At 67.8% G+C, this 57,267-nt stretch carries 43 protein-coding genes, 1 other RNA gene and 11 pseudogenes (2 of these 55 cut by a window edge); 40 read left to right on the top strand and 15 right to left on the bottom strand.

All coding sequences use genetic code 11. From position 1 onward, the window contains the following. The 6 genes and pseudogenes from ACFJI0_RS18865 to ACFJI0_RS18840 all read right to left on the bottom strand — a co-directional run. Nucleotides 1-851, bottom strand: the 5' portion of a protein-coding gene (locus ACFJI0_RS18865) for an ABC transporter substrate-binding protein (RefSeq protein WP_382321835.1). The gene continues 316 nt to the left of window position 1, outside the view; 851 of the gene's 1,167 nt are visible here — the first part of the coding sequence; its start codon is at nt 849-851; its stop codon lies beyond the left edge, outside the window. 38 nt (nt 852-889) lie between these two features. Next, a complete protein-coding gene (locus ACFJI0_RS18860; RefSeq protein WP_382321832.1) occupies nt 890-2,746 on the bottom strand; it encodes an AMP-dependent synthetase/ligase in 1,857 nt (618 codons plus the stop codon). A gap of 3 nt (nt 2,747-2,749) precedes the next feature. Next, nucleotides 2,750-3,539: pseudogene (locus ACFJI0_RS18855) on the bottom strand (ABC transporter ATP-binding protein). Beyond that, nucleotides 3,536-4,363 carry an ABC transporter ATP-binding protein gene (locus ACFJI0_RS18850; RefSeq protein ID WP_382321829.1) on the bottom strand — a complete coding sequence of 276 codons (828 nt, stop codon included), beginning with the start codon at nt 4,361-4,363 and terminating at the stop codon, nt 3,536-3,538. Before ACFJI0_RS18850 ends, ACFJI0_RS18855 begins: the two are co-directional and overlap by 4 nt. Then, nucleotides 4,360-5,438: pseudogene (locus ACFJI0_RS18845) on the bottom strand (branched-chain amino acid ABC transporter permease). The gene ACFJI0_RS18850 and the pseudogene ACFJI0_RS18845 overlap by 4 nt, the downstream one beginning before the upstream one ends. Nucleotides 5,439-5,450: 12 nt before the next feature. Beyond that, on the bottom strand, nt 5,451-6,326 hold the full coding sequence (locus ACFJI0_RS18840) for a branched-chain amino acid ABC transporter permease (protein WP_291117951.1): 876 nt from the start codon (nt 6,324-6,326) through the stop codon (nt 5,451-5,453). 299 nt (nt 6,327-6,625) lie between these two features. Between ACFJI0_RS18840 and ACFJI0_RS18835 the strand changes: the two genes are divergently transcribed. The 3 genes and pseudogenes from ACFJI0_RS18835 (at nt 6,626) to ACFJI0_RS18825 (ending at nt 10,305) form a co-directional block, all read left to right on the top strand. Beyond that, nucleotides 6,626-8,110, top strand: coding sequence for an acyclic terpene utilization AtuA family protein (locus ACFJI0_RS18835; RefSeq protein ID WP_382321826.1), 1,485 nt, complete (start codon nt 6,626-6,628; stop codon nt 8,108-8,110). 299 nt (nt 8,111-8,409) lie between these two features. Beyond that, a pseudogene (locus tag ACFJI0_RS18830) lies at nt 8,410-9,271 on the top strand (crotonase/enoyl-CoA hydratase family protein). Next, on the top strand, nt 9,184-10,305 hold the full coding sequence (locus ACFJI0_RS18825) for an alpha/beta hydrolase fold domain-containing protein (protein ID WP_382321823.1): 1,122 nt from the start codon (nt 9,184-9,186) through the stop codon (nt 10,303-10,305). The pseudogene ACFJI0_RS18830 and the gene ACFJI0_RS18825 overlap by 88 nt, the downstream one beginning before the upstream one ends. Nucleotides 10,306-10,334: 29 nt before the next feature. On the opposite strand, the gene ACFJI0_RS18820 is transcribed toward ACFJI0_RS18825, so the two are convergent. Continuing rightward, nucleotides 10,335-11,186, bottom strand: a complete 852-nt coding sequence (locus ACFJI0_RS18820) for a helix-turn-helix domain-containing protein (protein ID WP_382321820.1) — start codon at nt 11,184-11,186, stop codon at nt 10,335-10,337. Between the two features lie 355 nt (nt 11,187-11,541). Between ACFJI0_RS18820 and ACFJI0_RS18815 the strand changes: the two genes are divergently transcribed. Next, on the top strand, nt 11,542-13,200 hold the full coding sequence (locus ACFJI0_RS18815) for a tannase/feruloyl esterase family alpha/beta hydrolase (protein ID WP_382321817.1): 1,659 nt from the start codon (nt 11,542-11,544) through the stop codon (nt 13,198-13,200). A gap of 29 nt (nt 13,201-13,229) precedes the next feature. Then, nucleotides 13,230-14,232: pseudogene (locus ACFJI0_RS18810) on the top strand (Bug family tripartite tricarboxylate transporter substrate binding protein). 10 nt (nt 14,233-14,242) lie between these two features. Here ACFJI0_RS18810 and ACFJI0_RS18805 read toward each other — a convergent pair. After that, on the bottom strand, nt 14,243-14,752 hold the full coding sequence (locus ACFJI0_RS18805) for a pyridoxamine 5'-phosphate oxidase family protein (RefSeq protein ID WP_382321814.1): 510 nt from the start codon (nt 14,750-14,752) through the stop codon (nt 14,243-14,245). A gap of 129 nt (nt 14,753-14,881) precedes the next feature. Between ACFJI0_RS18805 and ACFJI0_RS18800 the strand changes: the two genes are divergently transcribed. After that, complete coding sequence (locus ACFJI0_RS18800; protein WP_382321811.1) at nt 14,882-15,286, top strand: hypothetical protein; 405 nt, start codon at nt 14,882-14,884, stop codon at nt 15,284-15,286. Continuing rightward, a complete protein-coding gene (locus tag ACFJI0_RS18795) occupies nt 15,180-15,623 on the top strand; it encodes a type 1 glutamine amidotransferase (RefSeq protein ID WP_382321808.1) in 444 nt (147 codons plus the stop codon). The genes ACFJI0_RS18800 and ACFJI0_RS18795 overlap by 107 nt, the downstream gene beginning before the upstream one ends. A 7-nt stretch (nt 15,624-15,630) precedes the next feature. On the opposite strand, the gene ACFJI0_RS18790 is transcribed toward ACFJI0_RS18795, so the two are convergent. Then, complete coding sequence (locus ACFJI0_RS18790) at nt 15,631-16,071, bottom strand: acyl-CoA thioesterase (protein WP_382154480.1); 441 nt, start codon at nt 16,069-16,071, stop codon at nt 15,631-15,633. A gap of 37 nt (nt 16,072-16,108) precedes the next feature. Here ACFJI0_RS18790 and ACFJI0_RS18785 point away from each other — a divergent pair, with 37 nt between their 5' ends. The 12 genes and pseudogenes from ACFJI0_RS18785 to htpX all read left to right on the top strand — a co-directional run bounded on the left by ACFJI0_RS18785 (nt 16,109) and on the right by htpX (nt 27,635). After that, a complete protein-coding gene (locus ACFJI0_RS18785) occupies nt 16,109-17,956 on the top strand; it encodes an ABCB family ABC transporter ATP-binding protein/permease (RefSeq protein WP_382321805.1) in 1,848 nt (615 codons plus the stop codon). Nucleotides 17,957-18,024: 68 nt separating this feature from the next. Next, nucleotides 18,025-18,942: a LysR substrate-binding domain-containing protein gene (locus tag ACFJI0_RS18780; RefSeq protein ID WP_291117924.1), complete on the top strand. Its 918-nt coding sequence runs from the start codon at nt 18,025-18,027 to the stop codon at nt 18,940-18,942. Nucleotides 18,943-19,221: 279 nt separating this feature from the next. Next, a pseudogene (locus ACFJI0_RS18775) lies at nt 19,222-20,122 on the top strand (transporter substrate-binding domain-containing protein). Between the two features lie 114 nt (nt 20,123-20,236). Next, nucleotides 20,237-20,993: pseudogene (locus ACFJI0_RS18770) on the top strand (amino acid ABC transporter permease). 1 nt (nt 20,994) lies between these two features. After that, nucleotides 20,995-21,666, top strand: a complete 672-nt coding sequence (locus tag ACFJI0_RS18765) for an amino acid ABC transporter permease (protein WP_382321802.1) — start codon at nt 20,995-20,997, stop codon at nt 21,664-21,666. Between the two features lie 24 nt (nt 21,667-21,690). Next, nucleotides 21,691-22,428, top strand: a complete 738-nt coding sequence (locus ACFJI0_RS18760; protein WP_291117914.1) for an amino acid ABC transporter ATP-binding protein — start codon at nt 21,691-21,693, stop codon at nt 22,426-22,428. Between the two features lie 120 nt (nt 22,429-22,548). Beyond that, on the top strand, nt 22,549-23,436 hold the full coding sequence (locus ACFJI0_RS18755; protein ID WP_382325726.1) for an amino acid ABC transporter substrate-binding protein: 888 nt from the start codon (nt 22,549-22,551) through the stop codon (nt 23,434-23,436). A gap of 30 nt (nt 23,437-23,466) precedes the next feature. Beyond that, nucleotides 23,467-24,516: a dihydroorotase gene (pyrC, locus tag ACFJI0_RS18750; RefSeq protein WP_382321799.1), complete on the top strand. Its 1,050-nt coding sequence runs from the start codon at nt 23,467-23,469 to the stop codon at nt 24,514-24,516. 5 nt (nt 24,517-24,521) lie between these two features. Then, nucleotides 24,522-25,277, top strand: coding sequence for a DUF3025 domain-containing protein (locus ACFJI0_RS18745; RefSeq protein ID WP_382321796.1), 756 nt, complete (start codon nt 24,522-24,524; stop codon nt 25,275-25,277). Further along, nucleotides 25,274-25,831 carry a hypothetical protein gene (locus ACFJI0_RS18740; RefSeq protein WP_382321794.1) on the top strand — a complete coding sequence of 186 codons (558 nt, stop codon included), beginning with the start codon at nt 25,274-25,276 and terminating at the stop codon, nt 25,829-25,831. The genes ACFJI0_RS18745 and ACFJI0_RS18740 overlap by 4 nt, the downstream gene beginning before the upstream one ends. Beyond that, nucleotides 25,828-26,658: a glutamine synthetase family protein gene (locus ACFJI0_RS18735; RefSeq protein WP_382325724.1), complete on the top strand. Its 831-nt coding sequence runs from the start codon at nt 25,828-25,830 to the stop codon at nt 26,656-26,658. Before ACFJI0_RS18740 ends, ACFJI0_RS18735 begins: the two co-directional genes overlap by 4 nt. 98 nt (nt 26,659-26,756) lie before the next feature. After that, entirely contained in the window at nt 26,757-27,635 is an 879-nt protein-coding gene (gene htpX, locus ACFJI0_RS18730) for a protease HtpX (RefSeq protein WP_382321791.1), read from the top strand. 59 nt (nt 27,636-27,694) lie between these two features. Here the strand turns inward: htpX and ACFJI0_RS18725 are convergent, their stop codons facing one another. Next, complete coding sequence (locus ACFJI0_RS18725; protein ID WP_291117898.1) at nt 27,695-28,378, bottom strand: glycine zipper 2TM domain-containing protein; 684 nt, start codon at nt 28,376-28,378, stop codon at nt 27,695-27,697. A gap of 83 nt (nt 28,379-28,461) precedes the next feature. Continuing rightward, complete coding sequence (locus ACFJI0_RS18720; protein ID WP_382321788.1) at nt 28,462-29,556, bottom strand: GlxA family transcriptional regulator; 1,095 nt, start codon at nt 29,554-29,556, stop codon at nt 28,462-28,464. A gap of 98 nt (nt 29,557-29,654) precedes the next feature. On the opposite strand from ACFJI0_RS18720, the pseudogene ACFJI0_RS18715 reads away from it, so the two are divergent. Beyond that, nucleotides 29,655-31,002: pseudogene (locus ACFJI0_RS18715) on the top strand (amidohydrolase). On the opposite strand, the gene ACFJI0_RS18710 reads toward ACFJI0_RS18715, so the two are convergent. Further along, the gene (locus ACFJI0_RS18710; RefSeq protein ID WP_382321785.1) at nt 30,989-32,839 is read right to left on the bottom strand and encodes an NAD(P)/FAD-dependent oxidoreductase; all 1,851 of its coding nucleotides are present in this window, start codon (nt 32,837-32,839) and stop codon (nt 30,989-30,991) included. The pseudogene ACFJI0_RS18715 and the gene ACFJI0_RS18710 overlap by 14 nt on opposite strands. 113 nt (nt 32,840-32,952) lie before the next feature. On the opposite strand from ACFJI0_RS18710, the gene ACFJI0_RS18705 reads away from it, so the two are divergent. The 3 genes from ACFJI0_RS18705 to rnpB all read left to right on the top strand — a co-directional run bounded on the left by ACFJI0_RS18705 (nt 32,953) and on the right by rnpB (nt 35,301). After that, a complete protein-coding gene (locus ACFJI0_RS18705) occupies nt 32,953-33,543 on the top strand; it encodes a DUF2239 family protein (RefSeq protein ID WP_382321782.1) in 591 nt (196 codons plus the stop codon). Nucleotides 33,544-33,575: 32 nt separating this feature from the next. Continuing rightward, nucleotides 33,576-34,931, top strand: coding sequence for an MATE family efflux transporter (locus ACFJI0_RS18700; RefSeq protein ID WP_382321780.1), 1,356 nt, complete (start codon nt 33,576-33,578; stop codon nt 34,929-34,931). A gap of 20 nt (nt 34,932-34,951) precedes the next feature. Beyond that, an RNA gene (gene rnpB / locus ACFJI0_RS18695) (RNase P RNA component class A) lies at nt 34,952-35,301 on the top strand. Here the strand turns inward: rnpB and ACFJI0_RS18690 are convergent. Continuing rightward, the gene (locus ACFJI0_RS18690) at nt 35,296-36,333 is read right to left on the bottom strand and encodes a LysR family transcriptional regulator (protein WP_382321777.1); all 1,038 of its coding nucleotides are present in this window, start codon (nt 36,331-36,333) and stop codon (nt 35,296-35,298) included. The genes rnpB and ACFJI0_RS18690 overlap by 6 nt on opposite strands. Before the next feature lie 117 nt (nt 36,334-36,450). Between ACFJI0_RS18690 and ACFJI0_RS18685 the strand changes: the two genes are divergently transcribed. Together ACFJI0_RS18685 and ACFJI0_RS18680 are read left to right on the top strand one after the other, a co-directional pair. After that, entirely contained in the window at nt 36,451-37,503 is a 1,053-nt protein-coding gene (locus ACFJI0_RS18685) for a Rieske 2Fe-2S domain-containing protein (RefSeq protein ID WP_382321774.1), read from the top strand. A 39-nt stretch (nt 37,504-37,542) separates the two neighbouring features. Further along, entirely contained in the window at nt 37,543-38,679 is a 1,137-nt protein-coding gene (locus ACFJI0_RS18680; protein WP_382321771.1) for an ABC transporter substrate-binding protein, read from the top strand. Between the two features lie 12 nt (nt 38,680-38,691). Here the strand turns inward: ACFJI0_RS18680 and ACFJI0_RS18675 are convergent, their stop codons facing one another. Continuing rightward, nucleotides 38,692-39,105 (bottom strand): low affinity iron permease family protein, encoded by a 414-nt coding sequence (locus ACFJI0_RS18675; RefSeq protein WP_382321768.1) that lies wholly within the window; start codon nt 39,103-39,105, stop codon nt 38,692-38,694. A 17-nt stretch (nt 39,106-39,122) separates the two neighbouring features. Further along, nucleotides 39,123-40,845: pseudogene (locus ACFJI0_RS18670) on the bottom strand (MBL fold metallo-hydrolase). Between the two features lie 70 nt (nt 40,846-40,915). Here ACFJI0_RS18670 and dapF point away from each other — a divergent pair. The 15 genes and pseudogenes from dapF to murF form a co-directional block, all read left to right on the top strand. Beyond that, on the top strand, nt 40,916-41,791 hold the full coding sequence (gene dapF, locus ACFJI0_RS18665) for a diaminopimelate epimerase (protein ID WP_382321765.1): 876 nt from the start codon (nt 40,916-40,918) through the stop codon (nt 41,789-41,791). A gap of 24 nt (nt 41,792-41,815) precedes the next feature. Further along, nucleotides 41,816-42,503 (top strand): annotated as a pseudogene (locus ACFJI0_RS18660) (DUF484 family protein). Between the two features lie 11 nt (nt 42,504-42,514). After that, nucleotides 42,515-43,543, top strand: coding sequence for a tyrosine recombinase XerC (locus tag ACFJI0_RS18655; RefSeq protein ID WP_382321762.1), 1,029 nt, complete (start codon nt 42,515-42,517; stop codon nt 43,541-43,543). Nucleotides 43,544-43,637: 94 nt separating this feature from the next. Beyond that, entirely contained in the window at nt 43,638-44,084 is a 447-nt protein-coding gene (locus ACFJI0_RS18650) for a DsrE family protein (protein ID WP_291117861.1), read from the top strand. A gap of 362 nt (nt 44,085-44,446) precedes the next feature. After that, entirely contained in the window at nt 44,447-45,538 is a 1,092-nt protein-coding gene (locus tag ACFJI0_RS18645; RefSeq protein WP_382321758.1) for a CobW family GTP-binding protein, read from the top strand. Between the two features lie 567 nt (nt 45,539-46,105). Further along, nucleotides 46,106-47,014, top strand: coding sequence for an RNA polymerase-binding protein DksA (gene dksA / locus ACFJI0_RS18640; protein WP_382321755.1), 909 nt, complete (start codon nt 46,106-46,108; stop codon nt 47,012-47,014). A 56-nt stretch (nt 47,015-47,070) separates the two neighbouring features. After that, a complete protein-coding gene (locus ACFJI0_RS18635) occupies nt 47,071-48,957 on the top strand; it encodes an STAS domain-containing protein (protein ID WP_382321752.1) in 1,887 nt (628 codons plus the stop codon). 91 nt (nt 48,958-49,048) lie between these two features. Then, the gene (gene hslV / locus ACFJI0_RS18630; RefSeq protein WP_291118076.1) at nt 49,049-49,594 is read left to right on the top strand and encodes an ATP-dependent protease subunit HslV; all 546 of its coding nucleotides are present in this window, start codon (nt 49,049-49,051) and stop codon (nt 49,592-49,594) included. After that, entirely contained in the window at nt 49,594-50,928 is a 1,335-nt protein-coding gene (hslU, locus tag ACFJI0_RS18625; protein WP_382321749.1) for an ATP-dependent protease ATPase subunit HslU, read from the top strand. Before hslV ends, hslU begins: the two co-directional genes overlap by 1 nt. Nucleotides 50,929-51,254: 326 nt before the next feature. Then, nucleotides 51,255-51,671 (top strand): division/cell wall cluster transcriptional repressor MraZ, encoded by a 417-nt coding sequence (gene mraZ, locus ACFJI0_RS18620; RefSeq protein ID WP_382321746.1) that lies wholly within the window; start codon nt 51,255-51,257, stop codon nt 51,669-51,671. 5 nt (nt 51,672-51,676) lie between these two features. Next, nucleotides 51,677-52,603: a 16S rRNA (cytosine(1402)-N(4))-methyltransferase RsmH gene (gene rsmH, locus ACFJI0_RS18615; protein WP_382154556.1), complete on the top strand. Its 927-nt coding sequence runs from the start codon at nt 51,677-51,679 to the stop codon at nt 52,601-52,603. Beyond that, nucleotides 52,600-52,905, top strand: a complete 306-nt coding sequence (gene ftsL, locus ACFJI0_RS18610) for a cell division protein FtsL (RefSeq protein WP_291118087.1) — start codon at nt 52,600-52,602, stop codon at nt 52,903-52,905. The genes rsmH and ftsL overlap by 4 nt, the downstream gene beginning before the upstream one ends. Nucleotides 52,906-52,907: 2 nt before the next feature. Beyond that, a pseudogene (locus ACFJI0_RS18605) lies at nt 52,908-54,641 on the top strand (peptidoglycan D,D-transpeptidase FtsI family protein). Continuing rightward, nucleotides 54,641-56,186, top strand: a pseudogene (locus ACFJI0_RS18600) (UDP-N-acetylmuramoyl-L-alanyl-D-glutamate--2,6-diaminopimelate ligase). Before ACFJI0_RS18605 ends, ACFJI0_RS18600 begins: the two co-directional pseudogenes overlap by 1 nt. Continuing rightward, nucleotides 56,183-57,267, top strand: the 5' portion of a protein-coding gene (murF, locus tag ACFJI0_RS18595) for a UDP-N-acetylmuramoyl-tripeptide--D-alanyl-D-alanine ligase (protein ID WP_382321743.1). Its footprint extends 334 nt past the window's final position; 1,085 of the gene's 1,419 nt are visible here — the first part of the coding sequence; its start codon is at nt 56,183-56,185; its stop codon lies off the right edge, out of view. The pseudogene ACFJI0_RS18600 and the gene murF overlap by 4 nt, the downstream one beginning before the upstream one ends.

Raw genomic sequence — 57,267 nt, 5'->3', positions numbered from 1 at the left:
TAGGGGTGCTGGGTGGTCATGGTGGCGTACAGGCCGTTCATGGCCGGGCCGCCGAGCTTGTGGATGAGGTCGGTGTAGGCCGCCTGCGAGCCGAAGAAGGTGGGGTTGAAGTCGAGCTTGCGCGCGGTGGCGATGGTGCCGATGGTCTCGCGGATGATGGTGCCCAGCACGACGAAGTCGCAATTGGCGGACTTCATGCGAGCCACCTGCGATGAAAAATCGGTGGCGCCGCGCTTGAACGAGGTCTTCTCGACCATCTGCATGTTGACGGCCTTGAGGCCTTCTTCCGCGCCGCGCAGCACCTCCAGGCCGAACTCGTCGTCCTGGTAGATCGCGCAGACCGCCTTGGGCTTTTTCTCCTGCACCATGCGGGGCAGGAAGGTGCGCATCTGCTCGTAGTACGGGCCGATGTTGGCGAACTTGAGCTTGTGGAAGGGCTCGTACATCTCGCGCGCGGCCGTCACGGGCAGGAAGTTCACCACGTTCTTCTGGAACTGCACCGGCATGGCCGCCATGTTCTGCGCCGTGCCCAGGTGGGCGATCATGGCGAAGATCTTGTCCTGGTTGACGAGCTTCTGCGCGGCCAGCACGGCGTTGCGTGGGTCGTACTTGCTGTCCTCGACGAGCAGCTTGATCTTGCGGCCGTTGATGCCACCTTGCTCGTTGATCTCGTCGACACGAAGCACCATGCCCTGCCGCACGGATTTGCCGAAACCCGCCAGCGGGCCGGAGAGGTCCTGGATCGAACCGAGAACGATCTCGTCCTTGCTCACGCCCTGCGTCTGGGCGAAGGCGGCGCCAGCCGACAGGCACAGCGCGAGGGCGATCAGGGTGGGGCGGGCGGTCGTCACGGGCTTGTCTCCTGGGGGTTGAAAGGGGGGCGGCCGCTTCAGCGGTACATGGCTTCGATCTGCTCGGCGTATTTCTGTTGCACCAGCTTGCGCTTGAGCTTCATGGTGGGGGTGAGTTCTTCGTCTTCGGCGCTGAGCTGGGTGTCGAGCAGGAAGAATTTCTTGATCTGTTCGACGCGGGCGAACTTCTTGTTCACACGGTCAATCTCGGCCTGGATGAGCGATTGCACCTCGGGCGCGCGGGTGAGGCTGGCGTAGTTGGAAAACGGCACGTCGTTGTCCTGCGCATACTTCTCCACGTTCTCCTGGTCGATCATGATGATGACGGTGAGGTAGGGGCGCTTGTCACCGATCACCACGGCGTCGGTCACATACGGCGAGAACTTCAGCTCGTTCTCCAGTTCGCTGGGGGTGATGTTCTTGCCGCCTGCGGTGATGATGATGTCTTTCATGCGGTCGGTGATGCGGAAAAACCCTTCCTCATCGACCTGCCCCACGTCGCCCGTGTGCAGCCAGCCGTCGGCGTCGATGGTCTCGGCGGTTTTCTCGGGCAGGTTCAGGTAACCCATGAACACGTTGGGCCCGCGCACCAGGATCTCGCCGGTCTGTGGATCGAGCTTCACCTCGTTGTAGGTGGCGGCCGGCCCGATGCTGCCGGGTTTGATGCGATCGGCCGGAATGCCGGTGGACGCGCCGCAGGTTTCCGTCATGCCCCAGACCTCGAGCATGGGCACGCCCAGGGCCAGGTACCAGCGCACCAGATCGGGCGAGATGGGGGCCGCGCCGGTGACCAGGAAGCGCGCGCGGTGGATGCCGATGAGCTTGCGCACGTTGTCCAGCACGAGCACGCGCGCCAGGCGGAACTGCAGCCGCAGGCCGCCGGGCACCGGCTGCCCGGCCATCACCCGGTCGGCCACCTTCTGCCCCACGCCAATGGCCCAGGCGTAGGCGGCCTGCTGCAGCTGGCTGGCTTCCTTGAGCGTGATCATCACGCCCGAATAGAACTTCTCCCAGACGCGCGGCACGGCGGTGAACACGGTGGGGGCGATCTCGCGCACGTTCTCCGGCACGGTCTCGGGGTTCTCCACGAAATTGAGCCTGGCACCGGTGTAGAGCGAAAAATACTCGCCGCCCATGCGCTCGGCGATGTGGCACAGCGGCAGAAAGCACATGCACTCGTCGTGGTCGTCGCGCGCGATCAGCGTGTTGTAGCCGCGCACGGTGTAGACCAGGCCCTGGTGGCTGTGCATGGCGCCCTTGGGGCGGCCGGTGGTGCCGGAGGTGTAGACCAGGATGGCCAGGTCTTCGGGCTTCACCGCGGCCACGCGCGCTTCGACCAGGCCGGGGTGCTGCGCCAGGTGCGCGCGGCCCATGTCGCGCAGCGCGGCCAGGCTGATCACCTGCGGGTCGTTCAGGTCGCGCAGGCCGTCCATGTCGGCGACCACGATCTTCTTCAGGCGCGGCAACTGGGCGCGCACCTCCAGCGCCTTGTCAAGCTGTTCGTCGTCTTCCACGAACAGCACGGTGGTGGCCGAGTCGTCGCAGAGGTACTGCACCTGTTCGGCCGCGTCGGTCGGGTAGATGCCGTTCGCCACGCCGCCCGCGCTGAGCACGGCCAGGTCGCACAGCACCCATTCGACGGTGGTGTTGGAGAGGATGGACGCGGTCTCGCGCGCCTCGAAGCCCAGCGCCATCAGGCCGTGGGCGATCTCGCGCACGGCGGTGCCGGTCTGGTCCCAGGTCCAGCTGCGCCAGATGCCGAAGTCTTTCTGCCGCATCCAGATCGCCGGGCCGCGCGCCTTCACGCCGTTCCAGAAGAGGGCGGGAATGGTGTCGCCGGGCAGCACCACCTCGGTTCGCGGCTGGATGTGTGAGAGATCCCAGAGGTAACTCATGCCTTATCTCCAGTTCTTCTTCTTTTTCCAGCGCCGCTCACCCCGCGCCCCGGTTTCCTTCATGCCGAGGTAGAACTCCTTGATGTCGTCCTTCTCGCGCAGGTGGGCGCAGGTGTCTTCCATCACGATGCGGCCGTTCTCCAGCACGTAGCCGTAGTCGGACGCATTGAGCGCCATGTTGGCGTTCTGCTCGACCAGCAGGATGGTGGTGCCGCGCTCGCGGTTGATGCGCACCACGATCTCGAAGATCTCCTTGGTGAGCTTGGGCGAGAGGCCCAGGCTGGGCTCGTCGAGCAAGATGAGGTCGGGGTCGGCCATCAGCGCACGGCTGATGGCCAGCATCTGCTGCTGGCCGCCCGAGAGCAGGCCGGCGTCCTGCAACGCGCGTTCGCGCAGGATGGGGAAGTAGTTGAACACCACCTCCATGTCGCGCGCCACGCCGTCGCGGTCCTTGCGGGTGTAGGCGCCCATCAGCAGGTTGTCGCGCACCGAGAGCAGGGGGGAAAACCTCGCGCCCCTCGGGCACGTGGGACAGGCCTTGCTGCACGATCAGCGCCGGGTCCTGCGCGGTGATGTTCTCGCCCTTGAATTCGATCGATCCCTTGCGGGGGTCGATGATGCCGCTGATGGTCTTGAGGATGGTGGTCTTGCCCGCGCCGTTGGAACCCAGCACGGTGGCGATCTCGCTGCGGCGCACCTGCAGGCTCACGCCGCGGATCGCCTTGATCGGGCCGTAGGCGCTCTCGACGTTGAGCAGCTTCAGCACGGGGGCGTCAGACGTTGCAACGCTCATGCCGTCACCTTGTGGTTTTCGCGGCGCAGGCTGGAGACGTCGTCCATCGAACCCAGGTAGGCCTCGATCACGCCGGGGTCACTCTGCACCTCGGCGGGTGTGCCCGAGGCCAGCTCGGTGCCCATGCTCATGGCCAGCACGCGGTCCGACACCTTGGAGACCAGGCTCATGTCGTGCTCGACCATCAGCACGGTGATGCCCAGCTCTTCCTTGATGTCGGTGATCCAGAACGCCATGTCCTCGGTCTCCTCCACGTTCAGGCCGGACGACGGCTCGTCGAGCAGCAGCAGTTGGGGTTCGGTGCACAGCGCGCGCGCGAGTTCGACCACCTTGCGCACGCCGTAGGGCAGGCCGGCCACCATGGACTCGCGATGGTGCTGCAGGTCGAGCAGGTCGATCACGCGCTCCACCTTCTCGCGCGCCTCGATCTCGGCCGCGCGCGTCTTGCCGGTGAAGAAGATCTCGCTCCACAGCCCCGTCTTGCGGTGCGTGTGGCGCCCGATCAGCAGGTTCTGCAGCACCGTGGCGTGCTCGAACAGCTCGATGTTCTGGAAGGTGCGCGCGATGCCCAGCTTGGCGATCTGGTGCGGCGCCTGGTCGGTCAGGCGCAACTCGCCATTGGGGCCGGCGTAGTCGATGGTGCCGGTGGTGGGCGTGTAGATGCGGCTGATCAGGTTGAACACCGTGGTCTTGCCCGCGCCGTTGGGGCCGATGAGCGTGAAGACTTCGCCGCGCTTCACGTCGAAGCTCACGTTGTTGACCGCCAGCACGCCGCCGAAGCGCACGCTCAGGTTCCTGGCCGAAAGAAGCACGTTTGGGTTCATTTCAGGCGATCCGATTTCTGGAACGTTTTCTGCCGCTTGAACAGGCCCTTGCGATAGAACGGGAAGAGCTGGAACCAGGTGCGCACCTTGAGCCAGCGGCCGTACAGGCCCATGGGCTCGAACAGCACGAAGGCAATCAGCACGATGCCGTACACCGCGCCCTGCAGGCCGGCGGCCTGGCCGATGGCCTCGGGCAGGTAATCCTTGCCCAGCGCGATGAGCTGGGGCATGACGATCAGGAAAATCGCGCCGAGGAAGGCGCCGTGGATCGAGCCCAGCCCGCCGATCACGACCATCAGCAGCAGGTCGATCGACTGGATGATGCTGAACTGCTCGGGCGAGAGGAACTGGATCTTGTGCGCGTACAGCGCGCCGCCGATGCCCGCGAGCGCGGCCGAGAGCGCGAAGCTCAGCGTCTTGTAGCGCGCGAGCTGGATGCCCATGCTCTGCGCCGAGATCTCCGAGTCGCGGATGGCGACGAAGGCGCGGCCGGTGGACGAGCGCATGAGGTTGACGATGCCCAGCGTGCGCCAGCACGGTCACGACCAGACACAGGAAGTAGAACTCCTCGGTGGAATCCAGCGACCAGCCGAAGAGGGCGGGGTACTGCACCATCAGGCCGGCGTTGCCACCGGTCACGTGCTCCCAGCGCGCGATCACCTCCTCGACGATGAAGCCGAAAGCCAGCGTCGCCATGCCGAGGTAGATGCCCTTGACGCGCAGCGCCGGCAGACCCACCACCATGCCCACGGCCGCCGAGAGCAGGCCCGCGCAGGCCAGTGCCAGCGGAAAGGGAATGCCCGCGTTCACCATGATGGCCTGTGTGTACGCGCCCACGCCGAGAAAGGCCGCATGGCCCAGCGAGAACAGCCCGGTGAAACCCGCCAGCAGCATCAGGCCGAGGCCGACGACGGCGTAGATCAGCACGAAGGTGAGCTGCGCGAGCCAGTACTCCGGGATCGCCCAGGGCGCCACCACCAGGAACAGGCCCAGCAGGCTGTACCAGAAGGTGCTGCGCACCGTGCTTGGCGAGCCGGATGTCCTGGTTGTAGTCGGTCTTGAAGAGGAATCGCATGTTCGTGGTGCCTCAGACTTTCTTGCGCAGCTTCTCGCCGAAGAGGCCGTTGGGTTTGAGCACCAGCATGAGCAGCACCACGATGTAGGGCGCCACGTCCTTGAACCCTTCGGGCAGGTAGAAGCCCGAGAACGCCTCGACGATGCCGATGATCAGGCCCCCCACGATGGCGCCGGGCAGGCTGCCGAAGCCGCCCACCACGGCGGCGGGGAAGGCCTTGAGGCCGATGAAGCCCATGTTGGCGTGCACGAAGGTGATGGGCGCGAGCAGCAGGCCGGCGACGGCGGCCACGGCCGCGGCCAGGCCCCACACCAGGCCGTTGAGCCGCTTGACCGGAATGCCCATGTAGTAGGCCGCGAGCTGGTTCTGCGACGAGGCCTGCATGGCGATGCCCAGCTTGCTGTAGCGGAACATGGCGAACAGCCCGGCGCAGAGCACGGCGGTGGAGCCGATCACCACGATCTGCTCGGCCGAGACCACCAGCGCGCCCAGGCGAAGCACCTCGTTGGCGTAGGGCACCGGCAGCGTGTGCGTGTCGGTGCCGATGTTGGGCAGCATGGTGATGAGCCCGCGCAGCGTGTAGCCCACGCCGATGGTGAGCATCACGATGGAGAAGGCCGGCTGCCCCAGAATCGGGCGGATCACCACGCGCTCGAGCACCACGCCGAACAGGCCCATGCCCACGATGGCGGCGGGCACCGACAGCCAGAACGGGAAACCCAGCATGGTCATCGCCGCCAGGCCGCCGAAGGCGCCCACCATCATCAGATCGCCCTGGGCAAAGCTCACCGTTTCGGTGGCCTTGTAGATCAGCACGAAACCCAGCGCGATCAGCCCATAGATGCAGCCCTGGGCCACACCGCTGATGAGCAGTTGCAGCAATTGCACGCGATGTCTCCTGTATGGTTCTGTCGACGCGGTGGCGGCGGGGTGGCGCTGCAATCTTTGTGGCAGTCTGCCCAGCAGGTGAGCGCAATTTATAGCTGTCTTGCATGAGACTGGCGCTAGGGGTTGTCCCCCATCCTGAGTCGCTCAGGTGCCATGAAGATGGTTGCACCCCCGCCGCGCTTTGCGCGACCCCCTCGAGGGGGCGACACCAGAGGCCCGGCAAAGCCGGTTCCTCGGTGTCTCTGATCGAGGTGGCTTCACACGGTGCGTGCTGTGCAATGACGCAATAAATCACTGAAATGAAATCCATACGAATCGGCGCCGGCCTCGGGTTCTACGGCGACAACTGGGAACCCGTGGCCGCGAGCATCGAACGCGGCGGGGTGCAATTCATCGCCAGCGACCACCTGGCCGAACTCACGCTGGCGATCCTGCAGAAAGACCGCCAGCGCGACCCCTCGCTGGGTTACGCGCGCGACGTGGTGCCCCTGCTGATGAAGCTCTGGCCGCTGATGCAAGAGCGAGGCGTGCGCTTCGTGTGCAACGCGGGCGGCCTGAACCCGCAGGGCGCCGCGCAGGCGGTGCTGGCGGCCTTCAAGACCCGCGGCTGGCAGGCCCGCGTGGCCGTGGTGAGCGGCGACGACGTGCTGCCCCGCCTGCTCGACGGCGCCACGCCCGCCAGCGCCTTCGCCCACCTCTTCACCGGCGCGCCGCTGGCCGAGGTGCGCGAGCGCCTGGTGTTCGGCAACGCCTACCTGGGGGCGCAACCCATCGTGGCCGCGCTGGACGCGGGCGCCGACATCGTGATCACCGGGCGCGTGGCCGATGCCGCGCTGTTCCTCGGGCCGCTGGTGCACGGCCTGGGCTGGACGCTGGGCGGTGCGACCCAGGCCCACGACCTCGACCGCCTCGCGCAAGGCCTCACCGTGGGCCACCTGCTCGAGTGTTCGGGGCAGGGCAGCGGCGGCAACTTCGGCAGCCAGGGCGCGTGGCAGGCCATTCCCGATCTGGCGCATATCGGCTACCCGATCGCCGAGGTGTGGGAGGACGGCAGCGCGCTCATCACCAAGGCGCCCGGCACTGGCGGGCGGGTCAACTTCGACACCGTGCGCCAGCAGCTGTTGTACGAGGTGCACAACCCCCACGCCTATTTCTCGCCCGACGTGGTGCTCGACATGGGCGGCATCCGGCTCCAGGACGAGGGCGGGGACCGCGTGCGGCTGACCGGGGTGCGCGGCACCGCGCCCACCGACACGCTCAAGGTGGTGGCGGGTTTCCGGGATGGTTACAAAGCCGAGGTCACCTGGGGGTTTTCTTGGCCGGACGCCTGGGACAAGGCGCAGGCCGCGCAGGCCACCATCCGCACACTGCTCAAGGACAAGCGCATCCCGCACGACGAGCTGTATGTGGAGTACCCCGGCCTGAACTCGGCGCACGGCGCGCTCGCGCCCCTGCCCAAGCCCGACGCGCTCAACCAGTCCAACGAGATCTGGACGCGCCTGGTGCTGCGCACGCCCGACAAGGCCGCGGCCGATGGTTTCGGCCGCCTGTTCCCCTGGATGGGACTGAGCGGCCCGGCCTACACCTGCGGCTTCACCGGCCTGCACAACACCAGCGAATTGCTGGGCATCTGGCCCACGCTGATTCCCCGCGCCGAGGTGGAAGCGGGCGCGCGGATGGAGCTGCTGGGGGAAATGAGCCCCCACGCTCCGCCGCTGCGCGGGTCGCAGCCCCCCGAGGGGGCTGTTCCGGCTTGGGGCGGCCCTGCGCCGGACCGCGCATGAGCACGATCCGCATACCCCTGGTGCGAATTGCCCACGCGCGCAGCGGCGACAAGGCCGACTGGGTGGACTTCGGCCTGTTCGCCTGGAACGACGCCGGCTACCGGTTGCTGGCGCGCGAGGTGACGGCCGAGCGCGTGCAGGCCCATTTCGCGCCCTGGCTGCCCGGCGAGGTGGACGCCTGGCCGCTGCCCAACATCCTCGCGCTGAAGTTCGTGCTGCGCGGTGCGCTGCAGGGTGGCGGCGCGCGCAACCTGCGCCTGGACAACCTGGGCAAGGCCATGGCCGGCGCGCTGCTTCGCATGGAGATCGACGTGACACAGGACGAACTGGACGCGGCCTTGAACGCGCCGCGCGTGGGGGTGTGGCGGTCGAGCGCCGTCACCACCGAAAAGCTGGGCGAGGTGTGGGTGGTCACGCTGGCCCGCCCCGAGGTGCGCAACGCGGTGGACAGCCCCACCGCGCAGGCGCTGCACGCGGCCTTTCTCGCATTCGAAGACGACGCCGAGGCCCGCGTGGCGGTGTTCCACGGCGCGCACGGCCATTTCTGCGCCGGCTGGGACTTGCAGTACGGTGCCCGCCTGGCCGCCTCGGGCGAGACCGGCGGCCTGGACCTGGACTTCGCCGCCGCCGATGCGCGCGCGCTCGGCCCCATGGGCCCGTCGCGGCTGCAGCTCTCCAAGCCGGTGATCGCCGCCGTGAGCGGGGCGGCCGTGGCCGGTGGCATGGAGCTCGCGCTCTGGTGCGACCTGCGCGTGATGGAAGACGACGCCTACTTCGGCGTCTACTGCCGGCGCTTTGGCGTGCCGCTGATCGATGGCGGCACGGTGCGCCTGCCGCGCCTGATCGGCATGGGCCATGCGATGGACCTGATCCTCACCGGTCGCAAGGTGGAGGCGGCAGAGGCGCTGCGCATGGGCTTGGCGGACCCGTGTGGTGCCGCCCGGGCAGGCGCGCGGGGCCGCCCTGGAACTGGCGCGGCAGCTCGCGGCGTTCCCGCAGGCCACGATGCGCGCCGACCGCGAGAGCGCCCAGCGCCAGTGGGACCTGCCCCTGGGCGAGGCGCTGCTGCAGGAATGGCAGCGCGGGCGCGAGCGCATTCCCGATGCGCTGGCCGGTGCGCAACGTTTCGCGGCCGGGCAGGGGCGGCACGGCAAGTTCTAGCGCCCGCGCTTGCCGGAAGCGGCGCGGCCGACTACGCTTGGCCGACCTTCCGATCTCCTCCAGGAACCGACATGCTGCGCCGTCTGTTGCTCCAGTCCCCCGTGTTGTGCATGGCGCCGGCCATCGTGCGCGCCCAGTCGCCCCGCGACGAGTTCGACCTGGGGCCCAGCGGCGTGATGTCGATCCAGGAACTGGAGCGGGAGCCGGTGCACGTGACGCTGGACCAGCCCTATGCCCTGACCACCAACCCGCGCCAGCGGCTGGACCTGTACCTGCCCCGAGAGCGGCACCGGGGCCCGCTGCCCGTCATCGTCTATGTGCACGGTGGCGGCTGGATGCACGGCGACAAGGCCGACGGCGCGGCCCGCCTCATGGATTTCGTGCGCGGTGGTTATTACGCCGGGGTGTCCGTGGGCTACCGCCTCAGTGGCGAAGCGCCGTGGCCCGCTCCCCTGCACGACGTGAAGGCTGCCGTGCGCTGGGTGCGCGGCAACGCCGATGGCCTGGGGCTGGACCCGGCGCGCATCGGCGTCTGGGGCCGGGGCGCCGGCGCGCACCTGGCGCTGATGCTCGGCACCACCGCCAACGTGCCGCGCCTGGAAGGCACGCTGGGTGAACACCGCCAGCACAGCAGCCAGGTCAGGGCCGTGGCCAACTTCTTCGGGCCGACCGACCTGTCCGTGTTGGGGCGCGGCGCGGACACGCCCGAAGGCCGCCTGCTCGGGGGCGCGGTCCGCGACAGGCTGGGGCTGGCGCGCGAGGCCTCACCGGCGGCGCACGCCAGCACCGCCACGCCCCCCGTGCTCACGGTGCACGGCACGCTGGACCGCGTCGTGCCCTTCAGCCAGGCCGCACGCCTGGACGACGCCCTGCACAAGGCGGGCACCAAGAGCTACCTGGTCACCATCGATGGTGGCGCGCACGGTGACTTCGGCAGCTCGGCCGACGACCGCCTGGGCGCGCTGTTCGACCGGGAACTGCTCGGCATGGACCGCGAGGTGTCGGTGGCGCCGGTGATCTGGGCTCAGCGTTAGGGGGTGTCTCAGTCGCCATGCCGGCGCTCCTACGACGACTTCTTGCCGGTCAGTTGCTTCTGCAGCTCACCCGGTGTGGTCCCGATGAGGTCGCGAAATGTCCGGGTCATGTGGCTCTGACTGGCGAAGCCCACATCCAATGCAATGTCGGCCAAGGAGCCGCCCGGCAAACCAAGCAGCTGCACGGCCCGATCCATGCGCTTTTGGACCACATACCGATGCGGCGACGTCCCTGTCGTGTTGCGAAACAGGCGGACAAAATGCGGTTTGCTGAGCCCCACGGCCTCGGACAAGGCACGGAGTGAAAGATCGCTGCCCAGATCGCAGTCGATCAGGTCGTTCACCCGCGCCATTTGCGCCGTGCTCAGGCGGCCCCGCTCCTTGATGGCCGATCGGATGCCACGGGTCCTGCCGAGGTGGGCGGCGATACCGATCGAGAGCGATTCGGCGAACAGCGTCCCGTTCGGACATCCTGCCGATATCTCGCGCACCATGCTGCGCAACACGGGTGGCAGCACCGGATCCTCAAAGTGGGAGCCTGGGCGCAACACGGCACTGATCAGATCGTCGTCGAAAAGCCTGCGGCAAAGCGGGCCTCCCCAATCGAGCTCCAGAAGGATCCGGCGAGCCTGGTGGGCGCCGGCCTGGGCCACCTTGACTTCCATGTAGGGGCTGAAGAGCCCGATCGAACCCGCGCGCAGGTCGAATTCCTCGTGCCGGCCATTCACGCTCAAGCGGGTTGTCATCGTGCCCGTGTCCACCAGTGACAGGCCCATCGTTGCAGGCGTGAAACGGTGACTCCAGGCCCCTTCAGGCGTGCCGACGCAGGCCAGTGGCAGTCCCCGCCAGCGGGCAAGCTGCTCAGGGGTGAGCAGGTTCAATGGGCTGGGTGGAGGTGGCATTTGGGGCGATCGTAGCCGCACCAAGCCGCATCCGATGAGCCGTTTGTGCAATCGAGCGCCGAACGGAAAAGACACGAAAAGCGGCGGCAAGTCAAATCCTGCGATCGCGATGGCCAGCGTTTCTCGTGTGTGCCGCGATAGCCGTGCAGTGCGTCATCTGGCGACGCTGCGGACAACAAAGACCGACTGGAGACAACCCATGCAAACAGTGTGGCAACGCGTGGCCTGCTTGGCTGTGGCCGCAATCGCATCGATATTGATGCCCGCCTGCGGCGGCGGAGGTGAAAGCGGAGGCAGCGATTCCGCTGTGGCGCCGCTCAGCTGCGACGATTCCATGAAGACCGCCTTCAAGCCAGACGCTCAAACGACGGTCGCACTGGTGAAGGCCTTCAAGAAAGGAGATCAGATTCTCCTTTCCGGGACCGCGACCGCAACGACCCCATCGGCGGCCAACGACATCTGCCTGGTCAAGCTCCTGATCGGGCCGGGCCACGCCGGTCCTGCGGGCGCGCCTTCCACGACCCCAGGCATTGGCGTCGAACTGTGGCTCCCGACAACAGCCAACTGGAACAAGCGGCTGCACGTGTTGGGCGGCGCGGGCATGGCCGGCGGGCCTCAAGCGACACTCACCAGCGTGGCGAACGCGCCCACCGCCGCGCCCTGGGTGGTGGCCGGTGTGGAAGGCGCGGTGGCCGCCACGACCGACACAGGTCACCCGGCAGGCAACTCCAGCTTCCTGATGAAGCCGGACGGAACCATCAACACCGTGGGGTGGAGCGAGTTTTCCGAGCGCGGCATTCACGAAATGACGGTCAAGGCCAAGGCGCTGGCGCAGGCCTACTACGGCACCGCGGCCAGGTACACCTATTGGCACGGCGGCTCCACCGGTGGCCGCCAAGGTCTCAAGCAGGCACAGCTGTATCCCGACGATTTCAACGGCATCATTGCCTCGGCGCCGGCGATCAACTGGACCAAGTTCACGGCCACCCAGCTCTGGGCGCAGATCGTGATTCAGCGCGAATTGGGCGGCGTGCCCTTCACAACGGGTCAGTGGAACAACGTATCGATGGCCGCCATCAGCGCGTGCGACGTCGTGGGCGGCATGCACCTGGGTTACCTTCTCGACCCCTCGACGTGCACCTACGATCCGACGACGGACGCCGCTGTTCTGTGCACCGCGTCGGGTGGAACGAACGCCACCGCGAACTGTCTGACATCGGCGCAGGCCCACGCCGCCAACAAGATCTGGTATGGCCCGACCACCGATGGATCGACGCCATCGCCTTCGATCGACAACGGCCTGCGCACGACCCTGTCACCCAAGCAGATCTGGTTCGGTTGCGCACGCGGCGGGAGCATCGGTGCCACGTCCGTGCGCACCGGCGGGATTCAGTACGACATGGTCGCGCTGTTCCTGCAGGACCCAACGATCGCCGGATCGACCTTCCTCAACGCCAAGGCCAATGGGGCCAATGGCTGGAAGAACCTGAGCTACGCGCAACTCGCCGATGCCATCGCCCAGGGCTACGCCATGGAGGCCGCGTCGTTCGCCCACATCAGCACCGACAACCCGGACCTCAGCAAATTCCGTGACCGGGGCGGCAAGCTGATCACGGTCGTGGGAACGTCGGACAGCACGATCCCGCATGCCGGCGTCCTCAACTACTACACGCGCGTGGCGGCGCAGATGGGCGGCATTCCGGCGATCCAGAGCTTCTACAAGCTGTACACGATCCCTGGCATGGGCCACTTCCCGGCCAACGGGACGGAAAACCTGGCGGCCAATCCGCCGCTGTATCCGGAAGACGCGAACTACCGCGCGCTCACCAACTGGGTCGAGAACGGCATCGCGCCGGCCGACAGGATCGATATCCGCAGCTCCGCCACGGCCGCGAATCCGACCGTGGTCACCGGCCCGATGTGCGCCTATCCCAAGATGCCCGTGTACACCAGCGGGGACATCCGGGCGGCCGCGAGCTACACCTGTTCCTGATCCGTTCCCAACCAGACGAAAGCCTCGCCATGTTGTCTCACCGCATCCGTTTGTCGCGCCGCACTGTGGTGTCAGGGGCCATGCTCGCTTGGGCGGGCCATCCACTTCGTGCATTCGCCCAGGAGGTCCCGTTCCCGACCAGACCCGTGCGGATCATCACCCCATTCCCCGTCGGTGGCGGGCCGGACGGCGTTGCGCGGCTGGTCGCTGACAAGCTGTCGAAAAAGTGGGCGCAACCTGTGATGGTGGAGAACCGCCCGGGCGGCAACGGCTTTATCGCGATCGACGCGTGGAAGCGCGGGGCGAAGGACGGACACGACCTGATCCAGCTCGACAACGTGCACCTGGCCGCCTATCCATCGCTGTTCAAGAAGCTGCCCTATGACCCGGCCGTCGATTTCGATCCCGTGCTGCCGTTGTTTCGCACCTACTTCTTCATCACCGTTGCCGCCACCAGTCCGTACAAGACGGTGGCCGACCTCATCGCCGATGCCAGGCGCAGCCCGGGAAAACTGAACTTCGGGTCGTGGTCCGTCGGCAACCCCGTGCACCTCGGATCCGAGTTGTTCAGCTCGATGACGGGGACGAAATTCGAGCACATCGTCTTTAAGGAAACGACCCAGCTCTACACCAGCGTGGCGAACGGCGATCTTGCGTTTGCACTGGGATCCAGCGCCACCGCCGGACCGCTCCAGCGCGCGGGGGAAATTGCGGTTCCTCGCGGTGGCGGCACCCAAACGCACGGCGGGCTACGACAGCGTGCCGACCGTGGCCGAGTCGGGCGGGCCGGCGGGATTCGAAGCCTCGGGCTGGAACGCGCTCGCCACACCACGGGGGCTGGCGCCCGCCGTGACGGCCAAGATCAAGCACGATGTCGAGGCGGCTTTGGCCGAGCCGGATGTCCGTGACAAGTTCGCCAGCTTCGGCTATGAACCGTTCACGCCCACGCGCGAACAGTTCGCGCAATTCATCCAGGCGGAGTCCCAACGTCTCGGCGAGGTGATTCGCCGCGTCAATATCGCGCTTGACTAGCAGGCATCACTCAGCGAACCTGCACTTCGACGGATTCGCCGAGTTTGGGCACACCACCTGTGATCACGGCCTTCGTCATGGCCAGCAGCTGCACCAGCTTGTTTTCCTTGACGTCCCAGTAGTGGGCGTGGGTGACGTTGACCACCACCAGCGCGAGATCGGGATCGTCCGGACCGCCGGGAAACCAGGCTTCGGCGGCCTTGTTCCACAGGGCCCGGGCCTTGTCGGGGTCGTTGACCACGCGCGCCGTGCCGGAGACGGAAACATAGGTGTCCTTGTCGGGATCGGCGTAACTCAGGTTGACGGTGGGTTCGGCCATCAGATCGGCCACGGGCCCTCCGTGGCGCGACATGAAAAACCAGAGGCTGCCGCCCTCCAGCCGGTTGTTCTGGGTGGTCATGGGCCGGGCATGCAGGTGGCCGGCGTGCGCCGCCTGATGGCTGCGCGTGGTGAACATCGCAAAGCGAATGTCCTTGATCATGTCCCACAGGTTGTCGAGGGAGGTGTCTTGGTCGCTCATTGTTTTTCCTTTGAATGGTTGAGTTGAACTGGTTGCGCGGCAAACGGCGTGCCCAGACCTTTCTTGTATGGGGTGCAGGCTCGGCTGTCCCGTGGTACGGTTTGCGGCAAGACTTGCTTCAGGATGGTTATGCCCGCCACCACCGCTTCCACCGCCGACGTCCTGGTCCTTCAGCACCTGTTCGAGGACGGCCCGGGTTTCCTCGGCGAATGGCTCGATGCCCAGGGGCTGCCCTGGCACTTGCGCTGTGCCGAGGCGGGTGAGCTCTACCCCGCGTCCGTTCGGGGCTATCGCGGCTTGGCCGTGCTGGGCGGCGCGTGGAGCGCGAACGATGAGCGCCCCACGTTGCGCCAGGCCGAGGCGCTGATCCGCGAGGCCGATGCGCTGGGCATTCCCGTCATCGGGCACTGCCTGGGTTGCGCAGCTGATGGCGCGGGCCTTGGGCGGCCAGGTGGAGCGGCTGCCCCAGCCCGAGATCGGCTGGTGGCCCATCGAGCACCACGGTGGCGCTGCCGCGCGCGACTGGTTCGGTGAAGAGCGCACGCCCACCGTGTACCAGTGGCACCAGGATGGTTTCGTGGCGCTGCCGCCGGGCGCGGAGCCGCTGGCATCGTCGGCGGCCTGCGCGCACCAGGCCTTTGCGCTCGGCCCGCACCTGGCCATGCAGTTCCACATCGAGATCACGCCGGACAAGATCGACGACTGGCTCGAAAGCCCGGGCGAGGCCTACGCGGTGAATGTGCTGCTGCACCGCGACAGCGTGCAGGACCCGGCGGGCATGCACGCCGCCACGAAACGGCACCTGGCGGGCAGCCAGGCGCTGGCCGCGCGCATCTACCGCACCTGGCGGTCGCGCTGGCCTTCGCCCTGAAACGGCCTCAGGCCAGGTGCTCGGGCAGCACCAGGCCGTCGCGCGGGATGGGGCGGGGCCGGCCTTCCAGGTCGATCGCCACGTAGGTCAGGCTGGCCTCGGTCACCTTCACGTACTGGCCCTGGGCCGAGAAACGTTCGGCGAACACCTCCACCTGCACCGTGACCGAGGTGCGGCCCAGGCGCGTGATGTGCGCGAAAAAGCTCAGGATGTCGCCCACGCGCACCGGTTGCTTGAAGATGAACTGGTTCACCGCCACCGTGGCCATGCGGCCGCGCACGTAGCGCGCGGGCAGCACGGCTCCGGCCAGGTCGACCTGCGCCATGACCCAGCCGCCGAAGATGTCGCCGTTGGCGTTGCAGTCCGCGGGCATGGGAATGACCTTGAGCACCAGTTCCCGGTCGGTGGGCAGGGCGGTTTCGGATGGCGGGCTTGAATTGCTGGACATGGGCACAATCTCTGGACAACGGCCCCCATTCTCCTGCATGCGCCCCGACAACCCCGCCCGAACTTCCATCGCCCTGCCTGCCAGTCCTGGCGCCGCTGGCCACCCACCTGCCCAACGCTCCGACTGGGGCACGCTCAAGCGCCTGCTGCCCTACCTGTGGCAGTACAAGGTGCGCGTGGTGCTGGCGCTGGCTTTCATGGTGGCGGCCAAGACGGCCAACGTGGGCGTGCCGCTGCTGCTCAAGGAACTGGTCGATGCCATGACCATCCGGCCCGGCAGCGTCGAGTCGATGCTGGTGGTGCCGTTGGGCCTGTTGCTCGCCTACGGCCTGCTGCGGCTGTCCACCAGCGTGTTCACCGAGCTTCGCGAGCTGGTGTTCGCCAAGGCCACCGAGGGCGCCACGCGCAGCATCGCGCTGCAGGTGTTCGGCCACCTGCACGCCCTGAGCCTGCGCTTCCACCTGGAACGCCAGACCGGGGGCATGACGCGCGACATCGAACGCGGCACGCGCGGCGTGCAGTCGCTCATCTCCTACTCGCTCTACAGCATCTTCCCCACGCTGATCGAGGTGATCATGGTGCTGGCGCTGCTGGGCACCAAGTTCGACATGGGCTACGTGTGGATCACCTTGGTGGCGCTGGTGCTGTACGTGACCTTCACCGTGCTCGTGACCGAGTGGCGCACCCAGTTCCGGCGCAAGATGAACGAGCTCGAATCCACCAGCCAGAGCCGCGCCATCGACTCGCTGCTGAACTACGAGACCGTCAAGTACTTCAACAATGAAAGCTTCGAAGGCCGGCGCTATGACGAGGCGCTGGAGAAGCTGCGGCGCGCGCGCATCAAGAGCCAGACCACGCTGTCCATGCTCAATGCGGGGCAGCAACTGGTGATCGCCGTGGCGCTGGTGCTCATGCTCTGGCGCGCCACGCAGGGCGTGGTCAGCGGCGAGCTCACGCTGGGCGATCTGGTCATGGTCAACGCTTTCATGATCCAGCTCTACATTCCGCTGGGTTTCCTGGGCGTGCTCTACCGCGAGATCAAGCAGAGCCTGACCGACCTGGAAAAGATGTTCGCGCTGCTGGAAAAAGAGCGCGAGATCGCGGACGTGCAAGCTGCGCAGCCGCTTCAGCTGGACGGTCCCCCGGCGGTGAAATTCGAGAATGTGCGCTTTTCCTACGAGCCGGCGCGCGAAATCCTGCATGGCATCAGCTTCGAGATTCCACCGGGCAAGACGGTGGCCGTGGTCGGGCCCTCGGGTTCGGGCAAGAGCACGCTGGCGCGCCTGCTCTACCGCTTCTACGACGTGAGCAATGCCGATGACGGCGGGCGCATCACCATCGACGGGCAGGACATCAAGGCCGTCACCCAGGCCAGCGTGCGCCAGGCCATCGGCATCGTGCCGCAGGACACGGTGCTGTTCAACGACACCATCGAATACAACATTCTTTATGGCCGCCCCGATGCGGGGCACGAGGCCGCGGTGCGGGCGGCCCAGGCGGCGCACATCCACGCCTTCATCCAGCACCTGCCGCTGGGCTATGCCACCATGGTGGGCGAGCGCGGTCTCAAGCTCTCGGGGGGCGAGAAGCAGCGCGTGGCGATCGCGCGCACGCTGTTGAAGAACCCGCCCATCGTGATCTTCGACGAAGCCACCTCGGCCCTGGATTCCGCCAACGAACGCGCGATCCAGGCCGAGCTCAAGAGCGCGGCGCGCAACAAGACCACGCTGGTGATCGCGCACCGCCTCTCCACCGTGGTGGACGCGCACGAAATCCTGGTGCTGGTCAACGGCGAGATCGTGGAGCGGGGCACCCACGCCGAACTGGTCGCCCGGACCGGCGTCTATGCGGGCATGTGGGCGCTGCAGCAAAGCGGCAGCGACTGATGCCGATTTCCCTTCAGGTCGTACCTTTCCGAGGAGCCTTCCGTCCGGCCGTTCCATAATCGCCGTCCATGGAAACCAAATGGCTCGAGGATTTCGTCAGCCTCGCCGAAACCCGCAGCTTCAGCCGTTCGGCGCAGCTGCGCCACGTCACCCAGCCCGCTTTCTCCCGGCGCATCCAGTCGCTGGAAGCCTGGGCGGGCACCGATCTGGTGGATCGCTCCTCGTATCCCACGCGCCTCACCCCCGCGGGCCAGACGCTGTACGACCAGGCGCTGGAGATGCTGCAGGCGCTGCAGAGCACGCGCGCCACGCTGCGCGCCCACACCGCCGCGGCGCAGGACGTGATCGAGTTCGCCGTGCCGCACACGCTGGCCTTCACCTTCTTTCCGTCCTGGCTCTCGGGCTTGCGCGAGACCTGCGGCCCGATCAAGAGCCGGCTGATCGCCATGAACGTGCACGACGCGGTGCTGCGCCTGGTCGAGGGCAGCTGTGACCTGCTGATCGCCTACCAGCACGCGGCCCAGCCGATCCAGCTCGATGCCGGCCGCTATGAAATGCTGCACCTGGGCTCGGAGGTGCTTTCACCCTATGTGCGCCCGGACGCGCAGGGCCTGCCGCAGTACGCCCTGCCAGGGTCGCCCCAGCAGCCGCTGCCTTACTTGGCCTATGCGCCGGGTGCCTACCTCGGCAGGGCGGTGGACCAGATGCTCAAGCAGAGCAGCACACCGGTGCACCTGGACCGCATCTACGAAACCGACATGGCCGAAGGCCTGAAAGCCATGGCGCTGGAGGGCCATGGCATCGCCTTCCTGCCGGCCAGCGCGGTGCGCAAGGAAGTGCGCGCCCGCAAGCTCGTGTCCGCCGGCGGGTCGCTGGAGACCGCGCTGGACATCCGCATCTACCGCGAGCGGTCTTCCACGCGAAAGGCCAAAGGACCGGTGGAGCAGTTCTGGAACGACCTGCGCAAAAAGCTCGGCAATCCCTGATTCACCCTGTCTCATAGGCGATACAGGTGATCCTTTGCCAAGGCCATTGGGGAAAATCCGTACATGAATGGTTTGCATAATGGCCGCTGCAATCAGCATTGGATGCGAAGGATGCCGCTGGCTACAGTCGCGGGTTCCGCCTGTGACAGGGTGGGAATTCCCGGGTGGAACGGAGCTTGCGTAGGGAGCATCATGCAGATGCCCTCCGCGCGACAACGGCGCTGAGCATCCGGTCTTGATCGCTGGTTCATCATCTTTTCTACAAGCAAGGAGATCCCTATGAAGAAACACCTGCTCGCGCTGGCCGTGACCACACTGGCCGTCGGCAGCGCCTTTGCACAAGCTGGCGACACGCTGGCCAAGATCAAGGCGTCTGGCAGCGTGTCCCTGGGCGTGCGCGAGTCTTCCGGACTGGGCTACACACTGGGCAACGGCAAATACGTCGGCTTCCACACGGAAATGGGCGAAATCATTCTGGCCGACATCCAGAAGCAGCTCGGCCTGGCCAAGCTCAACGTCAACTACCAGCCCGTGACCTCGCAGAACCGCATCCCCCTGGTGCAGAACGGCACCGTGGACCTGGAGTGCGGTTCGACCACGAACAACGCCACGCGCCAGAAGGATGTGTCCTTCGCCGTGACCACCTACGTGGAAGAAGTGCGCATCGCTGTCAAGGCCAACTCCGGCATCAACGGCATCAAGGACCTCAACGGCAAGACCGTCGGCCACCACCACCGGCACCACCTCGGTGCAGACCCTGCGCAAGAACGAGCGCGCCGGCGGCATCGACTTCAAGGAAGTCTATGGCAAGGACCACGCCGACAGCTTCCTCGCGCTCGAGGGCGGCCGCGCCGATGCGTTCGTGATGGACGGCTCCATCCTGGCGGCCAACATCTCCAAGTCCAAGAACCCCGCCGACTACAAGATCGTGGGTGAAGTGCTGTCGGTCGAACCGATCGCCTGCATGCTGCGCAAGGACGACCCGGCCTTCAAGAAGGCCGTGGACGACAGCATCAAGCGCCAGATTGCCGATGGTTCGCTGGCCAAGCTGTACGACAAGTGGTTCATGCAGCCGATTCCGCCTGCCAACGTGAAGATCGGCCTGCCCATGTCCGACGCCACCAAGGCGGCCTGGGCCAGCCCGAACGACAAGCCGATGGAAGACTACGCCAAGAAGTAAGCCACGCACTTACCAGACGCCCCTTCAAGTGGACCCATTTGAAGGGGCGTTTTCGTGGCGACCGCGCAAAGCGCGGTGTGATCCGGACAAGCAACAGAGAGAAAAGGGGCTCCTATGAGCTGGGATTGGCAGGTGTTCTGCGAGGACACCATTGAACGGCAGCCGGTGGAAAGCTGCTTTGGCAAGGGGGGAGACATCACCTATCTGGACTGGATGTTGTCAGCCTGGGGTTGGACGGTGTCGGTGTCGCTGCTGGCGTTGCTGCTGGCGCTGGTGCTGGGCATCCTGATCGGTACGCTGCGCACGCTGCCCGATCGACCCATGGTGGTGCGCCTGGGCAATGCCTGGGTGGAACTGTTCCGCAACATCCCGCTGCTGGTGCAGATTTTCCTGTGGTACCACGTGGTGCCCACGATGTTCCCCGTCATGCGAGGCGTCCCTGGCTTCGTGCTGGTGGTCTTTGCCCTGGGCTTCTTCACCTCGGCGCGCATCGCCGAGCAGGTGCGCTCGGGCATCCAGGCCCTGCCGCGCGGCCAGCGCTACGCCGGCATGGCCGATGGGTTTCACCACCTTCCAGTACTACCGCTATGTGCTGCTGCCCATGGCGTTCCGCATCATCATCCCGCCGCTGACCAGCGAGACCATGAACATCTTCAAGAACTCCTCGGTGGCGTTCGCGGTGTCGGTCTCGGAGCTGACCATGTTCGCGATGCAGGCGCAGGAAGAGACGTCCCGCGGCGTGGAGGTGTACCTCGCCGTGACCGGCCTCTACATCATCTCGGCCTTCGCGATCAACCGCATCATGGCCTTCATCGAGAAACGCGTGCGCATACCGGGCTTTGTCGTGGCGGGCGGAGCGGGAGGCCACTGACATGAACCTCAACCTCGACTTCTCCTTCTACAACTGGGACCTCATCAGCAACTTCGTGCTGAAGGGCCTGTACTTCAGCGTGATGCTGACCGTCGTGGCCACAGTGGGCGGCATCTTCTTCGGCACCATCCTGGCGCTCATGCGGCTGTCGGGCAAGAAGTGGCTGGACACGCCGGCCACGATCTACGTCAACGGCATGCGCAGCATTCCGCTGGTGATGGTGATCCTGTGGTTCTTCCTGCTGGTGCCGCTGCTGATCGGTCGCCCGATCGGCGCCGAGGTGTCGGCGGTGGTCACCTTCATTGCCTTCGAGGCGGCCTATTTCAGCGAGATCATGCGCGCGGGTATCCAGTCGATTCCGCGTCGCCAGGTGTTCGCCGGCCAGGCGCTGGGCATGAGCTATGGGCAGAACATGAAGCTGGTCGTGTTGCCCCAGGCCTTCCGCAACATGCTGCCGGTGCTGCTCACGCAGACCATCATCCTGTTCCAGGACACCTCGCTTGTCTACGCCATCGGCGCCTACGACATGCTCAAGGGCTTTGAGGTCGCGGGCAAGAACTTCGGCCGCCCGATCGAGGCCTACCTGGCCGCTGCCGTGGTCTATTTCGTCATGTGTTACGCGCTGTCGTGGCTCGTCAAGCGGCTGCACAAGAAAATTGCCATCATTCGTTGATGCCATCGAAACCCAGGAATTGCAATGATTGAACTCAAGAACGTCTCCAAGTGGTATGGCAGCGTCCAGGTGCTGACCGATTGCTCCACCAACATCCAGAAGGGCGAAGTCGTCGTGGTGTGCGGCCCGTCGGGCTCAGGCAAGTCGACCCTCATCAAGACCATCAACGCGCTCGAGCCCTTCCAGAAAGGCGAGATCACGGTCGATGGCATCGCGGTGCACGACCCCAAGACCGATCTGCCCAAGCTGCGCAGCCGCGTCGGCATGGTGTTCCAGCACTTCGAGCTGTTCCCGCACCTGTCGGTGACGGAGAACCTCACGATCGCTCAGATCAAGGTGCTGGGGCGCAACCCCGACGAAGCCAAGAAGCGCGGCCTCAAGATGCTCGATCGTGTGGGCCTGTCGGCGCACAAGGACAAGTTCCCGGGCCAGCTCTCGGGCGGTCAGCAGCAGCGCGTGGCGATCGCGCGAGCCCTGTCGATGGACCCCATCGTCATGCTGTTCGACGAGCCCACCTCGGCGCTCGACCCCGAGATGGTCGGCGAAGTGCTGGACGTGATGATCGGCCTGGCCCACGAAGGCATGACCATGATGTGCGTGACGCACGAAATGGGTTTCGCGCGCAAGGTCAGCAACCGCGTGATCTTCATGGACGTGGGCGGCAAGATCCTGGAGGACTGCTCCAAGGACGACTTCTTCGGCAAGCCGGAGGAGCGTCAGCCGCGCACCAAGGACTTCCTCAACAAGATCCTGGCGCACTGAGCCTCGCCGGCACGCCCGCATGTGCCCTTGACATGGGCGGATGCGGGATGGGCATTGGCTTCGCGGTGGGCCTTTCTCTATGCTCTCGGCACTCTTTTGGGGGGTGTCGTTGTGTTCTCGATCCTTACGACCTGCCTGCGCAGGATCCTCATCGCGGCGTGTCTGGCCAGCATCGCCACCGCCCAGGCCGGCCCGGTGCTGGACCGTGTGGCAAGCGATGGCGTGCTGGTGCTGGCCCACCGCGAATCCTCCGTGCCGTTCTCTTATCTGGACGGCACGGGCAAACCGGTGGGTTACGCCCTCGACATCTGCCGCCGCCTGGCGCAGGCCGTGCAACGCAAGCTGGGCCTGAGCAAGCTCGATGTGCGTTACCTCGCTGTGACGCCCTCCAACCGCCTGGACGCGGTGGAGCAGGGCCAGGCCCAGATGGAGTGCGGCTCCACCACCAACAACGCCGCGCGCCGCCAGCGGGTGGCCTTCACGATTCCCCACTTCATCACCGGTGCACGCCTCATGGTCCGGCGCGACAGCGCGGTGGATCGGCTGGATCACCCTGATCTCAAGGTGGTGGTGTCCACCCGCAACACGACGCCCCTGGATGCACTGCGCCGCATGGTGCGGGAGCGTGGGCTCCCGCTGCGCGTCGTGGAGGCGGACGACCACGAGCAGGCCGTGGGCATGGTCGAGAAGGGCGAGGCCGACGCCTTTGCCATGGACGACGTGCTGCTGTTCGGTCTGGCGGCTGCACGGCCGGACCCGACCTCCCTCAGGGTCGTGGGCCGGTTCTTCACCACCGAGCCGCTGGCGATCATGCTGCCGCGGAACGACGAGGCGTTCAAGAAGATCGTGGACGACGAGATGCGCCGGCTCATCTACAGCGGTGAGATCCAGGCGATCTACGCGACCTGGTTCACCCAGCCCATCCCGCCCAAGGGCGTGTCGCTGAACCTGCCCGTGAGCTACCTGCTGCGGGATTTCTGGAAATACCCGACCGACAAGGTGCCCTGATCGCCTTTGCAGGTTTGCGACAATCGAGGCATGAACGCCTCGACCGCCCCACAGACCCTCACGATCACCCGACCCGACGACTGGCACCTGCACGTGCGCGATGGCGAGGCGCTGCACACCGTGGTGCCGCACACCGCGGCGCAGTTCGGCCGGGCGATCATCATGCCCAACCTCAAGCCGCCGGTGACCACCGCGGCGCAGGCCATGGCCTACCGCGATCGCATCCGCGCCGCCGTGCCCGCCGGCATGGCCTTCGAGCCGCTGATGACGCTCTACCTCACCGACAACCTGCCGCCCGAGGAAATCGCGCGCGCCAAGGACGTGGGCGTGGTCGCCTTGAAGCTCTACCCCGCGGGCGCCACCACCAACAGCGATGCCGGCGTGACCGACATCCGCAAGACCTACAAGACGCTGGAAGCCATGCAGCGCGCCGGCCTGCTGTTGTTGGTGCACGGCGAAGTGACCTCGCCCGATATCGACCTGTTCGACCGCGAGGCCGTGTTCATCGATGAGCAGCTGATTCCGCTGCGGCGCGACTTTCCCGAGCTCAAGATCGTGATGGAGCACATCACCACGAAAGAGGCCGCGCAGTACGTGGGCGAGGCCGGCGCGTTCACCGCCGCCACCCTCACGGCCCACCACCTGCTCTACAACCGCAACGCCATCTTCACCGGCGGCATCCGCCCGCATTACTACTGCCTGCCGGTGCTCAAGCGAGAGACCCACCGCCAGGCCCTGGTGGCCGCCGCCACCAGCGGCAGCGACCGTTTCTTCCTCGGCACGGACAGCGCGCCGCACCCGGCCCACCTGAAGGAGCACGCCACCGGCTGCGCCGGCTGCTACACCGCGCACGCCGCGATCGAGATGTATGCCGAGGCCTTCGACTCGGTGGGCGCGCTCGACAAGCTCGAGGCTTTCGCCAGCTTCCACGGCCCGGCCTTCTACGGGCTGCCGCGCAACAGCGGCACCGTCACCCTGAAGCGCGAGAGCTGGACCACGCCCCAGAGCTTCCGCTTTGGCGAGGCCGATCTCAAGCCCCTGCGTGGCGGCGAGGCCTTGCCCTGGCGCCAGCAAGCCTGAGTCCCTTGGAACTGGCGCTCGACTGGACCGCGCCCTGGTTCGCGCCCGTGGCCGATGAGGGGCGGGCCGTGGCCACGTCCCTGGCGGGCGGCGAGCCCTGGCCGCAGGCGCTGGGTGGCGCCGCCCCGGTGCGCTTCGTGCCGCAGGCCGAATTGCCCGCCGGCACCCCTTACGAACAGTTCATCTTCGACACCGGCCGCGTGCCCACGCGCGAGAACCTGCACGACTTCTTCAACGGCCTGTGCTGGCGCCGTTTCCCGTTGACCAAACAGTGCCTGAACCAGCTGCAGGCCGCGCAGATCGCCGCCGACGGCGTGCGCGACGTGCGGGGCCCGGTGCGCGACGCACTCACCCTGTTCGACGAAAACGCCGCCCTGCTGCAGGCTCCCGCGCCGCTCTGGGAGGCCTTGGCGGCCCGCGACTGGCACCGCCTGTTCGTGACGCTGCGCCCGCTCTGGGCGCAGGCGAGGCTGGTGCTGTTCGGCCACGCCCTGTTGGAAAAACTGGTGATGCCCTACAAATCCATCACCGCCCACGTTTTTCGCGTGCCGGTGCCGGTGGCACTGGGCGACGACCTCGCCGCGTGGGACGAGTGGCTGGCGCAGGGCCTCAGCGCGCCGGTGCTGGCGGCCAAACCGTTCACGCCGCTGCCGGTGCTGGGCGTGCCGGGCTGGTGGGCGGCGAACGAAGATCCCGCTTACTATGCCGACGCCGGGGTGTTCCGCCCCAGGCGCACCGATGCCCCAACGGACACCCCATGACCCAGCCCGCCACGACCTCCTGGTCCCACCTGAACCTGGCGCAAGACGCTGACCGCGCCGAACTCGCCGCTCATTTCCGCGCCACCGGCGTGCGCGACGTGGAATGCCTGTTCGCCGACGTCACCGGCTACCCGCGCGGCAAGCTCATGCCGGCGGCCAGCTTCGCCGCGGGCGGTGAACTGCGCATCTGCCAGGCCATTCCCATGCAGTGCGTGACGGGCGAGTATTCCTACGACAAGGTCTTTCCCGACAGCGATCCCGACGTGCGCCTGGTGCCCGACCTGGCCACGCTCAAGCTCGCCCCCTGGGCCAGCGTGCCGCGCTACCTCGCGGTGCACGACTGCGTGGAACTCGACGGCAGCCTGTGCGAGTTCGCCCCGCGCTCGGTGCTCAAGAACGTGGTGGCGCGTTACCAGGCCCTGGGGCTCACGCCCGTGGTCGCGCCGGAGATCGAGTTCTACCTGACCGCCGCCATGACCGACCCGGCCCAGCCGCTGGCGCCGCCGGTGGGGCGGGGGGGCGGCCCGAGGTCGGGCAGTCGGCCTTCAGCCTGAACGCGCTCAACGAACTGGCGCCGTTCTGGGACGCGTTCCACGCCGCCATCGACGCGCTCGGCATCCGGGCCGACACCTGGCTGCACGAGGTCGGCCCCTGCCAATACGAGATCAACCTGCTGCACGGCGACCCCGTGGCCGTGGCCGACCAGGCCTTCCTGTTCAAGACGGCGGCGCGCGAGATCGCGCTGCAGCACGGCCTCAACGCGGTGTTCATGGCCAAGCCCCTGGCGGGCGAAGCGGGCAGCTCCATGCACCTGCACCAGAGCGTGGTGGACGCCGAAGGCCGCAACATCTTCAGCCAGGCCGATGGGGCCGAAAGCGAGGCCTTCCTGCACTACATCGGCGGCCTGCAGGCCTTCACGCCCGATCTCACGCTGATCTACGCGCCCACCGTCAATTCCTACCGCCGCTACGTCGCTGGCAGCCAGGCGCCGATCAACGTGGAATGGGGCCGCGACAACCGCACCGCCGGCCTGCGCGTGCCGGTGAGCCCACCGGCCGCGCGCCGGGTGGAAAACCGCCTGGCCGGCGCCGACGCCAACCCCTACCTGGCCATGGCCGCCACGCTCGCCGCCGGCCTGGAAGGCCTGCGGACGCGCTGCCTGCCGGGCGAACCGGTGCAGGACAACGGCTACGACCTGCCCCGGGGCCTGCCGCGAACTTTTTTCACCGCCCACGAACAAATGGCCCAGAGCGCTCACGCGCCGCGCCTGCTGGGCGAGCGCTTCGTGCGCGCCTACCTCGCGGTCAAGGCGCTGGAACACGAGAGCTTCCTCAACGAGATCAGTGCCTGGGAACGGCGCTTTCTGCTGCCCCAGGTGTGAGGCCGGCGCGCGCTGAAAGGGCGGTGCCGCTTGAAGAACCGCGTGGGCGGCCCCACTTATCATCCCGCTGTCGTCGATACCTATAACCCGGAGTCCCCATGAAACGCATCCTGCTGTTTGTCCTGACCAACTTCGCCGTGATGGCGGTGCTGTTGATCACCACCCGCATCCTGGGCGTGGATCGCTTCCTCACGGCCAACGGGCTGAACATGACGGCGCTGGCCGGGTTCTCGCTCGTGATCGGCTTCGGCGGCGCCATCATCTCGCTGCTGATCAGCAAGCCCATGGCCAAGTTCAGCGCCGGCGTGCGCGTGATCAACCAGCCGCAGAACGCCGACGAAGCCTGGATCGTGGAGACCGTGCGCCGCTTTGCCGACAAGGCCAACATCGGCATGCCCGAGGTCGGCATCTTCGACGGTGCGCCCAACGCCTTCGCCACCGGCGCGTTCAAGAACTCGGCCCTGGTGGCGGTGTCCACCGGCCTGCTGCAGAACATGACCAAGGAGGAAGTCGAGGCCGTGATCGGCCACGAGGTCGCGCACGTGGCCAACGGCGACATGGTCACCATGACGCTGATCCAGGGCGTGATGAACACCTTCGTGGTGTTCCTCAGCCGCGTGATCGGCTACGCGGTGGATGCCTTCCTGCGCCGCGGCAGCGACAACAACTCCGGCCCCGGCATCGGTTACATGATCACCACCATCGTGATGGACATCGTGCTGGGTTTCCTGGCCGCCATCATCGTGGCGTGGTTCAGCCGCCAGCGCGAGTTCCGCGCCGACGCGGGTGCCGCCAGCCTGATGGGCCGCAAGCAGCCGATGATCAACGCGCTGGCCCGCCTGGGCGGCCTGACGCCGGGCGAACTGCCCAAGACCATGCAGGCGCTGGGCATCACCGGCGGCCTGGGCAAGCTGTTCTCGACGCACCCGCCGATCGAGGAGCGCATCGCTGCCCTCCAGCAACAACAGCAGGCCTGATCCGTACGGCCCAACAAAAAAAGCGACCCTCAGGTCGCTTTTTGTTTTTGGGGCCGGGTTCAGCGGTTGCGTTCCCAGCGGTCGTTGTCGCGGCGGTTGTAGTAGCCGTCGTGGCGCGGGTACGGGTGGCCCGGGCCCCAGCGGTTGCCCGGGTAGGCGGGGTAGTAGGTGGTGCCGATCGTGATGCGGGTGGACGGCTCCACGTACTGGGTCTGGGGCTGGTAGGAGGGGTAGACCACGGGCGGCGGAGGCGGCGGCATGGCGTCGGCCGGTGTGACGTTCAGGCGCACGAAGCGGCCCGGGTCCTGCGGCATCTGCGTGCGGTACTGGCGGCCGGCGTACTCGTAGACCACGTCGTAGGCCACGGTGCGGTTTTCGTAGAAGGTCTGCGTGCCGCACTGGCGGTAGGTTTCGGTGTAGGGCTGGCTCGGGCCTTCGATGCGGTTGCCCAGCATGGCGCCGCCGATCAGGCCGATCACGGTGGCAGCGGCACGGCCACCGCCGTCGCCGATCGCATTGCCCATCGCACCGCCGGCGATGCCGCCGATCAGTGCGCCGGCGCCGGATTTCTGGCCCTGGTAGGTCACCTGCTGGTCGCTGCAGACCTCGCGCGGCACGGCCACCTGCTGGATGACGGGGGTGCTGCTGACCACGCGGCCTTGTTCATCCTGAGCGTGCGCCACGCCGCTGCCGGCCAGGGCGAGCAAGCCGGTCATCACGGGAATCAGAACGGGGGTTTTCATGGAGAACTCCTTATGGGGGTAGCCTGAAGCATGCACCGCTTGTGTCAAGCCCGGATGCCCATGCTGTAAAGATTCGTGTCGTTCTACGGGGTTCCCGGCTTTTTTGCCGCCGATCGCAGGGCCGAGAGCGCGGTGTCCACGCTGGCACCGGTGTCCACCCGCCAGCGACGGCGTGGCGCGCGCAGGGCGTGCCGTTGCCGGTAGGCGGTGGGGGTGAGCCCGGTGTGGCGCGCGAAGACGCGGCGGAATGCCGCCGGGTCGGTGTAGCCGCAGGCCAGCGCCACCGTGGGCACGCTCTCCAGCGTGATCTCGAGCAGCACGCGCGCCCGGGCGCAGCGCAGGCCGTGCAGGTGGTCCAGCGGCGAATGGCCCAGCTCCTGTTGGAAGTGGCGCAGCAGGGTGCGGGCGCTGACCGCGGCGGCGGTCGCCAGCGCCGCCAGGTCGTAGGGTTGCTCCACGCGCTGCTCCATCCAGGCGAGGGCGCGTGCCAGTGTGCTGTCGCGGGTGTTCGGAATGGCGTGCGAGGCCTGCGCGGCGGCGAGTTCGCGGTCGCGATCGGGTTGCAGCACCGCCGCCAGGGCCGCGGCCGGTTCGGTGCCCAGGGCGTGCTGCGCCAGCGCGATGGCGAGCGGGCCCAGGTCGGCGGGGTAGGCGGCGCTGAGCCAGGGGCCGTCCTCGCAGAAACCTTGCCCGGCCTCGGGCGTCAGGGTGGGAAAGTCGCGGCGCAGGCCGGCGACGTAGTACCACGCGAGCGCGAGGCGGCGCCCGTCCAGCCGCCCGCTGTGCGCGGCGAACCAGGCGCCATTGCCCAGCGTGCACACCCGGCGGCCCGTGTCCACCATCAGCGCGGCCCGGCGCGCGAGCGCCGCGTGGCGCTGCACGGCCTGGCGAAGCGTGGGAATGTCGGCCAGGTGCAGGGGCGCGATGAACAGCGCTGCCGCAGGGCTGTCGCCGCCCTGGCCTTCGAGCGCGAGCGCCTGCAGCAGCCCTTCTTCGGCGCGCAGCGGCTGGCCCAGGGCATCGACGAAGCGCCAAGCCAGGCGCGGTGCCCGGGCGCCCAGGCGCAGGCCCGCCATCAGGTTGGCGGTGCGCAGCAATTCCACCAGCGCCAGGGCGTGGCCCATGGCGCTTTCAGGCAACACGGCGATCTCGACGACAAAAGGGGGCTGGGCGGGCATGGCGGTATCGGCTTCCTGAATGGCGATATTAGCTTCCTACCGAGGGAAGCGCGCTCTTAGCATGGACGTCTCATTCACTTCCCCCAGGGGTACTTCTGATGCGCTTGTCCCTCTCAACGTCCTCGCTCGTGGCGGCACTCGCGGCCAGCGGTGGTTTTTGGCTGACCACGCCGGTGGCGGCCCAGGCGCTCGATGCCGCCGGTTTCAAGCAGATCGAGACGGCGGTGGACGCGCTCGCGCCCAAGATGGTGGCGTGGCGCCGCGACATCCATGAACATCCCGAGCTCTCGGGCCAGGAAGTGCGCACCGCCAAGCTGGTGGCCGAGCACCTGCGCAAGCTGGGCATGGAGGTGCAGACCGGCGTGGGCGGCACCGGCGTGGTGGGCACCTTGCGCGGTGGTCTGCCGGGCAAGGTGGTGGCGCTGCGCGCCGACATGGACGCGCTGCCGGTGGAAGAGAAGACCGGCTTGGCGTTCGCCTCGAAGCAGAAGGCCACTTACCTCGGCAAGGAAGTGTCGGTGATGCACGCCTGCGGGCACGACGCCCACGTGGCGCATGCTGATGGGCGCGGCCGAGGCGCTGGCGGGCCTGCGCGCGCAGTTGCCGGGCACGGTGAAGTTCATTTTCCAGCCGGCCGAGGAGGGCGCGCCCGTGGTGGCGGATGCCAGCGGCAAGGTGCCCAGCTTCGGCGCCAAGGCCATGATCGAAGCCGGGGCCTTGAAGGACGTGCAGGCCATCTACGGCCTGCACATCACGTCCAACCTGCCCTCGGGTGTGGTGGGCTACCGCAGCGGCCCGCTGATGGCCGGTTCGGACGCGCTGACCATCCACGTGGACGGGCGCGGCGGCCATGGGTCGTCGCCCTGGGCCGCGGTCGATCCGGTCGTGGCGTCGAGCCAGGTGGTGCTGGGTCTGCAGACCATCGTGAGCCGCCAGCTCAACATCAGCAAGGAGCCGGCGGTCATCACCATCGGCTCCATCCAGGGTGGCACGCGCTACAACATCATTCCCGACAGCGTGGAGATGATGGGCACGCTGCGCACCTTCGACGAGGAGATGCGCGAGGACGCGAAGAAGCGCATCGTGGCGACCGCCGAGTCGATCGCGGCTTCCAGCGGCGCCAAGGCGCGCGTGAGCTTCGGCCCGGTGGCCTACCCGGTCACCACCAACCCCGCCAAGCTCACCGAAGCCTCGCTGCCGGCGCTGCGCGAAGCCCTGGGTGGCAAGGTCATGCTGATCCCCAAGGTGAGCGGCTCGGAAGACTTCTCGGAGTTCCAGAAGGTGGTGCCCGGCTTCTTCTATTTCCTGGGCGCGCCGCAGAAGGGGCAGGACTTCGCCAAGGCGCCGTCCAACCACTCGCCGCTGTTCGACCTCGACGAGGCCCAGCTGCCGGTGGGCGCCCGTTCGCTGGCCGCGCTGGCGGTGGACTTCCTCAAGCGGCCCTGAGGGCTGCCGGGGCGGCCTCGCCGAGCAGGTCTCGCGCGAGCGCCTCGGCCACCCGCAGGCCGTCCACACCGGCCGAGAGAATGCCGCCGGCATAACCCGCGCCTTCGCCGGCCGGGTACAGGCCGCGCGTGTTCAGGCTCTGGCAGTCGTCGCCGCGCGCGAGGCGCAGCGGCGACGAGGTGCGGGTTTCGACACCGGTCAGCACGGCGTCGGGCATGTCGTAGCCGCGCATCTTGCGGCCGAACACCGGCAGCGCCTCACGCATGGCCTCGATGGCGTAGGCGGGCAGGGCAGGGGCCAGATCGCCGAGCTTCACGCCGGGCCGGTACGAGGGCTCCACCTCGCCCAGCGCGCTCGAAGGCGTCTGCTTCAGGAAGTCGCCCACCAGCTGGCCGGGCGCTTCGTAGTTGGCCCCGCCCAATTGGTAGGCGCGGGCTTCGAGTTCGCGCTGCAGCACGATGCCGGCCAGCGGGTGCGTGCGGCCTTGCGCTGCGAGCGCGCGGGCCTGCTCGGTGTAGCGCGCGCCGTCGGTCTCGCCGAAGGCGGCGGTCCACAGCGGCAGGTCTTGCGCCAACGCCTGCGGAAAGTCGCTGGGTTCGATGCCCACCACCAGGCCCGCGTTGGCGTTGCGCTCGTTGCGCGAATACTGGCTCATGCCGTTGGTGACCACGCGCCCGGGTTCGGAGGTGGCGGCCACCACGGTGCCGCCCGGGCACATGCAGAAGCTGTAGACCGCGCGGCCGTTCTTCGCGTGGTGCACCAGCTTGTAGTCGGCTGCACCCAGCAGCGGGTGGCCGGCGTGGCGGCCCCAGCGCGCGCGGTCGATCACGCCTTGCGGGTGCTCGATGCGAAAGCCGATGGAGAACGGTTTGGCCTCCATGAACACGCCCGCATCCCACAGCAGGGCGAAGGTGTCGCGCGAACTGTGGCCCAGGGCGAGCACCACGCGCCGCACCGGCATGTCGATGGTGTCGCCGCTGTCCAGGCGCCGCACCTGCAGGCGGTCGATGCGCTGGCCTTCTTCGCCGGCCTGGGCCAGGCCGATGCCGCAGACCTGGTGTTGGAAGCGGATCTCGCCGCCCAGCGCGACGATCTTCTCGCGCATGGCCTCCACCACGCGCACCAGCTTGAAGGTGCCGATGTGCGGGTGCGCGGTGTAAAGGATTTCGGGCGGCGCGCCGGCCTCCACGAACTCGTGCATGACCTTGCGGCCGAGGAAGCGCGGGTCCTTGATCTGGCTGTAGAGCTTGCCGTCGGAAAACAGGCCGGCACCGCCCTCGCCGTACTGCACGTTGCTCTCGGGGTTGAGCACGTGCTTGCGCCACAGGCCCCAGGTGTCCTTGGTGCGCTCGCGCACCGGCTTGCCGCGCTCGAGCACGATGGGCCGCAGTCCCATCTGCGCCAGCGCCAGCGCCGTGAACAGGCCGCAGGGCCCCAGGCCCACCACCACCGGGCGCTCGCGCTCGTCGCTGGGCCAATGCGCCGGTGCGTGGCCTGGGGCGTGCCAGGCCATGTCGGGCGTGGGCTGGATGTGGGGCTTGCCCGCGTGCGCCGCGAGCAGGGCGGCTTCCTGCCCCGGGTCGGCCAGCGCCACGTCGACGATGTAGACCGCGAGCAGGTCGGCCTTGCGCGCATCGAAGCTGCGCTTGAACACGTCCAGGTGGGCGATCTGCGCGGCCTCGATGCCCAGCGCGGTGGCGGCCAGGGCGGTCAGGGCGTCGATGGGATGCGGCGGGGGCTGCCGGTCGACCTCGGTTTCGGTCGGGGCGTCGGCGGCGCGGCGGTGTTCGGCCGGCACGGCGGCCAGCGGCAGTTTGAGTTCGGAGAGGCGGATCATGTGTCGTGGGGCTTGTGTTGATCAAGCAGAAGACGAAGCCCCCGTATTGTCGTCAATGCGCCGCCATCAAAATAATCCGGGTGAAATTATTAAACCCGGGTACAATGCAGCGCATGAACGACACAACCCTTCCCACCTGCACCGCCTTCATCGGCTCGAAACGGGTGGCCTTCGGCACTTACGACGAGGTGGCACGGGCCCTCGCCACGCTCGACCTCTCGGCGGGCGGCTTGCTGGTGTTCGACGACGCCACCGCGGCGCAGGTCGATCACCCCTGGCCGTCCGGCCACCCGGCACCGCCCGCCGATGACGCGCGCCGCGCGGCACCCGCCGCCGCCCCCCAGGTGGGCCGACCGCGCATGGGCGTGGTGGCGCGCGAGGTGACGCTGCTGCCACGCCACTGGGAGTGGCTGGCGCAGCAGCCCGGTGGCGCGTCGGCGGCCCTGCGGCGCCTGGTCGAGGAAGCGCGCCGCACCCACGCCGATCGCGACGGCTGGCGCCAGGCCAAGGAGCGCGCCTACCGCTTCATGAGCGCCATCGCGGGGGGCTTCGAGGGATTCGAAGAAGCCTCGCGCGCGCTGTTTGCCCACGACGCCGAGGCCTTCGCGCGCTGCATCGCCGGCTGGCCGGCGGACGTGCAGGCGCACCTGGCCTGGCTCGCGCGCGACGCGTTCGCGCCCGAAACGGCGGCACCATCCGCCTGATCCCTTTTCAACAAGACAACAAGAAGCCCTCCATGCCCAACGCTCCCCAAGGCCCGCTCTGGCGCGTCTACCTCGTTTTCCTCGTGCCCATGGTGCTGTCCAACATCCTGCAAGGGCTGTCGGGCACGCTCAACGGCATTTTCATCGGCCAGATGCTGGGCACGCACGCGCTGGCGGCGGTCTCGGGCATGTTCCCGATCGTGTTCTTCTTCATCTCGCTGGTGATCGGCATCGGCGCGGGCGCCTCGGTGCTCATCGGCCAGGCCTGGGGCGCGCGCGAGCCACACAAGGTCAAGGCCATCGCGGGCACGGCGCTGGTGCTGGGCGCCCTGATCGGTCTGGTCGCCGCCGTGCTGGGCGTGGTGTTCGCGCGGCCGGCGCTGCAGGCCCTGGGCACGCCGGTGGACGTGCTCGACGACGCGGTGGCCTACGCGCGGGTGATGCTGCTCATCATGCCGCTGCTGCTGGTCTTCATCCTGTTCACGCAGTTGCTGCGCGGCGTGAGCGACACGGTCTCGCCCCTGATCGCCCTGCTGCTGTCGACCGCGCTGGGCCTGCTGCTCACGCCGGCACTGATCCAGGGCTGGCTGGGGCTGCCGCGCCTGGGCATCCAGAGCGCGGCCTACGCGGGGCTGGTGTCCTACGCGGCGGCGCTGGGTTTCCTGGCGTGGCGCCTGGGCCGCAAGCACCACGTGCTGGCCGTCGATCGCGAGCTGATCGGCGCGCTGCGGCTGGACCGCGACATCCTGGCCAAGGTGATGCGCATCGGCATCCCGACCGGGCTGCAGATGGTGGTGATCTCGGTCTCCGAACTCGTGATCCTCGCGCTGGTGAACGGCCACGGCTCGCAGGCCACGGCGGCCTACGGCGCGGTCACGCAGGTGGTGAACTACGTGCAGTTCCCCGCGCTGTCCATCGCGATCACCGCATCCATCCTGGCGGCGCAGTCCATCGGCGCGGGCCGGGTCGACCGCCTGGGCGCGATCCTGCGCACCGGCCTGTGGCTCAACGCCGTGCTCACCGGCGCCCTGGTGCTGCTGGGCTACGCGCTCTCGCACAAGCTGATGGGTCTGTTCCTCACGCAGCCCGAGGTGCGCGCGCAGGCCGAGCACCTGCTGCACATCATGCTGTGGAGCATCCTGGTGTTCGGCTTCCAGGCGGTGGTGGGTGGCCTCATGCGCGCCAGCGGCGTGGTGATGGTGCCCATGGCGATCTCGGTCTTCTGCATCCTGGCGATCCAGCTGCCGGCGGCCTACGTGCTCGACGCGAAGATGGGCCTGCCCGGCGTGTGGGTCGCGTTCCCGGTGGCGTACGTGGCCATGCTGGTGATGCAGACCGCGTATTACCGGCTGGTGTGGCGGCATCGCAAGATCGAGCGCCTCGTTTGAGCAGGCGATAATCGCCGCGTGAAGCGCACCAGACCGCCGCTGGCACGACATCCCGAAAGGGTGTGCTGGAGGAACGTCCGGACTGCACAGGACAGCGTAGGAGGTAACACCTCTCCGCCGACAAGCCCATCGAGCTCGCTCGATGGGCCCTAAGGTGAGGATCAGAGCAACAGAGACGAGCCGATTCAGTTCGGGTGAAACGGGCAATCTCTACGCGCAGCAACACCAAATAGGCCAGCGTTGACGTGGTTCCGCGGAGCTGGCGGGTAGGTGGCACCGAGCCGGGGAGTGATCCCCGGCCCAGATGAATGGCGGTCACGGTGGGGGCAACCCCGCCGCACAGAATCCGGCTTATCGGTGCGCTTCACACTTTATTGGCCCCCACGCTCCGCCGCTGCGCGGGTCGCTGCCCCCCAGGGGGGCTGATCCGGCTTGGGGCGGCCCGGCGCCGGATCGTTTCTCCGCCATACATCGACTGCTCCACCGCGCGCCACTCGTCCGACTGTTCGTTGAACAGCTGCGACACCTGCGCGCGCAGCCACTGGTTGCGCGTGTCGTGGCGGTACAGGCGGTGCCAGTGCTGCTGCACGGCAAAGCGCGGCGGGTCGAAAGGCGGGCGCACCAGGCGGATCGCGCCGCTGCGCGCCACGCTCATGCCGGCGGCCAGCGGCACCGTCGCCACCAGCTCCGATTCGGCGATCACCGCCGCCAGGCTCATGTAATGCGGCGTGCGCAGCACCACGTGGCGGTGGATGCCCTTGCGTTCGATGAAGCGGTCCACCAGGTCGGTGCTGCGCGCGGGCGAGCTCACCAGCGCGTGGTCCAGCGACTCGAAGTCCTTCAGGCTCAGCCGGGTCTGCGCGAACGGGTGGTCGGCGCGCATCACGCAGGCGAAGGTGTGCATGTACAGCCGCTGGTGGAAGAACACCTGCTTGCTCAGATCCGGGAAGTAGCCCATGGCCAGGTCGGCCTCGCCCGCCTCCATCGCGGCCTCCAGCTGCGAGCTGGGCAGGGGGAAGCAGCGCACGGAGGCGTGCGGCGCATGCACCGCCAGGTGGCGGATCAGGCGGGGCAGGAACACGATCTCGGCCACGTCGGCCATGACCAGGCGGAACTCGGTCTGCGTGGTGGCCGGGTCGAACTGCGGGTCGGCCAGGATGCCGGTGCGAACCTGGCCGAGCACCGCGCGCGCCGTACCCGCCATCTCGCGGGCGCGCGGCGTCGGCTCCATGCCTTTGGAGGTGCGCACGAACAGCGTGTCCTCGAACTGCAGGCGCAGCCGGTTCAGGGCGGTGCTGAAGCCGGACTGGCTCATGCCCAGCTGCTGGGCGGCGCGGGTGACGTTGCGCGTCTCGTCCAGGCTGACCAGCACGCGCAGCAGGTTGAGGTCGAAGTCCATCATCGCTCCGGCAGATAGTGGGTATCGGCATAGTGTATTGATGGTCCGGGCTGGCCGCCCTAGATTCCGTTCCCCAGACCGGCAGCCCACGATGCCGCCGGCAAGCACGGAGACAAAGACATGTTCGTCAAGAATTGCTGGTACGTCGCGGCCTGGGACCACGAGGTGCTGGCCGACACGCTGCTCGAACGCGGCATCCTCAACCAGTCCATCCTGATCTACCGCTTGGCCGACGGCACGCCGGTGGCGCTGGACAACAAGTGCCCGCACCGGCACGCGCCGCTGAACCTGGGGCGGCGCGAGGGCGACGGCGTGCGCTGCATGTACCACGGCCTCAAGTTCGACGCCACGGGCCAGTGCACCGAGATCCCGGGCCAGGACCGCATCCCGCCCAAGCTGTGCGTGAAGAGCTACCCCATGGTGCAGCGCGGGCGCTGGCTGTGGATCTGGATGGGCGACCCCGAGCGGGCCGACCCGGCGCTGATCCCCGATGCGTACTCGCTCAACCACCCCGAGTGGCGCATGAAGCCGGGCTACCTGCACTACGACGCCGATTACCAGCTGATCTCCGACAACCTGCTGGACTTCTCGCACCTGTCCTACGTGCACGAGAAGACCCTGGGCGGTTCGCCCAACATCGCCGAGGTGCGCCCCGTGATCGAACGCCTGGAGCGCGGCGTGCGCGTGACGCGCGACGTGAACAACACCGTGCCGGCGCCGTACCACGCCCGCCTGGGCGGCTTCACCGGCAAGGTCAACCGGCGCTTCAGCTACGACTACCTCGTGCCCGGCATCCTGCTGATGGCCGCCAGCGTGAAGCCCGCCGACACGCCCGACGACGACATGACCGGGGCCCTGCAGTTCCACAGCTGCCAGGCGCTGACGCCGGAGACCGACACCACCACCCACTACTTCTTCATGCAGGCGCACAAGTTCCGGCTCGACGACGCGACCATCACCGAGTCGATCTACCAGAGCCTGTGCACGGCCTTCGAGGAGGACCGCCGCATCATCGAAGCGCAGCAGCGCCTGATCCGCCGCACGCCGCCCAGCCCCATGCAGCCGATCGCGGCCGACGCGGCGCTCAACCAGTTCCGCTGGCTGATCAAGCGCCTGCACGACGAAGAGGCCGCCGCCACCCCGGCCGTGATTCCACTGCAGTCCGTGGCCTGAGCGCCGATCACCGATTCACCACCCGAAGGAGACAACAAGATGAAGCCATTCCTGCGCCTGGCCGCGCTCACCACCCTGGCCCTGAGCGGCGTCGGGGCCCAGGCCGAGATCGTGATCGGCGCCAGCTTTTCCATCACCGGGCCGGCGGCGGCGCTGGGCATCGCGCCGCGCAACACGATCCAGCTGTTCCCGACCGAGATCGCGGGCGAGAAGATCCGCTACGTGGTGCTCGATGACGCCACCGACCCGACCAACGCCGCGCGCAATGCGCACCGCCTGGTTACCGAGGAAAAGGTGGACCTGATCATCGGCTCCACCGCCAGCCCGCCGGCCATCGCCATCGCCCAGGTCGCTAGCGAGTCGCAGACCGTGCAACTCGCCGCCGCCCCGATCGACCTGCCCGACGAGCGCGGCCAGTGGACCTACCGCCTGCCGCAGAGCATCTCGCTGATGGCGCAGGGCACCATCGAGCACATGAAGAAGAGCGGCGCGAAGACCTTCGGTTTCCTGGGCTACTCGGACGCGTACGGCGAATCCTGGCTGCGCGAGATGACGCGCTACGGCAACGAGGCCGGGCTCAAGCTGGTGAGCGTGGAGCGCTTCGGCCGCGCCGACGCTTCGGTGACCGCGCAGGCGCTCAAGGTGCTCTCGCCCAACCCCGACGCCATGCTGGTGGTGGCCTCGGGCAGCGGCGCGGTGATGCCGCAGAAGGCGCTGGTCGATCGCAACTACAAGGGCCGCATCTACCAGACCTTCAGCGCGGTGGCGCCCGACCTGCTGCGCATGGGCGGCAAGGACGTGGAGGGCACGTTGGGGCTGTCGGGCCCGGCCGTGGGCGCCGACCAGCTGCCCGACAGCCACCCGTCCAAGCCGGTCGCGCTCGATTTCGTGAAGCTGTACGAAGCCAAGTTCGGGGCCGGCAGCTACAACCAGTTCGCGGCCAACATCTGGGGTGCCAAGCTGCTGCTCGACAAGGCGATCCCGGTGGCGCTGAAACAGGCGAAGCCGGGCACCGTGGAGTTCCGGCAGGCCTTGAAGAAGGCCATCGAGAACACCGGCGAGGTGGTGGTGCCGCAGGGGGTGCTGAAGTACAGCGCCGCCGACCACTACGGTTACGACCACCGCGCCCGTTTCGTGCTCAAGGCGCGCAACGGCGTGTGGGTCGCGGCGGACTGAGGCCGGGCGCGCTCAGGCCTCGGGAATGTCGGTGTCCGTGCCGCCGCCCTTGAGCCGCGCCCGCGCCTGGGCGGCCAGGTCCTCGTACTTCTGGCGGAAGGCGTCGAGCTCTTCCTCTTCCAGCTCTTCGAGGTCCAGCAGGGCGGTGTGCGCGCCCTGGGTGGCGCGGATGAGTTCGTCCAGTTTGACCTGGATGGCCTCGGTGTCGCGGTTCTGCGTGTTCTGGATCAGGAACACCATCAGGAAGGTGATGATGGTGGTGCCGGTGTTGATCACCAGCTGCCAGGTGTCGCTGAAGCCGAACAGCGGTCCCGTGACCAGCCACACCACGATGAGCGCGACCGCCAGGGTGAAGACGCGCGGGCGGCCGCTGAAGCGCGCGGCGGCCTTGGCGAAACGCGAGTACCGGTTGGCGGACTTCGGCATGGTGGCCTCCGGCGTCTTCAGAGGTTGAAACCGCCCAGGCTCTGGATGCGCTCCACGTGCGCAATCAGCGAGCGCTTGGCCACCGGCCACAGGCGGTCGGGCACGTCGTCGTAGGCCAGCTTCACCCAGTCGTCCATGCTGCCCTCGGGCACGGCCTGCATGGCCCGCGCCACCTTGGCCTCGCGCGCGAGGCGGTGGGCCTTGAGGTGGGCGATGGCCGCGCGCGCGCCGCCATGCAGCGGGGCGCTGGGGTTGTCGGCCGTGCGCCGCAGGTCACCCAGCACGTAGCCGTGCGCGGGCAGCAGGAACTCGATGCCGTGCCGTTCGCACAAGGCGTCCAGCTTGTCCAGTGAATCGAGGTAAGCGCCCATGTTGCCGTCGGGCGGGTCGATCACGGTGGTGCTGCCGTTGAGGATGTGGTCGCCGGTGAACAGCAGGCCGTCTTCCACCAGCGCCAGACACAGGTGGTTGGCCGCGTGGCCCGGGGTGTGCACCACCTCCAGCGTGTGCGACACCGTGGCATCGCCGGCCTGGCCCAGCAGCACGAGCTGCTCGCCGTCGGCCAGCACGCGCTCGGGCGTGAAGCGGCTGTTCTCGCGCGAGGTGGGGGCGCTGGGCAGGCCGAGGATGGGCGGCTTCTCTAGGCCGGCCGCCGCGCACAGCGCCTGCAGGCGCGGCGCGCCGGGGGAGTGGTCGGGGTGCGAATGGGTGCAGACGATGGCCTGGATGCGCCCGCCCGCCGCGCGCCACAGGCGCTCGATGTGGGCCGGCTCGTCCGGGCCCGGGTCGATCACGATGTGGCCGCTGGCCGGGTCGCCCACGATGTAGCTGTTGGTGCCCGGGCCGGTCATGAAACCGGGGTTGGGCGCGGTGAGGCGTTGCACGTTCTTCAGCAAGGACACCGGCTGTTCGTTCTGCCAGTCCAGGCTGTGCACCATCTGTCCGTCGGGGCACACCATGGCGAGTTCGCCGAACGGGGACTCGTGTTCCATGTAACGCTCTTCGGCGCCCCGCACCAGGCCGGCGCGCGGGCAACTGGTCCACAGCGGCTCGTCGTTGCGCGCACAGGCGTCCAGCACGGCCTGCACGGTGGGGTAGGCTTGCAGGCGCTCCAGCGTGCGGATGGTCGGGAAGATGATGAAGAAGCTGCCGGCCTTGTGGCGCTCTAGCGCGTCCGCCGGGCGCACCCAGCACGGCTCGAACTGCTCGGCCTCGTCGGCCACCGGCTGTTGGCGCAGCAGGCATGCGGGCCACGAGGAAGGGCACGTCGAAGCGCCGCGGCAGGTCGCGGTCGGTGATCCAGTGCGCGAGCACGAACACGCCCGCGCCGTCCAGCGTCAGGCCCCGGGCCTGGCATTGCGCGGCGAACGGGGCCTTGCGGTCCAGCGTGGCGATGTCGCCGTCGTCCACCGGCGAGCCGTCGGCCCGGTGCGCGAGCAACACGCCGAGTTCCTCGTAGCTTTCGCGGATGGCGGCGATCGCCTGCGTGAGGTGCAGGTCGCTCTGCGTGGGGCGGCGCGTGGCGATGCCATGGGCCTGGGCGTCGGCCGCGTCGATGCCGCCGCCGGGGAACACGTAGGCGCCGGGGGCGAAGCTCGCCGTCATGGAGCGGCGGGTCATCAGCACCTCGATGCCGGGGCGGGCCGGGTCGGTGCTGTCGCGCAGCAGCAGCACGGTGGCGGCGGGCCTCACGGTGGCAAGGGGGCGGGGCGGGTGGAGGAGTTGGGTGGGGCGGACCATGCGGGCATTTTGCGGCAAGGCGCCGCCGCGCGCTGACGCCCGCGCGGCGCAGGGCGGATAATCGATGGCCATGCACATCCGATTCACCAAGATGCAGGGCGCCGGCAACGATTTCGTCGTGCTTGACGAGACGCGAGGCCGCCTGGGCCTGAGCGCCGCGCAGTACCGCTTTCTGGCCGACCGCCACTTTGGTGTTGGTGCCGACCAGATCCTCAGCGTGCGCGCTTCGCCCGGGCGCGGGCTGGACTTCGAGTACGTGATCCACAACGCCGATGGCGGCCAGGTGGAGCAATGCGGCAACGGCGCGCGCTGCTTCGTGCGCTACGTGCACGACAAAGGCCTGAGCGCGAAGAACCCGCTGCGCGTGAAGGTGATGAACGCCGAGCTGGAACTGAAGATGCACACCGATGGCCGCGTGACGGTGGACATGAGCCCCCCGGTGTTCGCGCTCGATCGCGTGCCTTTCAACGCCGAGGGCCTCACGCCCGAGCCCATGGGCGGCTTCGAACGCTGGCCGCTGGCGCTGCCCTATGCCGGCGATGTGCCGGTGGCCGTGCTTTCCATGGGCAACCCGCACGCGGTGCTGCTGGTGGACGACGTGCAGGCCGCCCCAGTGCCGTCCTGGGGACCCTGGATCGAAACGCACGAACGCTTTCCCCGCCGTGTCAACGCCGGTTTCCTGCAGGTGGTCAGCCGCAGCGAGGTGCGCCTGCGCGTGCACGAGCGCGGCGCGGGCGAGACCCTGGCCTGCGGCACGGGCGCCTGCGCCGCCGTGGTGGCCGGCATCCGGCTGGGCCTGCTCGACGAGCGGGTGGACGTGCACACCCGGGGCGGCGTGCTCACCATCGAGTGGAAGGACACCCCCGCCCACGACCAGCCGGTTTTCATGACCGGCCCCGCCACCACCGTTTTCGACGGTGAGATCGACATTCCCGACCTCGCCTGACCCCGCCACCGAACCGCACACGCCATGAACGCCAACCACATCCCGCCGATCACCGAAGACGACATCGCCAACTATTTGGCGAACACACCCGACTTCTTCGAGCGCCACGCGAGCCTGCTGGCGGCGGTGCAACTGACCAGCCCGCACGGCCAGCGCGCGGTGAGCTTGCAGGAGCGCCAGGCCGAGATGCTGCGCGAGAAGATCCGGGGCCTGGAGCTCAAGGGCGCGGAGATGATCCGCCACGGCAACGAGAACACCGTGATCGCCGACAAGCTGCAACGCTGGACGCGCGAGCTGCTGCTGACCCGCGACGCGCGCGAGCTGCCCGAGGTCACCACGAAGGCCATCGCCGACCATTTCCTGGTGCCACAGGTCGCGCATCAAGGTCTGGGACGTGGAGCCCGCGTACGTGGAGGAAGCCTTCGCCCAGGGTGCCAGCGACGACGTGAAGGCGTTTGCCTCGTCGCTCATGCGCCCGTACTGCGGAGCCAACCCGGGGCTGGAGGCGGCGCAGTGGCTGGCCGACTCGGCCTCGGCCGCCTCGCTGGCCCTGATTCCCCTGCGCGCGGGCATCGCGCCGCAAGCCTTTGGCCTGCTGGTGCTGGCCTCACCCGACACCAAGCGCTTCGCGCCCGACATGGGCACCGACTTCCTCGAACGCATCGGTGAGCTGACCAGCGCGGCCCTGTCGCGCCTGCGCCCCCCGTACTGATTCTGGCGCCCATGAACCTGCCCGAGCGCACCCTGGCTGGCCCGACGGGGACGGGCGGCGATGCCGCGCTGGTGCAGGCCTACCTGAACCACGTCCGGGTGGAAAAGCGGCTGGCGGACCGCACCGTCATCCTGTACACGCTCGATCTGGAGCGTTTGACGGCCCATGCCCGCGAGGCCGGTGTGGCCCTCAAAGCCGTTCAGAATGCCCACATCCGCCGCTGGATCGCGCAGATGCATGGTGCCGGGCGCAGCGCGCGCGGTATCGCGCTGATCCTTTCGGGGTGGCGCGGCTTTTATGTGTGGCTGGGCCGCCAGGGCCTCGTGGATCACAACCCGGTGCAGGACGTGCGCGCGCCCAAGGCCGGCAAGCCGCTGCCCAAGGCTTTGGGAGTGGACGATGCGGTGCAGCTGGCTTCGCACCAGGAGGCGTCGGACGACCCGGCCCTGGAAGCACGCGACGCGTGCATCACCGAGTTGCTGTACGGCTGCGGCCTGCGCATCGGCGAGCTGGTGGGGCTGGACGTGGCCGCCAGTGGCAGCGCGCGCGGCTGGATCGATGCGCAGGACGGTGAGGCCCACGTGCTGGGCAAGGGCTCCAAGCGGCGCAGCGTGCCGGTGGGGCGCCAGGCGCTGGCGGCGCTCGCGGCGTGGCTGGCGCAGCGCGCGGCCTGGGCCGGCGAAGACCCCGCCCTGTTCATCGGTTCGCGCGGCCAGCGGCTGACGCCGCAGCACATCCGTGTGCGGCTCAAGCGCCGCTCCCTGCTGGCCGGGTTGTCCACGCCGGTGCACCCGCACATGCTGCGGCACTCGTTCGCGAGCCACGTGCTGCAGTCCAGCGGCGACCTGCGGGCGGTGCAGGAGCTGTTGGGCCACGCGAGCATCAGCACCACGCAGGTGTACACCCGGCTCGATTTCCAGCATCTCGCGCAGGTGTACGACGCGGCGCATCCGCGCGCGGGCAGCCGGGCCGGCCAGGCGCCCGAGCCGCTGACCGGCCAGCCTGTGGCGCCGGTGCCGCGCACCCCGCGTTCACGCTGAAGCATGCCCCCTGGTGGCCCTGGCCCGGGGCATTGCTTGTAGGATGCTGCACCGCCCCGAGCGACCGTTCCATTTCAATCTTCCGGAGACCTTCATGTTCAAGTTCCTCGCCGTGCTCAAGACCCTGATGCTAGGGGCCGTGCTGGCCACGTCCCTGCAGGCAAATGCCCAGGCCCAGACCCAGCCGGCCGTCAAGGTGGTCTACCACCTGAGCGACGGCATCCCGCAGGCCACGCGCGCGATTCAGAACATCCGCAACCACCTGGCGGCGGACCCCACGGCCAAGATCGTGGTGGTGACGCACGGTGCGGGCATCGATTTCCTGCTGGACGGCGCCAACAACACGGCCGGCCAGCCGTTCTCCGGGGCGATCGGCGACCTGTCTGCCAAGGGGGTCGGCTTCTTTGTCTGCAACAACACTTTGGTGTCGCGCAACATCGATCCGGGCAAGGTGGCCATGGAAGCCAAGATCGTGCCTTCTGGCGTGGCCGAGGTGGCCCGGCTGCAGGCGCGTGAAGGCTTTGTTTATCTGCGGCCCTGAGTTCTTCTTTCTTGTTGAGACCTCGCGTCGGGCCGGTGGCGATGCCCGACTGCTCCGGCCCTGCTCGCGGGTGACTGCCCGGGTCCATCGCAACCCCCTCGTCAACACCAGGTTGGCACGCAGCCTCTGTGGCAACCGCGAATGGGGGCCTGCGCATTCGGGCATCGCCACCGTCCCGCAAGCAGCGCAGGCACACCACCGAGGGCGCGCCAAATTTTGTAGTGGGTCGGGTGGAGCGAAACCGAGGAAAGCAACCCCATCAGGCCTGTTTTTTGCATATCCCGAAAGAGGCATAAAACGCGAGGGTGGCATACACTTCCCGGTTGCCCATTTCGCCACCCCCTCATCTGCCAGCGCCTGCCATGTCACTCATCCCCGCGACCATCCTCACCGGCTTCCTCGGCTCTGGGAAAACCACGCTGCTCAAGCGCGTGCTCAGCGAGGCACACGGCCAGAAGATCGCCGTGGTCGAAAACGAGTTCGGTGAAGAGAACATCGACAACGAAATCCTGGTGGCCGACACCACCGAAAACATCATCCAGATGAGCAACGGCTGCATCTGCTGCACCATCCGCGACGACCTGCGCGCCACCCTGCAGGACCTCGCACAGAAAAAGCGCAAGGGCGAACTCGACTTCGAGCGCGTGGTCATCGAAACCACCGGCCTGGCCGATCCGGGCCCGGTGGCCCAGACCTTCTTCATGGACGACGAGATTGCCGAGCAGTACCTGCTGGACTCCATCCTCACGCTGGTCGACGCCAAGCACGCGGCCGAACAACTCAACGAACGCCAGGAAGCCCGCCGCCAGGTCGGCTTTGCCGACCAGATCTTCATCAGCAAGTCCGACCTCGTGAGCGAGGAAGACCTGGGCGCCCTCACGCACCGCCTCAAGCACATGAACCCGCGCGCTCCCATGCGCCCGGTGCATTTCGGCGACGTGGCGCTCAAGGAAGTGTTCGACCTGCGCGGCTTCAACCTCAACGCCAAGCTCGACATCGACCCCGACTTCCTCAAGGTCGATGACCACGATCACGCGCACGACCATCGCCACGACGACCATGCGCACGAGCACCATGACCACGAGCACGATGAGCACTGCAACCACCCCTCGCACCAGCACGACCACGGTGGGCACTGCCACCATCACCACCACGACGACGATGTGAAAAGCTTCGTCTACCGCGCCACGCGCCCGTTCAGCCCGGAAAAGCTCGAAGACTTCCTGGGCGCGATCGTGCAGGTGTATGGACCGCGCATGCTGCGCTATAAGGGCGTGCTGCACATGCAGGGCACCGACCGCAAGGTGATCTTCCAGGGTGTGCACCAGCTCATGGGCAGCGACCTCGGGCCCGTGTGGGCCGAAGGCGAGCCGCGCACCAGCAAGATGGTCTTCATCGGCATCGACCTGCCCAAGGACATCCTGGTGCAGGGCCTGGACCAGAGCCTGGTCTGATGATGGCGATGGGCCGTGACCCCTTAGCCCCCCGTTCCGATCGGAGCTGAACGTGCCGTTTGTCTCGCTTCTCCAACGACGGGCCCGGGCCCCGGTGCGGGATTCCGGGAGGAACAGGCGGGGCTCGTTACAATCGCGGCCCAAGTTGGCCGGCCGGCCGCCTTTGCGGGCACCGATCGACCAATGCCGAGAGCCGTTCGGCAATGAGGGTATAACGTCGCATCCGGCGGCCCACCGTGATGCATCTCGGGCCCAGCCCGCCGCAGCGCACCGCCCGAGATCCCGCTTCGTCAGTCACTGAGAGGAGACCCGTTGTGAAAGCCCCGGCAACCAGGACAGCGAAATCAGGCAAACCCGCCGCGTCGGGAGCCAAGGCACGCGCGTCGGCGGCGAAAAAGACCACAACGGTGCGCAAAACCCAGAAAACGGCCGCCAAGCCCGCAGCCAAACCCTCCAAACCCGTGCGCCAAGGCCGCGGTCAAAACCGTTGCCAAGACCCCTCTGAAAACCCCCGCCAAGACCGACGCGAAGCCTGCCGCCAAAGCCAAGACCCCGGCCAAGCCGGTGGTGAAGGCAGCGGTCAAGGCGGTCGCCAAGGGCAAGGCGGTGGTCGCCAAGAAGTCACCCGCCCCCAAGGCCACGCCCGCCAAAACCGCCGCGCGCGCGCCGGTGAAGGCGGCCACCCCTGCGGTCAAACCGGCGGCCAAGGCCGCCCCCAAAGCAACGACCCAGTCCGCTGCCAAAGCGGCTGTATCCTCCGTGACCCCTTCGGTTCCCAAGGCCGCGCCTGCCGCAGCCCCTGCTTCCAAACCTTCCAGCGCCAAGCGCCCGGCGGCTCCCCCACCGGTCGTGGTGGAGCCCACCCCTCGCCCTCTGGGCAAGCGGGCGGCCAAAAAGGTCATGATGGAGCAGATGACGCAGGCCGCCGTGGTCCCCACCCACGCCCCAGACGCTGTCAAAGCGACTTTCTCCCATATGAATCAACGTGCCGTCATGACCCCTCCCGTGCCATCCTCCATCCAGAAAGACCCCAAGCGGGCCAACAACTGGAAGACCCTGCCGGTCGAGCAACTCACCGACCTGGACGTGCAAGCCATGCCCGACAGTGAGTACATGAGCGACCTGCAGCTGGCCTACTTCCGTCGCAAGCTGTCCCAGCTCAAGGCCGACATGCTGGCCAACGCTGGCGAAACCACCGAGCACCTGCGCGAAGACACTGTGGTCGTGCCCGATCCGGCCGACCGCGCGACGATCGAAGAAGAACACGCGCTCGAATTGCGCACCCGGGACCGGGAACGCAAACTGCTGAAGAAGATCGAACAGGCGATCGCGCGCATCGACTCCGGCGACTACGGTTACTGCGAAGAAACCGGCGAGCCCATCGGTGTCGGTCGCCTGATGGCCCGGCCCACCGCCAGCCTTTCGCTCGAAGCCCAGCAGCGCCGGGAGCTCAAGCAGAAGATGTTCGGGGACTGAGCCCAGTTCCTCGCCGTTCGTTTCAGTTTCCGTTTCATTTCCGGTACCGACTTTCCATGTCCAAGGACGACTCCAGCGGCGGCTTCCTGTCCAAGGTGGTGAAGTTCGTGCGCCATCCGACCACCAGCTGGTCGGACCTGGACACCCGGACGGCCGATCGCGAGAGCGAGTACAGCAAGGCCGCGCTCAAGGAAATGATCGAGCGCAAGCGGCGCAACGACTTCGTGCGCAAGCGCGAGTTCGACATGCTGCGCAAGATCCGCAGCCGCGAGGGCACCGGGGCCGAAGGGCCCGGCATGCGTCCTTCGTTCTTCCAGAGCAGCCTGCCGTCCAAGCCGGACGACCGGGCCGAGACCCTGAAGAAGATCGATGAGATCGAGGCCCAGATGTCGATGCAGTGGTGGAAGACCAAGGGGCCCGATTCCCTGGTCAGCACCGGCTCCGGCCTGAACACCGGCACCCACGGCCCTGGCAACCTTGCCTCCGCCAAATCCAAGCAGGTGCCCCTGGCGCCCAGCGTGCCCGAGTCCAGCGTCCGGCAGCGCAAGGCGCAGTACGACGAGACCGAACCCGGTCCCTTGCCCAATCCGACCGCCTCCGCGCCTGCGACGGTGCAGTCGCTGGACATCCCGGTGCTGAACATCCCGGAGTCCGCCTCGGCACCCGCTGCCCTGCGCAAGAGCTGGAGCCCGGCGCAGGAACGCGAGGTGGCGTCCGCCGCCCCGCCGCCGCCTCCACAGCCGCCTGCGCGCACCGGCTTGGTGGCGCCCACGGCCACGAACGAGCACCGCAGTTCGGGCCAGGAGTTCTCGGCCTCGCATTTCTACGCCCTGGATGTGCAGGAGATCGCGCAGGACCCCGAAGTGGAGGAGGCCGCGATCCGTTTTGCCAACGGCGACGACGCCGGGGCGGAGCAGGGCCTGCTGGAGGTCTTGGGTGAGGGGGGCGCCAAAGCCGACGAAAAGGAAGACTGGCTGGCCCTGTTCGACCTGTACCGCGCCACGGGACAGCTCGCCCCCTTCGAGAGCCGCGCGGTGGATTTCGTCAACCGCTTCAGCCGTTCCGCGCCCCAGTGGTACGACATGCCCGAGACCGTGGCCGGCATGACCGGCAAGGTCTATGTGCCCTCCACCGGCCACAACCGCGCGGTGTGGGTGAGCGAGCCGGAACTGGACGCGCACGCGGTGGGCACCCTGCAGAACGTGCTGTTGCGCGCGGCACAGCCCTGGGTGCTCGACTGGACGCCGCTCGAAAGCATGGATCTCAAGGCGGCGCGCGCGCTGCTGGGCATCTTCACCTTGTGGGGCGACCAGGAAGTGGAGTTGCGCTTCCAGGGGTCGTCGCCGTTCCGGGACTTGCTCAAGAGCCAGACGCCCTCGGGCCGCCGCGACGTCGAACAGCTCTGGTGGGAGTTGCGCATGGCGGTGCTGCGCGTCATGAACCGGCCGGACGAGTTCGAACTCACCGCGCTCGATTTCTGCGTGACCTACGAGGTGTCGCCACCGGGTTGGGAAAAGCCGCGCTGCTACTACTCGTCGCAGTCGGCGGACAGGCCCGGCGAGGCCGGCCAATCGGTGCTGGGCGAGTCCGTGCTGGAGCAGGTGGCGTCGGGCTTCCCGCACAGCGAATCGGTGCTTGACAGCGAAGCGGGTGACTACAGCCAACTGGGTCTGGTCGAGCTCTCGGGCGAGATCCGAGGCGATCCGCAGGTCACGCTCGAAGCGCTGGAGCGCAAGCTCAAGGGCGCCGACGTGCTCATCATTTCCTGCCGCAACCTGATCCGGGTCGACTTTTCGGCCGCGGGCACCTTGCTCAACTGGGTGTCGAACCACCATGCCGAAGGGCGTGTGGTGCAGTTCGTGGACGCGCACCGACTGGTGTCGGCGTTCTTCCACGTGATCGGCATCACTGAATACGCCAAGGTGGTCGTCCGCATCGACTGACCGAGGCCGCTGCCGGCCCTCCTTGCATTTCTGTTGCACAAACGCGCGCGCCGCCGTTGCAATCGCACAGACCGTCCTCAACTGAAGCGCCATGGAATCATTTCACGGAACCACCATCGTCTGCGTGCGGCGCGAGACACCCCAGGGCGTGCAGGTCGCCATCGGCGGTGACGGCCAGGTCACGCTGGGCCACATCGTCGTCAAGGGCACGGCCCGCAAGGTGCGCAAGCTCTACCGCGACCAGGTGCTCGCGGGTTTTGCCGGCGCCACCGCCGACGCCTTTACATTGTTCGAGCGCTTCGAAGCCAAGCTCGAGAAGCACCAGGGCCACCTGGTGCGCGCGGCCATCGAACTCACGCGCGACTGGCGCACCGACCGCGTGCTGCGCCGCTTGGAGGCCATGCTCGCGGTGGCCGATCACAGCGCTTCGCTGATCATCACCGGCAACGGCGACGTGCTCGAACCCGAGCACGGCATCGTGGCCATTGGCTCGGGCGGCGCTTACGCGCAGGCCGCGGCCAAGGCCCTGATCGACCACACCGACCTCAGCGCGGAAGAGGTGGTGCGCAAGTCGCTCGCGATCGCGGGCGAGCTGTGCATCTACACCAACATGAACCACACCGTGGAGGTTTTGTAATGTCCTCCATGACGCCCCAGGAAATCGTTTCCGAACTCGACCGTTTCATCATCGGCCAGAAGGGCGCCAAGCGCGCCGTGGCCATCGCCTTGCGCAACCGCTGGCGCCGCCAGCAGGTCGATGAAAAGCTGCGACCCGAGATCACGCCCAAGAACATCCTGATGATCGGACCCACCGGTGTGGGCAAGACCGAGATCGCGCGCCGCCTGGCCCGACTGGCCGATGCGCCCTTCATCAAGGTCGAGGCCACCAAGTTCACCGAGGTGGGCTATGTGGGCAAGGACGTGGACAGCATCATCCGCGACTTGGCCGACATCGCGATCAAGCAGACGCGAGAGGTCGAGATGCGCAAGCAGCGCACCCGCGCCGAAGACGCCGCCGAGGACCGCATCCTGGATGTGCTCATTCCGCCGCCGCGCGGCGTGGCGGGCGAGCCGTCCGCCGTGGCGACGCCGGAGGGCATCGCACGCCAGAACTTCCGCAAGAAGCTGCGCGAAGGCCAGCTCGACGAGCGCGACATCGAGATCGACCTGGCCGAGGCGCGGCCGTCGATGGAGATCATGGGCCCGGCCGGCATGGAAGAGATGGCCGAGCAACTGCGCGGCATGTTCAGCCAGATGGGAGCCGGCAAGCGCCAGACGCGCAAGCTCAAGATCGCCGAGGCCATGAAGCTGCTGATCGACGAAGAGGCGGGCAAGCTGGTCAACGAGGAAGAGATCAAGACCCGCGCGCTGCACAACGCCGAGCAGAACGGCATTGTGTTCATCGACGAGATCGACAAGGTCACTTCGCGCAGCGACGCGGGCGGGGCCGAGGTGTCGCGCCAGGGCGTGCAGCGCGACCTTCTGCCGCTGGTGGAGGGCACCACGGTGTCCACCAAATACGGTGTGGTCAAGACCGATCACATCCTCTTCATCGCCAGCGGTGCGTTCCACCTCGCGCGGCCGAGCGACCTGATCCCCGAACTGCAGGGCCGTTTTCCGATCCGCGTCGAGCTGCAGTCGCTGTCGGTGGAGGACTTCGAGGCCATCCTCACGCAGACCCATGCCTCGCTGGTGAAGCAGTACCAGGAGCTGCTGGCCACCGAAGGCGTGACGCTGGCCTTTGCACCCGACGGCATCCGCCGCCTCGCGCAGATCGCCTACGACGTGAACGAGCGCACCGAGAACATCGGTGCGCGCCGTCTCTCCACCGTGATGGAGCATTTGCTGGACGAGGTGAGCTTCGACGCCACGCGCCTGCAAGGCCAGACCATCACCATCGACGCGGCCTATGTGGACGCCCGCCTGGGCGAACTCAGCCGCAACGAAGACCTTTCGCGCTACATCCTCTGAAGTCTCTCAGGGCCTCGGCTTCGCGCCGAGTGCCCTTTCGGCCCGTCCGCACCCCGTGTCGCGGGCGTCGCGCCAGCCTTTTTCCTCCCACCTGATCATTCATACAGCCCTGCATGTAACAGGGTTTTGAAGCTTCACATGCAGTGCTTGTTGTAAGTGCTTGCTTTTAATGTGTTTTTGACCGCGATAAAGCTTCTAAATGCTTCCTAAGTGGTTGATTTCATTGAAAAAATGTGTAGCTGGCCCGTTGCGCGCAGGGTATTTCCTGATAAAGTGGAAAAAAGTGCAATTAAGTGGTGAAAAGTGTCTTCTAAGGGCTAAAAGCGGTGTTCCAGGGTGCGTCTTCTCTCAGTCTCGATGTGAAGGGCCGGCTGTCCATGCCGACCCGGCACCGGGACGCCCTGGGCGCGGCACTCACCATCACCAAGCACCCCCACGGCTGCCTCATGGTATTCCCCCGCAGCGCCTGGGAACAGTTCCGTGACCGCATCGCCTCCTTGCCCATGCAGGCGCAGTGGTGGAAGCGCATCTTTCTGGGCAATGCGATGGACGTGGACATGGACACCTCCGGTCGCGTGCTGGTCTCGCCTGAACTGCGCGCGGGCGCCGGCATCAGCAAGGACGTGGTCCTGCTGGGCATGGGCGCCTACTTCGAGCTGTGGGACGCGCAGGTCTACGCGGCGCAGGAAGCCGAAGCCATGCAGGCCGAGATGCCCGATGTCTTCAAGGACTTCTCTTTCTAAGGGCCATGGTGCAAGGCGCATGGAACCATCAAACCGTCCTGTTGAACGAGGCTGTGCAAGCCCTCGGCATCAACCCGGACGGGCACTACGTCGACGCCACTTTCGGGCGCGGCGGCCACTCCCGGCTGATCCTCGAGCAGTTGTCCCGCAAGGGGCGGCTGACCGTCTTCGACAAAGATCCTCAGGCGGTCCAGGCGGCAAAGGAACTGGCGGCCAGCGATGGCCGTTTTTCCATCCGGCACGAGGGGTTCAGCCACCTGGGCGAACTGGGCGATGCGAGCGCCGACGGCCTGCTGATGGACCTGGGCGTGAGCTCCCCGCAGATCGACGACCCCGAACGGGGTTTTTCTTTTCGCCACGACGGACCTCTGGACATGCGCATGGACACCACGCGCGGCCAGAGCGTGGCTCAGTGGCTGGAGACGGCCGAGGTCTCAACCCTGTCGGAGGTCATTCGTGACTATGGCGAAGAACGGTTTGCTCAATCGATTGCAAAGGCGATTGATCGTCGCCGACAGGAACGGGGCCCTTTTCGAACCACCAGCGAGCTGGCCGAAGTCGTGGCTGGCGCGGTCAAAACCCGCGAGCCGGGCAAGGACCCTGCAACGCGCACATTTCAGGCTTTTCGGATTTTCATCAACGCCGAGCTTGAAGAGTTGCAACAAGCGCTAGAGGCCAGCCTGCACGTGTTGCGTCCCGGAGGAAAACTGGTGGTGATCAGCTTCCATTCGCTCGAAGACCGCATGGTCAAGCAGTTCATGGCGCGCCATTCGCGCGCCGTGGTGGACCGCCGCGTGCCTTTCGCCGAACCCGCGCCCATGGCCCTGTGCGGCCTCAAGCGCGTGATGCCTTCCGACGAGGAAGTCAAGGCCAATCCGCGCTCGCGCAGCGCCGTCATGCGCGTGGCCGAGCGCACGGAGGCGCCGGCATGATCCGCCTGAACCTCGTGCTGCTGGCGGCCGTGATCGCGAGCGCCTTCTACCTTGTGCACACCCAGTACGAATCGCGCCGGCTTTACACCGCGCTGGACCGCTCGCAGGCCCAGGCGCGCAAGCTGGAGTCCGAGCACGAGCAACTGCAGGTGCAGAAACGCGCCCAGGCCACGCCGGCGCGGGTGCAGCTGCTGGCCGCGCGCCAGTTGCAGATGCGCCCGGTGACGCCGGGCATCACGCAGTACGTCACCGTGTTCGAGCCGTCGCAGCCGGCGGCAACGAACCCCACGCCGGAGCGCTGACCATGGGGCGCAGCATCAACTACTCCGCGAGCCCCCTGCTGGCCAGCCGCACCCCGGTGTGGCGCAGCAAGTTCATCGTGGCCGCGCTGGCCGTGGCTTTCGCGGGCCTGGCCGGCCGCGCCGCCTACGTGCAGGTGTTCGGCAACGACTTCTTCCAGCGCCAGGGCGAAGTGCGTTTCGCACGCACGCTGGAACTGCCGGCCAACCGCGGCCGCGTGCTCGACCGCAACGGCCTGATCCTCGCGTCCAGCGTGGTCGCGCAAAGCATCTGGGCGATTCCTGAAGACGTGGACCGCGCCGAGCCCAAGCTGCGCCAGCTCGCCAAGCTGCTCGAGATGCCGCTGGCCGACCTGCGCAAGCGCCTGGCCGATGACGACAAGACCTTTGTCTGGATCAAGCGCCAGGTGGACGATCCGGTGGCCAAGGAGATCGCGGCGCTCGGCATCAAGGGCATCTACCAGCGCCGCGAGTACAAGCGCCAGTACCCCGAGGGCGAGGCCGCCGCGCACGTGGTGGGTTTCACCAACGTGGAAGACATCGGCCAGGAGGGCGTGGAACTCGCGTTCAACCAGCAGCTGGCCGGCAAGAGCGGCTCGCGCCGCGTGATCAAGGACCGGCTCGGCCGTGTGGTCGAGGACGTGCGCGACGTGGTGCCGCCGGTGGACGGCCCCGACCTGCAGCTGTCCATCGACAGCAAGGTGCAGTACTTCGCGTACCAGAAGCTCAAGGACGCGGTGCTCGCGCACAAGGCGCACGCCGGCAGCGTGATCGTGCTCGACACGGTCTCGGGCGAGGTGCTGGCCCTGCGCAGACTACCCCAGCTACAACCCCAACCGGCGCCAGAACCTGACGGGCGAGCAGCTGCGCAACCGCGTGCTCACCGACAGTTTCGAACCCGGTTCGACCATGAAGCCCTTCATCGCCGCGCTGGCGCTGGAAAAGGGCCTGGTCACGCCCAACACCCCCATCCACACCGCGCCCGGCCGCATCACCATCGGCGGCTCGACGATCAGCGATTCGCACCCGAACGACGTGCTCACCGTGTCCCAGGTGATCCAGAAGTCCAGCAACGTGGGCACGGTCAAGATGCCATGCAGATGAGCCCGCGCGAGATGTGGGAAACCTACGCGCAGGCCGGCTTCGGCCAGAAGCCGCAGGTGCCGTTCCCCGGTGCGGTCACGGGCCGCCTGCGTCCCTACAAAACGTGGCGCCCGATCGAGCAGGCCACCATGAGCTACGGCTACGGCCTGTCGGCCTCGCTGTTCCAGCTCGCGCAGGCCTACACCATCTTCGCGCGCGACGGCGAGCTGATTCCCCTGACCCTGCAGAAGTCCGACACCCAGACCGCCGGCGTGCGTGTGTTCAGCGCCAAGAACTCGATCGCCGTGCGCCAGATGCTCGGCCTGGCCGCCGGCCCGGGCGGCACCGGCTCGCGCGCCCAGACCATGGGCTATTCGGTGGGCGGCAAGAGCGGCACCGCGCACAAGCAGGAAGGCAAGGGTTACGCCGAGAAGAAGTACCGCAGCTGGTTCGTGGGCTTGGCGCCGGTGGAAGCGCCGCGCATCGTGGTCGCGGTGATGATCGACGAGCCCAGCAACGGGCAGTACTTCGGCGGCCTGGTGGCCGCGCCGGTGTTCAGCGAGACTGTGCAGCAGACCTTGCGCATCCTCGGCGTGCAGCCCGACATGAACGTGAAGCCGCAGATCGTCACCCACGTGGTGGAGGAGTCGTTCTGATGCTGCGCACCATCCAGGACCCCCAGGCCGTGGCCGACTGGCTGCGCGAGCGCGGCGTGCGTGCCCTGCACTGCGACAGCCGCCGCGTGGGTGCGGGCGATGGCTTCGTGGCCTGGCCGGGTGCGGCCACCGACGGGCGCCGCTTCGTGGCGGGCGCGCTCCAGGCGGGCGCCGTCGCGGCGCTGGTGGAGCACGAGGGCGCACCAAGCTATGGCTTCGACGACGAACGCGTGCTGGCGGTGCCAGGCCTCAAGGCCTCGGCCGGCGCGATCGCCAGCGCGTTCCACGGCACGCCGAGCGCCGCCCTCGACATGGTTGCGCATCACCGGCACCAACGGCAAGACCTCCACCGCCTGGTGGACGGCGCAGCTGCTGTCCTTCTGCGCCAAACCCTGCGCGGTGATCGGCACGCTGGGCATGGGGCGCCCGCCCCAGCCCGGCCAGGCGGAACGACCGCTGGTCGCCACCGGCCTGACCACGCCCGACCCCGTCATGCTGCAGGCCGAACTGCGCCGCTTCGTCGACACCGGCCTGAAGGCCTGCGCCATCGAGGCGTCGTCCATCGGCATTGTCGAAGGCCGGCTCAACGCCACGCAACTGCGCGTGGCCGTGTTCACCAATTTCACGCAGGACCACCTCGACTTCCACGGCAGCATGGAGGCCTACTGGACCGCCAAGGCCGGGCTGTTCGACTGGCCGGACCTGGCCAGCGCGGTGGTCAACATCGACGACGCCCGCGGCGCGGACCTGGCCGCCACGCTCGCCCGCCGGGGGCTGGACCTCTGGACCGTGGCCATCGAAGCCGGCCACCACGGGCGCGCGCGCCTGTTCGCGCAGGACCTGGCCTTCACCGACAGCGGCATGGCCCTGCAGATCGGCGAGCGCGACGCGCGCGGCCGCACCCTGGCCCAGCACGCGCTGAGCCTGCCGCTGGTGGGCCGCTACAACGTGTCCAACCTGCTGTGCGTGCTGGCCAGCGCGCGCGCCCTCGGCGTGCCCCTGGCCGACGCCGTGCAGGCCTGCGCCGCGCTCACGCCCGTGCCCGGCCGCATGGAGCAGGCCGCGGTCGGCCAGCCTGGTCAGCCGCTGGTGCTGGTGGACTACGCGCACACGCCCGACGCACTCGAAAAAGCCCTGCAGGCCCTGCAACCGCTGGCGCGCCAGCGCGGCGGCGCGCTCTGGGTGGTGGTGGGTTGCGGCGGCGACCGCGATGCCGGCAAGCGCCCGCTGATGGCCGCGGCCGCCGAGCGCGAGGCGCAGCGCCCGGTGCTCACCAGCGACAACCCGCGCAGCGAAGACCCGATGGCGATCCTGCGCCAGATGGTGGCCGGCCTCTCCTCGTCGGATGCCGCACTGGTCGAACCCGACCGCGCCCAGGCCATCGCCCTGGCGGTGGCGCGAGCCGAGGCGCGCGACGTGGTGCTGATCGCCGGCAAGGGCCACGAGGACTACCAGGACGTGATGGGCGTGAAGAAACCGTTTTCCGATCTGCAGCAGGCGCGCGCCGCGCTCGCGCAGCGCCACGGACAGGGGGCCCACGCATGAAGACCCTGGGCCAGCTCCTGCCGCAGCTCGACGGCGCCCGCGTGGTCGGCCAGCCCGATCTGCCGTTCACCCGCGTGCACACCGACACCCGCAGCCTGCAGCCGGGCGACCTCTTCGTGGCGCTGAAGGGCGAGCGCTTCGACGCGCACGACTTCCTGCCGCAGGCGCGAGGGCAGGGCGCGCTGGCCGCCATCGCCCACCAGGGCCTGGCCGAGGCCGGCCTGCCCGGCGTGGAAGTGCCCGACACCCGGCGAGCGCTCGGCGAGTTGGCGCGCCGCTGGCGCGGTCAGTTCGACCTGCCGCTGATCGCCGTGACCGGCAGCAACGGCAAGACCACGGTCACGCAGATGATCGCGTCCATCCTGCGCGCCGCCGCGGGCGAGGCCGCGCACGCCACGCAGGGCAACTTCAACAACGACATCGGCGTGCCGCTCACCCTGCTGCGCATCACCGCCGCGCACCGCCTCTCGGTGGTGGAGCTGGGCATGAACCACCCGGGCGAGATCGCCGAACTCGCCGCGCTGGCGCTGCCCACGGTGGCGCTGGTCAACAACGCGCAGCGCGAGCACCTGGAATTCATGGCCACGGTGGAAGCCGTGGCGCGCGAGAACGGGCAGGTCATCCAGGCGCTGGGCGCCGATGGGGTGGCCGTGTTCCCCTCCGACGACACCTACACCCCGCTGTGGCGCGAGTTCGCCGGAGCGCGGCGGATCATCACCTTCAGCGACCGCGACGAGGCCGCCGATGTGAAGGCGCTCAAGACCGAGTGGGCCGAAGGCGCGTGGGCGCTGAGCTTCGTCTCTCCGCTGGGCGAAGCCTCGGTGCGCCTGCGCATCGCCGGCCGCCACAACGTGCGCAACGCCCTGGCGGCCACCGCCTGCGCCCTGGCCGCCGGTGTGCCGCTGGACGCCGTGGTGCGCGGCCTGGACGCATTCGAACCGGTGGGCGGGCGCTCGCGCGCCCTCGCGCTGCGCGTGAACGACCGCCACGTCACCCTGATCGACGACACCTACAACGCCAACCCCGACTCGGTGCGCGCCGCCATCGACGTGCTGGCCGAGCTGCCCGCGCCGCGCCTGCT

Source organism: Hydrogenophaga sp. UC242_53 (assembly GCF_042696965.1).
In the GTDB taxonomy this organism is placed as follows: domain Bacteria; phylum Pseudomonadota; class Gammaproteobacteria; order Burkholderiales; family Burkholderiaceae_C; genus Hydrogenophaga.
Note: the sequence above shows the minus strand (reverse complement) of the source record. Positions and strands in the feature narration are given on the sequence as shown.

Bases quoted from the DNA above. Each gene is read 5' to 3' on its own strand.
- ACFJI0_RS18785 (WP_382321805.1), top strand. From the start codon at position 16,109: ATGCGCCCCGACAACCCCGCCCGAACTTCCATCGCCCTGCCTGCCAGT.
- ACFJI0_RS18825 (WP_382321823.1), top strand. From the start codon at position 9,184: ATGGCAGCGCGGGCGCGAGCGCATTCCCGATGCGCTGGCCGGTGCGCA.
- ACFJI0_RS18725 (WP_291117898.1), bottom strand. From the start codon at position 28,378: ATGAAAACCCCCGTTCTGATTCCCGTGATGACCGGCTTGCTCGCCCTG.
- ACFJI0_RS18760 (WP_291117914.1), top strand. From the start codon at position 21,691: ATGATTGAACTCAAGAACGTCTCCAAGTGGTATGGCAGCGTCCAGGTG.
- ACFJI0_RS18765 (WP_382321802.1), top strand. From the start codon at position 20,995: ATGAACCTCAACCTCGACTTCTCCTTCTACAACTGGGACCTCATCAGC.
- ACFJI0_RS18700 (WP_382321780.1), top strand. From the start codon at position 33,576: ATGCCCAACGCTCCCCAAGGCCCGCTCTGGCGCGTCTACCTCGTTTTC.
- ACFJI0_RS18835 (WP_382321826.1), top strand. From the start codon at position 6,626: ATGAAATCCATACGAATCGGCGCCGGCCTCGGGTTCTACGGCGACAAC.
- ACFJI0_RS18720 (WP_382321788.1), bottom strand. From the start codon at position 29,556: ATGCCCGCCCAGCCCCCTTTTGTCGTCGAGATCGCCGTGTTGCCTGAA.
- ACFJI0_RS18850 (WP_382321829.1), bottom strand. From the start codon at position 4,363: ATGAACCCAAACGTGCTTCTTTCGGCCAGGAACCTGAGCGTGCGCTTC.
- ACFJI0_RS18740 (WP_382321794.1), top strand. From the start codon at position 25,274: ATGACCCAGCCCGCCACGACCTCCTGGTCCCACCTGAACCTGGCGCAA.
- ACFJI0_RS18795 (WP_382321808.1), top strand. From the start codon at position 15,180: ATGGCGCGGGCCTTGGGCGGCCAGGTGGAGCGGCTGCCCCAGCCCGAG.
- rsmH (WP_382154556.1), top strand. From the start codon at position 51,677: ATGGTGCAAGGCGCATGGAACCATCAAACCGTCCTGTTGAACGAGGCT.
- ACFJI0_RS18685 (WP_382321774.1), top strand. From the start codon at position 36,451: ATGTTCGTCAAGAATTGCTGGTACGTCGCGGCCTGGGACCACGAGGTG.
- hslV (WP_291118076.1), top strand. From the start codon at position 49,049: ATGGAATCATTTCACGGAACCACCATCGTCTGCGTGCGGCGCGAGACA.
- pyrC (WP_382321799.1), top strand. From the start codon at position 23,467: ATGAACGCCTCGACCGCCCCACAGACCCTCACGATCACCCGACCCGAC.
- ftsL (WP_291118087.1), top strand. From the start codon at position 52,600: ATGATCCGCCTGAACCTCGTGCTGCTGGCGGCCGTGATCGCGAGCGCC.
- ACFJI0_RS18690 (WP_382321777.1), bottom strand. From the start codon at position 36,333: ATGATGGACTTCGACCTCAACCTGCTGCGCGTGCTGGTCAGCCTGGAC.
- ACFJI0_RS18680 (WP_382321771.1), top strand. From the start codon at position 37,543: ATGAAGCCATTCCTGCGCCTGGCCGCGCTCACCACCCTGGCCCTGAGC.
- ACFJI0_RS18710 (WP_382321785.1), bottom strand. From the start codon at position 32,839: ATGATCCGCCTCTCCGAACTCAAACTGCCGCTGGCCGCCGTGCCGGCC.
- hslU (WP_382321749.1), top strand. From the start codon at position 49,594: ATGTCCTCCATGACGCCCCAGGAAATCGTTTCCGAACTCGACCGTTTC.
- ACFJI0_RS18705 (WP_382321782.1), top strand. From the start codon at position 32,953: ATGAACGACACAACCCTTCCCACCTGCACCGCCTTCATCGGCTCGAAA.
- ACFJI0_RS18635 (WP_382321752.1), top strand. From the start codon at position 47,071: ATGTCCAAGGACGACTCCAGCGGCGGCTTCCTGTCCAAGGTGGTGAAG.
- ACFJI0_RS18800 (WP_382321811.1), top strand. From the start codon at position 14,882: ATGCCCGCCACCACCGCTTCCACCGCCGACGTCCTGGTCCTTCAGCAC.
- ACFJI0_RS18650 (WP_291117861.1), top strand. From the start codon at position 43,638: ATGTTCAAGTTCCTCGCCGTGCTCAAGACCCTGATGCTAGGGGCCGTG.
- ACFJI0_RS18815 (WP_382321817.1), top strand. From the start codon at position 11,542: ATGAAGACCGCCTTCAAGCCAGACGCTCAAACGACGGTCGCACTGGTG.
- ACFJI0_RS18790 (WP_382154480.1), bottom strand. From the start codon at position 16,071: ATGTCCAGCAATTCAAGCCCGCCATCCGAAACCGCCCTGCCCACCGAC.
- ACFJI0_RS18860 (WP_382321832.1), bottom strand. From the start codon at position 2,746: ATGAGTTACCTCTGGGATCTCTCACACATCCAGCCGCGAACCGAGGTG.
- dapF (WP_382321765.1), top strand. From the start codon at position 40,916: ATGCACATCCGATTCACCAAGATGCAGGGCGCCGGCAACGATTTCGTC.
- ACFJI0_RS18805 (WP_382321814.1), bottom strand. From the start codon at position 14,752: ATGAGCGACCAAGACACCTCCCTCGACAACCTGTGGGACATGATCAAG.
- ACFJI0_RS18780 (WP_291117924.1), top strand. From the start codon at position 18,025: ATGGAAACCAAATGGCTCGAGGATTTCGTCAGCCTCGCCGAAACCCGC.
- ACFJI0_RS18655 (WP_382321762.1), top strand. From the start codon at position 42,515: ATGAACCTGCCCGAGCGCACCCTGGCTGGCCCGACGGGGACGGGCGGC.
- ACFJI0_RS18645 (WP_382321758.1), top strand. From the start codon at position 44,447: ATGTCACTCATCCCCGCGACCATCCTCACCGGCTTCCTCGGCTCTGGG.
- htpX (WP_382321791.1), top strand. From the start codon at position 26,757: ATGAAACGCATCCTGCTGTTTGTCCTGACCAACTTCGCCGTGATGGCG.
- ACFJI0_RS18675 (WP_382321768.1), bottom strand. From the start codon at position 39,105: ATGCCGAAGTCCGCCAACCGGTACTCGCGTTTCGCCAAGGCCGCCGCG.